The sequence below is a fragment of the Parapedobacter luteus genome (assembly GCF_900168055.1).
Lineage (GTDB): Bacteria > Bacteroidota > Bacteroidia > Sphingobacteriales > Sphingobacteriaceae > Parapedobacter > Parapedobacter luteus.
The window spans coordinates 230,687-288,357 of sequence record NZ_FUYS01000003.1; the positions used below are offsets into that span (position 1 = coordinate 230,687).

General features: G+C 45.9%; 56 protein-coding genes and 3 tRNA genes (1 of these 59 cut by a window edge). 24 read left to right on the forward strand and 35 right to left on the reverse strand.

Features of this window, described 5'->3' with window-relative positions; all coding sequences use genetic code 11:
- Positions 1 to 298 precede the first annotated feature (298 nt).
- Positions 299 to 2,974: a hypothetical protein gene (locus B5X72_RS07540; RefSeq protein ID WP_139378587.1), complete on the forward strand. Its 2,676-nt coding sequence runs from the start codon at positions 299 to 301 to the stop codon at positions 2,972 to 2,974.
- 23 nt (positions 2,975 to 2,997) lie between these two features.
- Here B5X72_RS07540 and B5X72_RS07545 read toward each other — a convergent pair whose 3' ends face one another.
- From B5X72_RS07545 to sppA, 3 genes are all read right to left on the reverse strand, one after another.
- Positions 2,998 to 4,188, reverse strand: coding sequence for a phosphoglycerate kinase (locus tag B5X72_RS07545; protein ID WP_079716222.1), 1,191 nt, complete (start codon positions 4,186 to 4,188; stop codon positions 2,998 to 3,000).
- 100 nt (positions 4,189 to 4,288) lie between these two features.
- On the reverse strand, positions 4,289 to 5,143 hold the full coding sequence (locus tag B5X72_RS07550; protein ID WP_079716223.1) for a hydroxymethylglutaryl-CoA lyase: 855 nt from the start codon (positions 5,141 to 5,143) through the stop codon (positions 4,289 to 4,291).
- Complete coding sequence (gene sppA / locus B5X72_RS07555; RefSeq protein WP_079716224.1) at positions 5,143 to 6,915, reverse strand: signal peptide peptidase SppA; 1,773 nt, start codon at positions 6,913 to 6,915, stop codon at positions 5,143 to 5,145. Before sppA ends, B5X72_RS07550 begins: the two co-directional genes overlap by 1 nt.
- A 169-nt stretch (positions 6,916 to 7,084) precedes the next feature.
- Between sppA and folK the strand changes: the two genes are divergently transcribed.
- Both folK and B5X72_RS07565 read left to right on the forward strand, forming a co-directional pair.
- On the forward strand, positions 7,085 to 7,579 hold the full coding sequence (folK, locus tag B5X72_RS07560) for a 2-amino-4-hydroxy-6-hydroxymethyldihydropteridine diphosphokinase (protein ID WP_079716534.1): 495 nt from the start codon (positions 7,085 to 7,087) through the stop codon (positions 7,577 to 7,579).
- 6 nt (positions 7,580 to 7,585) lie between these two features.
- On the forward strand, positions 7,586 to 7,948 hold the full coding sequence (locus B5X72_RS07565; RefSeq protein WP_079716225.1) for an Hpt domain-containing protein: 363 nt from the start codon (positions 7,586 to 7,588) through the stop codon (positions 7,946 to 7,948).
- Here the strand turns inward: B5X72_RS07565 and purS are convergent, their stop codons facing one another.
- Genes purS through rho form a run of 3 tightly spaced genes read right to left on the reverse strand, consistent with a single transcriptional unit; the run spans position 7,949 to position 10,482 of the window.
- Positions 7,949 to 8,200 (reverse strand): phosphoribosylformylglycinamidine synthase subunit PurS, encoded by a 252-nt coding sequence (gene purS, locus B5X72_RS07570; protein ID WP_079716226.1) that lies wholly within the window; start codon positions 8,198 to 8,200, stop codon positions 7,949 to 7,951.
- Positions 8,201 to 8,259: 59 nt separating this feature from the next.
- Positions 8,260 to 8,937, reverse strand: a complete 678-nt coding sequence (pssA, locus tag B5X72_RS07575) for a CDP-diacylglycerol--serine O-phosphatidyltransferase (protein WP_079716228.1) — start codon at positions 8,935 to 8,937, stop codon at positions 8,260 to 8,262.
- A 45-nt stretch (positions 8,938 to 8,982) separates the two neighbouring features.
- Positions 8,983 to 10,482, reverse strand: coding sequence for a transcription termination factor Rho (gene rho, locus B5X72_RS07580; RefSeq protein WP_079716229.1), 1,500 nt, complete (start codon positions 10,480 to 10,482; stop codon positions 8,983 to 8,985).
- Positions 10,483 to 10,906: 424 nt separating this feature from the next.
- Between rho and B5X72_RS07585 the strand changes: the two genes are divergently transcribed.
- Together B5X72_RS07585 and B5X72_RS07590 are read left to right on the forward strand one after the other, a co-directional pair.
- On the forward strand, positions 10,907 to 12,529 hold the full coding sequence (locus B5X72_RS07585) for an MFS transporter (protein ID WP_079716230.1): 1,623 nt from the start codon (positions 10,907 to 10,909) through the stop codon (positions 12,527 to 12,529).
- Between the two features lie 143 nt (positions 12,530 to 12,672).
- On the forward strand, positions 12,673 to 13,527 hold the full coding sequence (locus B5X72_RS07590) for an N-acetylglucosamine kinase (RefSeq protein ID WP_079716231.1): 855 nt from the start codon (positions 12,673 to 12,675) through the stop codon (positions 13,525 to 13,527).
- A 117-nt stretch (positions 13,528 to 13,644) separates the two neighbouring features.
- On the opposite strand, the gene B5X72_RS07595 is transcribed toward B5X72_RS07590, so the two are convergent.
- The 5 genes from B5X72_RS07595 to B5X72_RS07615 form a co-directional block, all read right to left on the reverse strand.
- Positions 13,645 to 14,328 carry a metal-dependent hydrolase gene (locus B5X72_RS07595; RefSeq protein ID WP_079716233.1) on the reverse strand — a complete coding sequence of 228 codons (684 nt, stop codon included), beginning with the start codon at positions 14,326 to 14,328 and terminating at the stop codon, positions 13,645 to 13,647.
- Between the two features lie 33 nt (positions 14,329 to 14,361).
- Complete coding sequence (locus B5X72_RS07600; RefSeq protein ID WP_079716235.1) at positions 14,362 to 14,670, reverse strand: YbaB/EbfC family nucleoid-associated protein; 309 nt, start codon at positions 14,668 to 14,670, stop codon at positions 14,362 to 14,364.
- Between the two features lie 102 nt (positions 14,671 to 14,772).
- On the reverse strand, positions 14,773 to 15,240 hold the full coding sequence (locus B5X72_RS07605; RefSeq protein ID WP_079716236.1) for a DUF4199 domain-containing protein: 468 nt from the start codon (positions 15,238 to 15,240) through the stop codon (positions 14,773 to 14,775).
- A 14-nt stretch (positions 15,241 to 15,254) separates the two neighbouring features.
- A complete protein-coding gene (locus B5X72_RS07610; protein WP_139378588.1) occupies positions 15,255 to 16,190 on the reverse strand; it encodes a hypothetical protein in 936 nt (311 codons plus the stop codon).
- Between the two features lie 152 nt (positions 16,191 to 16,342).
- The gene (locus B5X72_RS07615; RefSeq protein WP_079716238.1) at positions 16,343 to 17,158 is read right to left on the reverse strand and encodes an oxygenase MpaB family protein; all 816 of its coding nucleotides are present in this window, start codon (positions 17,156 to 17,158) and stop codon (positions 16,343 to 16,345) included.
- Positions 17,159 to 17,242: 84 nt separating this feature from the next.
- On the opposite strand from B5X72_RS07615, the gene B5X72_RS07620 reads away from it, so the two are divergent.
- The 4 genes from B5X72_RS07620 (at position 17,243) to B5X72_RS07635 (ending at position 19,904) form a co-directional block, all read left to right on the forward strand.
- Positions 17,243 to 17,869: a hypothetical protein gene (locus B5X72_RS07620; protein ID WP_079716239.1), complete on the forward strand. Its 627-nt coding sequence runs from the start codon at positions 17,243 to 17,245 to the stop codon at positions 17,867 to 17,869.
- A complete protein-coding gene (locus B5X72_RS07625; protein WP_079716240.1) occupies positions 17,866 to 18,165 on the forward strand; it encodes a winged helix-turn-helix domain-containing protein in 300 nt (99 codons plus the stop codon). Before B5X72_RS07620 ends, B5X72_RS07625 begins: the two co-directional genes overlap by 4 nt.
- Positions 18,166 to 18,329: 164 nt before the next feature.
- The gene (locus B5X72_RS07630; protein WP_200120255.1) at positions 18,330 to 18,608 is read left to right on the forward strand and encodes a hypothetical protein; all 279 of its coding nucleotides are present in this window, start codon (positions 18,330 to 18,332) and stop codon (positions 18,606 to 18,608) included.
- A gap of 51 nt (positions 18,609 to 18,659) precedes the next feature.
- Positions 18,660 to 19,904 (forward strand): hypothetical protein, encoded by a 1,245-nt coding sequence (locus B5X72_RS07635; protein ID WP_079716242.1) that lies wholly within the window; start codon positions 18,660 to 18,662, stop codon positions 19,902 to 19,904.
- A 221-nt stretch (positions 19,905 to 20,125) separates the two neighbouring features.
- Here B5X72_RS07635 and B5X72_RS07640 read toward each other — a convergent pair whose 3' ends face one another.
- The 3 genes from B5X72_RS07640 to B5X72_RS07650 all read right to left on the reverse strand — a co-directional run bounded on the left by B5X72_RS07640 (position 20,126) and on the right by B5X72_RS07650 (position 24,689).
- Positions 20,126 to 22,663 carry a tetratricopeptide repeat protein gene (locus B5X72_RS07640; RefSeq protein WP_079716243.1) on the reverse strand — a complete coding sequence of 846 codons (2,538 nt, stop codon included), beginning with the start codon at positions 22,661 to 22,663 and terminating at the stop codon, positions 20,126 to 20,128.
- 305 nt (positions 22,664 to 22,968) lie between these two features.
- A complete protein-coding gene (locus tag B5X72_RS07645) occupies positions 22,969 to 24,033 on the reverse strand; it encodes an NAD(P)-dependent alcohol dehydrogenase (RefSeq protein ID WP_079716535.1) in 1,065 nt (354 codons plus the stop codon).
- 53 nt (positions 24,034 to 24,086) lie between these two features.
- The gene (locus B5X72_RS07650) at positions 24,087 to 24,689 is read right to left on the reverse strand and encodes a nitroreductase family protein (protein WP_217698110.1); all 603 of its coding nucleotides are present in this window, start codon (positions 24,687 to 24,689) and stop codon (positions 24,087 to 24,089) included.
- Between the two features lie 96 nt (positions 24,690 to 24,785).
- Here B5X72_RS07650 and B5X72_RS07655 point away from each other — a divergent pair, with 96 nt between their 5' ends.
- From B5X72_RS07655 to B5X72_RS07675, 4 genes are all read left to right on the forward strand, one after another.
- Positions 24,786 to 25,151 carry a winged helix-turn-helix transcriptional regulator gene (locus B5X72_RS07655; RefSeq protein WP_233632497.1) on the forward strand — a complete coding sequence of 122 codons (366 nt, stop codon included), beginning with the start codon at positions 24,786 to 24,788 and terminating at the stop codon, positions 25,149 to 25,151.
- A gap of 17 nt (positions 25,152 to 25,168) precedes the next feature.
- A complete protein-coding gene (locus tag B5X72_RS20540) occupies positions 25,169 to 25,390 on the forward strand; it encodes a hypothetical protein (protein WP_139378589.1) in 222 nt (73 codons plus the stop codon).
- 800 nt (positions 25,391 to 26,190) lie between these two features.
- A complete protein-coding gene (locus B5X72_RS07670; protein WP_079716247.1) occupies positions 26,191 to 27,003 on the forward strand; it encodes a helix-turn-helix domain-containing protein in 813 nt (270 codons plus the stop codon).
- Positions 27,004 to 27,061: 58 nt separating this feature from the next.
- Positions 27,062 to 28,804 carry a serine hydrolase domain-containing protein gene (locus B5X72_RS07675; RefSeq protein ID WP_079716248.1) on the forward strand — a complete coding sequence of 581 codons (1,743 nt, stop codon included), beginning with the start codon at positions 27,062 to 27,064 and terminating at the stop codon, positions 28,802 to 28,804.
- Positions 28,805 to 29,131: 327 nt separating this feature from the next.
- On the opposite strand, the gene B5X72_RS07680 is transcribed toward B5X72_RS07675, so the two are convergent.
- The 6 genes from B5X72_RS07680 to B5X72_RS07705 form a co-directional block, all read right to left on the reverse strand.
- Positions 29,132 to 29,205, reverse strand: a tRNA-Pro gene (locus tag B5X72_RS07680).
- A 110-nt stretch (positions 29,206 to 29,315) separates the two neighbouring features.
- Positions 29,316 to 30,233 carry a bifunctional helix-turn-helix transcriptional regulator/GNAT family N-acetyltransferase gene (locus B5X72_RS07685; protein WP_217698111.1) on the reverse strand — a complete coding sequence of 306 codons (918 nt, stop codon included), beginning with the start codon at positions 30,231 to 30,233 and terminating at the stop codon, positions 29,316 to 29,318.
- 83 nt (positions 30,234 to 30,316) lie between these two features.
- The gene (locus B5X72_RS07690; RefSeq protein WP_079716250.1) at positions 30,317 to 31,060 is read right to left on the reverse strand and encodes a mechanosensitive ion channel family protein; all 744 of its coding nucleotides are present in this window, start codon (positions 31,058 to 31,060) and stop codon (positions 30,317 to 30,319) included.
- Positions 31,061 to 31,287: 227 nt separating this feature from the next.
- Positions 31,288 to 31,364, reverse strand: a tRNA-Pro gene (locus B5X72_RS07695).
- Positions 31,365 to 31,438: 74 nt separating this feature from the next.
- The gene (locus B5X72_RS07700; RefSeq protein ID WP_079716251.1) at positions 31,439 to 32,155 is read right to left on the reverse strand and encodes a LytR/AlgR family response regulator transcription factor; all 717 of its coding nucleotides are present in this window, start codon (positions 32,153 to 32,155) and stop codon (positions 31,439 to 31,441) included.
- A gap of 21 nt (positions 32,156 to 32,176) precedes the next feature.
- The gene (locus tag B5X72_RS07705; RefSeq protein ID WP_079716252.1) at positions 32,177 to 33,193 is read right to left on the reverse strand and encodes a sensor histidine kinase; all 1,017 of its coding nucleotides are present in this window, start codon (positions 33,191 to 33,193) and stop codon (positions 32,177 to 32,179) included.
- Between the two features lie 223 nt (positions 33,194 to 33,416).
- Between B5X72_RS07705 and B5X72_RS07710 the strand changes: the two genes are divergently transcribed.
- On the forward strand, positions 33,417 to 33,596 hold the full coding sequence (locus B5X72_RS07710; protein ID WP_139378590.1) for a hypothetical protein: 180 nt from the start codon (positions 33,417 to 33,419) through the stop codon (positions 33,594 to 33,596).
- A gap of 27 nt (positions 33,597 to 33,623) precedes the next feature.
- Entirely contained in the window at positions 33,624 to 34,268 is a 645-nt protein-coding gene (locus B5X72_RS07715) for an ABC transporter substrate-binding protein (protein WP_079716254.1), read from the forward strand.
- Position 34,269: 1 nt separating this feature from the next.
- Here B5X72_RS07715 and thrC read toward each other — a convergent pair whose 3' ends face one another.
- The 3 genes from thrC to thrA all read right to left on the reverse strand — a co-directional run bounded on the left by thrC (position 34,270) and on the right by thrA (position 39,128).
- Positions 34,270 to 35,577 carry a threonine synthase gene (gene thrC, locus B5X72_RS07720; protein WP_079716255.1) on the reverse strand — a complete coding sequence of 436 codons (1,308 nt, stop codon included), beginning with the start codon at positions 35,575 to 35,577 and terminating at the stop codon, positions 34,270 to 34,272.
- Entirely contained in the window at positions 35,564 to 36,559 is a 996-nt protein-coding gene (locus tag B5X72_RS07725; protein ID WP_079716536.1) for a homoserine kinase, read from the reverse strand. Before B5X72_RS07725 ends, thrC begins: the two co-directional genes overlap by 14 nt.
- 121 nt (positions 36,560 to 36,680) lie before the next feature.
- Complete coding sequence (gene thrA / locus B5X72_RS07730) at positions 36,681 to 39,128, reverse strand: bifunctional aspartate kinase/homoserine dehydrogenase I (protein ID WP_079716256.1); 2,448 nt, start codon at positions 39,126 to 39,128, stop codon at positions 36,681 to 36,683.
- Positions 39,129 to 39,562: 434 nt separating this feature from the next.
- On the opposite strand from thrA, the gene B5X72_RS07735 reads away from it, so the two are divergent.
- Complete coding sequence (locus tag B5X72_RS07735) at positions 39,563 to 40,156, forward strand: C40 family peptidase (RefSeq protein WP_079716257.1); 594 nt, start codon at positions 39,563 to 39,565, stop codon at positions 40,154 to 40,156.
- A gap of 178 nt (positions 40,157 to 40,334) precedes the next feature.
- A complete protein-coding gene (locus tag B5X72_RS07740) occupies positions 40,335 to 40,847 on the forward strand; it encodes a phosphoribosyltransferase family protein (RefSeq protein ID WP_079716258.1) in 513 nt (170 codons plus the stop codon).
- Positions 40,848 to 40,856: 9 nt separating this feature from the next.
- Here B5X72_RS07740 and B5X72_RS07745 read toward each other — a convergent pair whose 3' ends face one another.
- The 5 genes from B5X72_RS07745 to B5X72_RS07765 form a co-directional block, all read right to left on the reverse strand.
- Positions 40,857 to 42,281, reverse strand: a complete 1,425-nt coding sequence (locus B5X72_RS07745) for a LysM peptidoglycan-binding domain-containing protein (protein WP_079716259.1) — start codon at positions 42,279 to 42,281, stop codon at positions 40,857 to 40,859.
- A gap of 240 nt (positions 42,282 to 42,521) precedes the next feature.
- Positions 42,522 to 42,704, reverse strand: a complete 183-nt coding sequence (gene tatA, locus B5X72_RS07750) for a twin-arginine translocase TatA/TatE family subunit (RefSeq protein WP_079716537.1) — start codon at positions 42,702 to 42,704, stop codon at positions 42,522 to 42,524.
- Positions 42,705 to 42,870: 166 nt separating this feature from the next.
- Positions 42,871 to 44,157: a murein hydrolase activator EnvC family protein gene (locus B5X72_RS07755; protein ID WP_079716538.1), complete on the reverse strand. Its 1,287-nt coding sequence runs from the start codon at positions 44,155 to 44,157 to the stop codon at positions 42,871 to 42,873.
- Positions 44,158 to 44,272: 115 nt separating this feature from the next.
- On the reverse strand, positions 44,273 to 45,064 hold the full coding sequence (locus B5X72_RS07760) for a lipoprotein insertase outer membrane protein LolB1 (RefSeq protein WP_079716260.1): 792 nt from the start codon (positions 45,062 to 45,064) through the stop codon (positions 44,273 to 44,275).
- Positions 45,042 to 46,799 carry a tetratricopeptide repeat protein gene (locus B5X72_RS07765; RefSeq protein WP_079716261.1) on the reverse strand — a complete coding sequence of 586 codons (1,758 nt, stop codon included), beginning with the start codon at positions 46,797 to 46,799 and terminating at the stop codon, positions 45,042 to 45,044. The genes B5X72_RS07760 and B5X72_RS07765 overlap by 23 nt, the downstream gene beginning before the upstream one ends.
- Before the next feature lie 90 nt (positions 46,800 to 46,889).
- Here B5X72_RS07765 and rplM point away from each other — a divergent pair, with 90 nt between their 5' ends.
- The 5 genes from rplM to B5X72_RS07790 all read left to right on the forward strand — a co-directional run bounded on the left by rplM (position 46,890) and on the right by B5X72_RS07790 (position 50,415).
- Positions 46,890 to 47,333 carry a 50S ribosomal protein L13 gene (gene rplM, locus B5X72_RS07770; protein ID WP_079716262.1) on the forward strand — a complete coding sequence of 148 codons (444 nt, stop codon included), beginning with the start codon at positions 46,890 to 46,892 and terminating at the stop codon, positions 47,331 to 47,333.
- A gap of 11 nt (positions 47,334 to 47,344) precedes the next feature.
- Entirely contained in the window at positions 47,345 to 47,731 is a 387-nt protein-coding gene (gene rpsI / locus B5X72_RS07775) for a 30S ribosomal protein S9 (protein WP_079716263.1), read from the forward strand.
- A gap of 18 nt (positions 47,732 to 47,749) precedes the next feature.
- The gene (gene rpsB / locus B5X72_RS07780; RefSeq protein ID WP_079716264.1) at positions 47,750 to 48,622 is read left to right on the forward strand and encodes a 30S ribosomal protein S2; all 873 of its coding nucleotides are present in this window, start codon (positions 47,750 to 47,752) and stop codon (positions 48,620 to 48,622) included.
- Between the two features lie 138 nt (positions 48,623 to 48,760).
- Complete coding sequence (gene tsf, locus B5X72_RS07785; RefSeq protein ID WP_079716265.1) at positions 48,761 to 49,600, forward strand: translation elongation factor Ts; 840 nt, start codon at positions 48,761 to 48,763, stop codon at positions 49,598 to 49,600.
- A 353-nt stretch (positions 49,601 to 49,953) separates the two neighbouring features.
- The gene (locus B5X72_RS07790; protein WP_079716266.1) at positions 49,954 to 50,415 is read left to right on the forward strand and encodes a response regulator; all 462 of its coding nucleotides are present in this window, start codon (positions 49,954 to 49,956) and stop codon (positions 50,413 to 50,415) included.
- 34 nt (positions 50,416 to 50,449) lie between these two features.
- Here the strand turns inward: B5X72_RS07790 and B5X72_RS07795 are convergent, their stop codons facing one another.
- The 7 genes from B5X72_RS07795 to B5X72_RS07820 all read right to left on the reverse strand — a co-directional run bounded on the left by B5X72_RS07795 (position 50,450) and on the right by B5X72_RS07820 (position 56,499).
- On the reverse strand, positions 50,450 to 51,535 hold the full coding sequence (locus B5X72_RS07795; RefSeq protein ID WP_079716267.1) for a hybrid sensor histidine kinase/response regulator: 1,086 nt from the start codon (positions 51,533 to 51,535) through the stop codon (positions 50,450 to 50,452).
- Between the two features lie 78 nt (positions 51,536 to 51,613).
- The gene (locus B5X72_RS07800; protein WP_079716268.1) at positions 51,614 to 53,764 is read right to left on the reverse strand and encodes a sensor histidine kinase; all 2,151 of its coding nucleotides are present in this window, start codon (positions 53,762 to 53,764) and stop codon (positions 51,614 to 51,616) included.
- On the reverse strand, positions 53,754 to 54,827 hold the full coding sequence (locus B5X72_RS07805) for a ThiF family adenylyltransferase (protein WP_079716269.1): 1,074 nt from the start codon (positions 54,825 to 54,827) through the stop codon (positions 53,754 to 53,756). The genes B5X72_RS07800 and B5X72_RS07805 overlap by 11 nt, the downstream gene beginning before the upstream one ends.
- Positions 54,828 to 54,852: 25 nt before the next feature.
- The gene (locus tag B5X72_RS07810) at positions 54,853 to 55,665 is read right to left on the reverse strand and encodes a hypothetical protein (protein ID WP_079716271.1); all 813 of its coding nucleotides are present in this window, start codon (positions 55,663 to 55,665) and stop codon (positions 54,853 to 54,855) included.
- Positions 55,666 to 55,766: 101 nt separating this feature from the next.
- The gene (locus tag B5X72_RS07815) at positions 55,767 to 56,231 is read right to left on the reverse strand and encodes a gluzincin family metallopeptidase (protein ID WP_079716272.1); all 465 of its coding nucleotides are present in this window, start codon (positions 56,229 to 56,231) and stop codon (positions 55,767 to 55,769) included.
- 1 nt (position 56,232) lies between these two features.
- Positions 56,233 to 56,376, reverse strand: coding sequence for a hypothetical protein (locus tag B5X72_RS20920; RefSeq protein ID WP_217698119.1), 144 nt, complete (start codon positions 56,374 to 56,376; stop codon positions 56,233 to 56,235).
- Positions 56,377 to 56,425: 49 nt separating this feature from the next.
- Positions 56,426 to 56,499 (reverse strand) — tRNA-Met (locus tag B5X72_RS07820).
- A gap of 101 nt (positions 56,500 to 56,600) precedes the next feature.
- Here B5X72_RS07820 and B5X72_RS07825 point away from each other — a divergent pair.
- Entirely contained in the window at positions 56,601 to 56,978 is a 378-nt protein-coding gene (locus B5X72_RS07825; protein ID WP_079716273.1) for an START-like domain-containing protein, read from the forward strand.
- 43 nt (positions 56,979 to 57,021) lie between these two features.
- On the forward strand, positions 57,022 to 57,671 hold the 5' portion of the coding sequence (locus B5X72_RS07830; RefSeq protein ID WP_079716274.1) for an LptF/LptG family permease. Its footprint extends 865 nt past the window's final position; 650 of the gene's 1,515 nt are visible here — the first part of the coding sequence; the start codon lies at positions 57,022 to 57,024; the stop codon falls past the right edge of the window.

Here is a 57,671-nt window from a genome sequence, read left to right on the forward strand (position 1 = left end):
GAAAAACGATAATATTGCAAATATGATAGCCAGCATTAACAACTATTAATCAGTATTTAACTAAAACTATATAAAGAAATAAATTAATTGCGAACACTAGCTCAACAATCATTTATACCAAAAAAATTAGCAACCCGCAATAAATCCAATGAAAAATCACCAGTACGTATTTACAATCAATATCTTATGTTTATTAACATTATGTTTTTATTCACATAATGGTTTTCCTCAGGTTTTTAACGCCGACCAATACCCACCAAGTGTAAAGTGGAGGCAAATCAATACCGAAAACTTCCAAGTGATATATCCGTCCATTTTCGAAGCCGGCGCCCAACGGTTGGCTAATGACTTGGAAATTCTTCGAGAACGGGTAAGCGAATCGTTGGGAGTAAAACCCCGGAAAATTTCCATCATCTTGCAGAACCAAACTGTAGAATCCAACGGAAACGTCCAGCTAGCCCCCCGCCGTTCGGAGTTTTACACGACCCCTCCCCAGCATAGCGACTTCCAAGATTGGCTCAATAATTTGGCTATCCACGAGCTTCGACACGTTGCGCAATTTGACAAATTGACAGGCTACCTGCGCGCACCTTTTTTTGAGCAACTCGCACTTGCCATTTACGGTGCCAACTTACCAGCTTGGTTTTTTGAAGGCGATGCCGTCCTAACCGAGACCAAGCTTTCCCTTGCCGGCCGGGGACGCCTGCCCTCTTGGGAAATGCCCTTCCGGACAAATCTGCTCAGCGGCAAAAAATACAGCTATCAGAAGGACTATCTGGGATCGTTGAAGAATATCACGCCGGGTTTCTACGAGCTTGGTTATTTCCTTACCTGGCAACTTGAAAAAGCGTATGGTGCCGATATACTCGACAGCCTGATCACCCGTATCGCCAAGCTTCCCATCCGCCCATATAATTTCAGCAGTTCACTTAAGAAATACACGGGCTATAACACCAGGCAGTGGCACGAAAAAACAAGAGAGGAACTGACCCAACGATGGGAACAACAACTAATCGAAAATGCTCCCGAGGATTACCCCGTATTTCCCGACAAGCAAGCAGGCAAACCAGCAAGCTGGCTGCTGCCCCGAAGGTTAGCTGATGGCCGCGTCATGGCCCTCCATCAGGATGTACACCGGGTGCCAGCCATCGTCATACTGGACACCGCCGGGCGGCAGGATGAAGTCGCAAAAACCGGCCGGCAGACGGACCCTCATTTTTCGTATGCTTCCGGAAAGGTCGTCTGGGATGAACTCAGGCGCGACAAGCGTTATGGCAAACGTACCTATAACGTCATTAATCTTTATGACCTTGAGGCGCGGTCGTACAGACAGCTTACACGAAAAAGCCGCTATTTCTCGCCCGCCCTGCGCCCTGATGCAAAGCAGCTGATCGCAGTCTCGGTAGATGAGGATAATGCCATAAGCCTCGTCCTCCTGGACACCGAAAGCGGCCAGAGAATCGCTCGGTTTCCATCACCTGAAAACATCCAACTACAGACACCAGCTTTCGACCAAACAGGCACCAAGGTTATTGTCACGGGCGTATCCCGGCAGGGCGCAGCCTTGATTGAGCTGGACCTGCCTTCCGGCTCATACCGCATGGCGCTCCCCTGGCAAGCCCAGCAGATCGAACGGCCAACCTACGCAGACAACCGGATTATCTTCAAGGCGCACTACAACGGCATTGATAACCTCTATGCCCTCGATACCGCGGCCAATACGATTTACCAACTTACAAACGCCCGATTCGGGGCTTTTAATCCGTCTGTCGATACCTCGAGCAACCGAATATTGTTCAACAATTACCAACTCGACGGGTACCGGATTAGCCAAGTGGAGCCAATTACCTCGAAATATAGCGATTTTAAGCCGCTAACGCAGCCAAACCACACCTACACGGACAATGACACCACCTACTTTGAGAAATGGGCTTCAAAGCCCTATAAAGGGCTGAAAAATATATTCAACTTTCATAGTCTCTCGGTAGACAATGACAATTTCGACAACCTCGATGACATGAAGCCCGGTGTTTACTGGCTTTCCGATGATTTGCTGAATACTACACAACTCCGGTTGGGTTATGTTTACGATGGTGATATCCGCAGCAGTGAGTACCTTGCTTCGGTGACCTACCAACGCTTCTTTCCGAAGTTCTCGTTGGAATACCTCAATCGGGGACAGGTAGGTGCAGCGAGGATTACCTCGGGCGGCCAGGAAGATGTGATCGGCCTGCGGTGGCGCGAAAATACGGCAACACTGACCATGGATATTCCGTTCGTTTTCTACCAACGCAACCATGTAATCGCCTCCGGCTTCAGCACCGCCACCTCTTATACACAACGCTACAACTTAAACGAACCGCAATTTGAGAACCGCTTTATCGATCGCATCCAATTCCCGATGCACTATCAAGTGTATTTCAATCATAGCACCAGACAGAGCATGCTGGACCTCGCTCCTCGCTGGGGGCAACATCTCAGCATTACTTATCGGCATTTCCCTTTTGACAACCAGGTTTCAGGGCAGCTTCTGTCTTTGCGCACGGCGTTTTACTTTCCTGGACTTTGGCGCAATCACTCGCTACTGGCTCGATTTAATTACCAGCAACGAAATGGGACGTACCAAATGGCTAATGATATTCCGTTGGTAAGCGGCTATGACCAATTACGCCCGCTACCGGTGGACAACACGTTATTGGTAAGCTATCGATTTCCGATAGCTTACCCGGACTGGTCTATCGGTCCCTTGGCTTATATCAAACGTTTCAAGGGCGGCTTCTTTGCCGATTTCCAAAATGTACGGGCCGGAAACGCATTCCAGCCTCGTACGTTTGGCATTGAATTCCGATCGGATATGAATTTATTGCGCTACTACCTGCCAAATTTTGACATTGGCATTAAACTGGTCTATGCCAATGAACCAAATCCGAGGCGACGTGTTTTTGCAACGTATGGCATCGGATATAGTTACTAAAAAAGCGGCTTGCGCCGCTTCAGTTATTCGTTTATTGCCTTTACTCCCGGGAGCTCTTTACCCTCCATGTATTCCAGCAACGCACCGCCGCCGGTACTTACATAGCTGACATGCTCCGTCATCCCAAACTTGCTCACGGCGGCAGCAGAATCCCCACCACCGATAAGCGAAAAAGCCCCTCGCTCTGTAGCTGCCACCACCGCGTCAGCCACGGCCTTGGTACCTTTCGCAAACTTATCCATTTCAAACACACCCATTGGACCGTTCCACAATATGGTGTTGGAGGCCTGAATAACCTGGGCAAAATGTTCTGCCGATTCCTTACCGATATCCAGCCCCATTTTGTCCGCAGGAATCCGGTCATTCCGGCCATCGTAAGCCGGCGAATCGGGTGAAAATTCGTCAGCAATCTGCGAATCGGTGGGCAACACCAGATTAACACCTTTTTCTTTGGCTTTTTTTACCAAATCATTTGCTAGATCCAGTTTATCCAGTTCGACTAATGATTTCCCAATCTCTCCACCGCGGGCCTTCACGAAAGTATACGCCATGCCTCCGCCAATAATCAGGTTGTCGACTTTTTCCAGCAATGCCTCAATAAGCTCCAGCTTATCGGACACCTTTGCGCCTCCCATGATGGCTGTAAATGGACGTTTTGGGTCATTCAATACTTTTTCGGCGTTGCCAATCTCGGCGGCCATTAAATATCCAAAATATTTAGCTTCAGGAAAAAACTGTGCAATTACCGCCGTGGAGGCATGGGCGCGATGAGCGGTACCAAATGCGTCGTTTACATAAACATCACCGAGCTTCGCCAGCTTTTCAGCAAAGGCCGCATCGCCCTTTTCCTCTTCTTTGTAGAAACGAAGATTCTCAAGAAGCAGTACTTCTCCAGGCTTTAGTCCCTCCGCCTTTGAGTAAGCTTCCGCACCGATGCAATCATTAACAAATTGTACATCCACCCCCAATACATGTGAGAGGTGGCCAACAATATGCTTCAAAGAGAACTTCTCCGAAGGGCCATCCTTAGGCCTACCAAGATGAGACATCAGGATGGCTGCACCGCCGTCGTTTAAAATCTTCTTAATCGTGGGCACCGCCCCTTGAATGCGGTTGTCGTCAGTAATGTTGTACTGCTCATCTAGGGGAACATTAAAATCCACCCGTATCAATGCCTTCTTGCCGGAGAAATCTAAATTGTCTATGGTTTTCATATTAATCGTTCAAAGTATTTGGGCTAACAAAGCTAATATAAGTATCGGCAAAAATTCAAGAAATTGCGAGTTTTTGTTTCTGCGCTCTTAAATCCGCCACCTATGCAAACACGTTCGTGCTATATTGTATCGCTTGGGCCCAGGCGTCCATATCCAACTGGGTGGCTATACCTCGCTCGTATAGCACTTCCAGCAAAGTCTCCGTGGCGATGTTACCTGTAAGCTTGTCTTCGGCCATTGGACACCCTCCGAATCCACGCAATGCCGTATCAAAACGTCTACACCCGACATCCAGCGCAGCCCGAAGCTTGTCACGACTGGTATCCGGTGTACTGTGTAAATGCAATCCCAGTTGCACGCCCGGAAATGCCTCGGCGATATAGGTGTATAAAGCAGCGATGCTGGCCGGCGTAGAATTGCCAATTGTATCGGCAAGCGCAAAGTGCCTCACCCCCAACGCTACCAGTTGGTCCGTGTAATCGGCTACAATAGCGGGGCTCCAGGCATCCCCATATGGATTGCCAAATCCCATGGAAAGGTATATCAGTGGAGTTTTACCATTGACGTGACAAATCGCTACAACCTGTTTTACGACTGACAATGCCTGAACAATGGTGCTATTCGTATTGCGAAGCTGAAATGTTTCGGACACCGAAAAAGGGAATCCCAACAGACCAACCGCATCATGGCTAACAGCTGCTTCGGCCCCCCGTATATTGGCCACTATAGCCAACAGGTCAGTCGTACTGCCGGTGGTATCCAGCAGGCTAAGTACCTTCGCGGTATCACGCAGTTGTGGGATGGCCTTCGGCGAAACGAAACTACCGAAATCCAATCGTTCGAACCCCACATTCAGCAGCAATTGTATATACGTTGCCTTCACCGATGTTGGAATAAAGCGGTGTATTCCCTGCATTGCATCGCGCGGGCACTCCGTTATCGCAATGTTTTTCATCAGTAAATTTCTAGTTCAAACGGTAGCCGGGCTTGTATACCCCGCAGCTGAAGTGCTGACTTCACTTGCTCATAAAACCGATATTGCTCACCAAGTTGGTGCCGGGCGAACCATGCACCGATTCGATCCGTAGTGTTGCCTAACAAGGATTCAAAGGGCTGCTTAATGGCCGGATAAGTGACTATCCGGAAATCATTTAGCCCTGCTTTGTTAGCCGCAGCAGCGATGGCATCGTCAATACTTCCCAAACGGTCTACCAACCCAATGGCCAATGCTTGCTGTCCGCTCCACACCCGGCCCTGTCCGATACTGTCTACCCGCGCTTTGGATAAGCCCCTGCCGTCGGCCACCCGTTGAAGAAAAGTGTCGTATATCCGTTCAACTTCCCGTTGAAGAATATTGAATTCATCGTTGGAGAGTGGCCGATCAAACGTGGTCAGCATATCGGCATATTTACTCGTTTTGACTTTATCATAGGTTATACCCAATTTGTCGTTATACAGTCCCTGTAAATTAGGTATCAGACCAAAGACCCCGATAGATCCTGTAATCGTGTTGGGCTGCGCAAAAATCGAATCGGCAGCAGCAGCGATATAATATCCACCCGACGCGGCTACATCCCCCATCGAAACAATAATCGGTTTTTCCTGTCTCAACAGTTCGACCTCCCTCCAAATCACGTCCGACGCCAATGCACTGCCTCCCGGTGAATTAATGCGAAACACAACAGCCTTCACTTTGTCGTCGCGGCGCACTTTGCGCAGTTCACGAGAAATCCGTTCTGAACCGATGATTTCATCTCCCCCTTCGCCGGAAACAATTTCACCGACAGCATAAACCACGGCTATGCGATCCCGTATTGATGCGCTCGCCACCTGCGGTTTGGGTTTGTATTTTGTAAGCGAAACCGCGCTGATGTCTGCGTCTTCACTGATGTCCAACAATACCTTCAACTCACTTAGTATTTCGTCTTTGTATTTTTTGCCGTCGGCCAATCGACGCGTTATCGCGTCATCCGCATTGCGAACAGCGTACTGGTCGGCAATGGCACGCAATGAATCGGGGCTCAGCTTTCGGCTCTCCGCTATTTCACCAAGGAAATGATCGTAGATGCTGCCTATAAACGACTCGACCTGCTCGCGGTTTGCGGTGCTCATCCTATCCAATGTATACGGTTCTACCGCACTCTTAAAGGAACCCACCTTGACCACTTGCGCCTCAATACCGAGTTTATCGAACATCCCCTTCAGGAACATCGTCTGGGAAGCAAGCCCTCGGAAATCAATCGTCCCTTCCGGATTAACATAAATCCGATCAGCAGTCGATGCCAAGTAATACGCCCGCTGCGTATAAAGTTCGCTGTAGGCTATGATAAATTTACCCGACTCCTTAAAATCCAGCAACGCATCCCGAATCTCTTGCAACGATGCGAAACTAGCCGATACCACGGAAATATCTAAATAGATGCCTTTGATGCGATCATCGCTTTTGGCCGCCTCAATCCGTTTCAGAATGTCATCCAACCCTAAGTTTTTTGTAAAAATAAATCCGGGCACATTGAATCCATCGAACGGATCCGGCATTGTACGCTCAGTAATCTCATGATTCAAATTTATAATGAGTAGTGAGTTGTTGGGAATCTTCACCTCTCTGTCGGCCCCCACACTACTTATCATCCCCCCAATGATGATCAAACCAATAATAAACAATAAGACAAATGATAGGATAATCCCTGTCACCGTAGCCAATACGTACTTAAAAAATGCTCTCATGCTTTGAAATTCTTGTGTCAAACTTAGCCAAACTTGACCGGATATACAAACATACCTGTTCAGTAAGCCCTTGGATTTGACCATGCAACGGAAAGATAGTTACAATTGCTGATCTTTTCATTATTTTTGCCGGATAGGGCCTAACAACATCAGTTTTTAGAACATGCCAATGCCGGTTGACGCAGACACATATCTTTTATTGGGCACAAATATGGGCAACAGAATATTGCTTTTGCAGCAAGCCCGTAATGAAATTGCCCAAGAAATAGGGAGTATTGCAAAAATGTCTTCGATATATGAAACCGCAGCCTGGGGCAATGAGGACCAACCGAACTTCCTTAATCAAGTCGTACTTGTGACTACGCCACTGCAACCGCATCTATTGTTGGAAAAAATAAATGCAATTGAGAAAAAATTGGGCAGGCAACGCGTTAAGAAATGGGAATCAAGACCGATAGATATCGACATTTTATGGTATGCGGACCAACTTATAGACGAGGTTAATTTACAAGTACCTCACATGCACCTCCCAGACCGAAGGTTCGCATTAATCCCACTGCAAGAAATTGCCCCTTCACTGATTCACCCTGCATCAAAAAAAACGGTCACCGAAATGCTGAACGATTCCCCTGACCGATTACCCGTACATCTTTATAAACAATAGATACATATGAACAACATGAACTTTGAACAAGCCAACATGGACTATCTGGAGGATCTATCCGGAGGCAATACGCAACTTATCAAAGAAATCCTTGAGCTTTTCATCAAACAGACGCCGCCCGACATTGAACTCCTTTCTTCATATATCCAACAGAACGACTGGGAAAAGGTATACAGACAGGCCCACCATATTAAGCCCACGCTAGCTTATGTCGGTGCAAACGGCATGCGCCAGGAATTGCAGGAAATAGAAAACCTTGCCAAAAACAGGCAAGGCCTCGACTTAATACCCGAAAAATTTAACGCATTACTACCTAGGCTGGAAACGCTCTATCAGGAATTGAAAACGTATCTGGAAACCTTAGAGTGACTAAATTGCCTTGATTTCAAAGTCGTAACTTTCCATAATCAAGTTTGCTAACAGTTTTTTGCATGCCTCATCTACTTTTTGGCGAGCGGTGTCCTCATCTGGCGCCTCCACTTCCAATGTGATGCGTTTACCAATTCTTATATTACTTATTTCGGTCAATCCTAAGTTTTTCATACTTCCGGTCACCGCTTTTCCTTGAGGATCCAAAATTTCCTTTAAGGGCATCACATTGATCTCTGCCAAAAAATTCATAGACTAAATAATTTTGAAGGCTACGATGACCCGCGCAACATGACCCTGCCGCGGGTATTTCATGCCATTTGCTTAAAATGAATATAAGAAAACAAAAAATACAATACCAGCACTGCCGGAATAGCCGCAAAGTTAAATAAACCAACCAATACTGCGCTCAAAATTATAAAAATGAATTTCCAGCGATTTTTCCGCCAAGACAAGGACTCCAATTTTAATGAAAACAGCCTGATATTGCTCACAAGTAGCGCACTCGTTACAACGATGCTACCCAGCAAAAACAACGGGTGATAAACGCTACCGCTGTAAGCCTCTCCGATGAATGGCAGCGACACCACATAAAAGGCATTCATTGGTGTGTTAAGTCCAATAAAATCTGTCGACTGGCGTTCATCAACGTTAAATTTGGCTAAGCGGATTGCCGAAAACAGGGTAACAAGAAATCCCAGGTAAGGCAGGTATTCGGCGGTAGGAAGTGCTACACCGAGCATATAATAAAGCACTGAACCGGGCACAAGGCCGAAGCTCACGACATCGGCCAACGAATCCAGCTCTTTGCCTACGGCCGACCGCACATGCAACGCTCGCGCTACCAACCCATCAAAAAAATCGAAAACCCCGGATAGTAAAACACAATACGCTGCCACATCAGGCCGGCCGTCCAAAGCGAACGTAACCCCAACACAACCGCTGAAAAGGTTCAGGCAGGTAATAGAATTGGGTAAGTGTTTCTTCATAGTGGATGGCTGTAACATGCCATGGTGCTACAGCCATTGAGCTATTTAGCTATTCATACTAATCAAGAACTCTTCATTGGATTTAGTCCCCCGCATTTGAGCCAAGAGGAATTCCATCGCTTCGGTTGAGTTCATATCCGCAAGGTGGTTGCGTAGCACCCATATCCGCTGAAGGGTTTCACGGTCATTAAGCAAGTCGTCCCTACGCGTGCTCGATGCGATAAGATCAATGGCAGGGAATATCCGCTTGTTAGACAGCTTACGATCCAATTGCAGCTCCATGTTGCCGGTACCTTTGAATTCTTCGAAGATAACCTCATCCATCTTGGAGCCGGTATCAATCAGCGCTGTCGCCAATATCGTTAATGATCCGCCATGCTCAATATTACGCGCTGCGCCAAAGAAGCGTTTCGGTTTGTGAAGCGCGTTGGCGTCTACACCACCCGACAGGATTTTTCCAGAAGCTGGCGCCACCGTGTTATAAGCCCGCGCTAAACGGGTGATCGAATCCAGCAAAATAACCACGTCATGCCCACATTCAACCATCCGTTTTGCTTTTTCCAACACAATATTAGCAATTTTCACATGCCTCTCCGCAGGCTCATCGAAGGTGGAGGAGACCACTTCGGCGCGGACACTCCGTGCCATGTCGGTAACTTCCTCGGGACGTTCGTCAATCAAGAGAATAATCAAGTAGACTTCAGGATGGTTTTTAGCGATGGCATTTGCCACATCCTTCAACAACATGGTTTTACCTGTTTTAGGCTGCGCCACAATGAGACCGCGTTGCCCTTTACCAATGGGCGTGAATAAGTCCATGATTCGGGTGGAGTAATTACCCGGTCCCGTAAACAGCTTTAACCGTTCTGTCGGAAATAACGGTGTAAGAAAATCAAACGGTACACGATCACGTACATCTGCCGGGTTTTGCCCGTTAATGGCCTCAACTCTTACCAGTGGAAAATATTTCTCTCCTTCTTTCGGCGGGCGAATGCTCCCCCGCACGGTATCACCTGTTTTTAGTCCAAAAAGTTTAATCTGAGATTGGGAGACATAAATATCGTCAGGCGAAGTCAGGTAATTATAATCCGATGAACGGAGAAAACCATAACCATCTGGCATGATTTCCAACACGCCCTCATTAACGATGACATTATCAAAGTCGAGGCTAGTTGTAGGTCCTTCAATCTTGCTTCCGTTGGCCGGCTTCTGCACCGGAGATTGATCAGTCCGAGATTCACTCGCCACAGGCGCCGCGGTTTCCCGCTCATCGCTTAAGGACTCCTCTTTAGTGCTTCTGACACTTACAGGTTCGGCAGCCTTTACGGTGCGTACCCGTTTCCGCGGCCTGTCATCGGCCTCTTTTTCATCATTGCCCGTACTAACTTCTTCCTTTGCCGCCTTCCTCGCTTCCTCCTCGCCTGTTTCTACAATCTTCCTAACCAACTCTTGCTTTCGAAGTTTATCCGCATCGGGGATGCCAATTAGCCTCGCTATCTCACGTAGCTCGGACACGAGCTTCGCGTTTAATTCATTAATATTCATCAACTATTATTATATAATATAAGGATTTTTTAATAAAAAAGGGTTTTGCTGTTTTACACAGAAATTTATCCACTTTGCCCAGCCACACATCTTTAAATAACAATGATTCAGCATTTTGGTCTTCAGAAATCAAAGATTTTCGATGAAGTGTTAGGATAAATTTTGAGAATACTGCGCAAAGTAAAGGAATACATTTGGATTTTCAAAAAAATATTTTAAAATAAAAAACGCCTATTCCGGGAATAAAATTATCCTGTATGCCGTCCAATTCTTACTAAGCCTATCATTCAAAAGTAACGAGCTGTCTATCAATCAGGTAAAACGATTTATTAAAAGGAACAACGTAAAAATACCGAAAAAGTTTGAATAATTGCCTGTAAAAGCCCTATGTTAGTCAAAATTTTTTGGTTTACCTGTATTTGATATGACTACTGCATCCAATAAAAGCTATGCGTCAGCACTGTATTCGTTGACGATGGTATTTTTCTTTTGGGGATTTTTGGCTGGAGCCAACGGCGTATTTATTCCGTTCTGTAAATCACATTTCGATCTTACCCAATTCGAGTCTCAGTTAATCGATTCATCGTTTTACGGTGCCTATTACATTGGCTCCCTGTTGTTATATCTTTACTCAAGCCGTGTAGGATACGATTTCCTGAATAGAATCGGCTATAAAAAGGGTATCATTTATGGATTATTGATATCGGTGATTGGCGCAGTATGCATGATTCCAGCAGTAAATAGCTCGCAATATATCTTCATATTGATGGCGTTTTTTGTGATTGCTTTGGGATTTTCCCTGCAACAGACCGCAGCAAATCCGTTTGCTGTTGCATTGGGCGATCCAGCTACCGGAGCGCACCGCTTAAGTTTAGCTGGTGGGATTAATTCGTTTGGCACCACGATCGGCCCTATCATTATTACACTGATCCTGTTTGGTACCGTCGTAGCAACACCTGAACAGGTGGCTAATGCGCCCATCAGCTCGATTAATATTTTATATATCATATTGGCCGGTGTATTCTTGTTGGTCGCCGCATTTTTTGCCATCAAGGATATGCCCAGGGTTACTTCTGATGAAGAGCCCGAACACAGCAGTAAACTCACCAGAGCTTTGTTGGCCATTACCGTGTCGCTATTGGCACTGATAATTATCGGCTTCACGCTTCCTGAACACTTCGGACATAACAGCACTTTAGCATTGCTTATCATAGCGCTATTATCGGTGGTGATAATATTATTCTTTTCGAACAGTGCCGCACAAAAGGATGGTAGTGGCTGGGGTGCAATGAAATATCCTCAGCTTACGTTAGGCATGCTGGCAATTTTCGTTTACGTAGGCGTGGAAGTAACCATACAAAGCAATTTAGGCGCTTTATTAAAAACACCCGAATTTGGCGGATACGATGAATCCCAAATTTCGCATTTCATTTCCCTTTACTGGGGAAGTTTAATGATTGGCCGTTGGATGGGAGCGGTCACCGTTTTTAAAATGAGCAAGCGCATGCGTATGTTGTTGAGTGTAGCCGTTCCTTATCTGGCGTTTGGGGTAATTTTGGCTGTAAACCGTATCAGCGGTCGCGATGTGTCTGATTTATACATCTACGCGGTCTGCATTGCTGTGATGATAGGGGCTAATTTCTGGGCGCAGGCAAAACCAGCCAAATTATTGATGGCGTTGGGCATATTGGGGGTAGTAGCCATGCTGATTGGGCTGTATACTGACGGAGAAATAGGAATATTTGCCTTCATCAGCGGAGGGCTCGTCTGCTCCATCATGTGGCCAAGTATTTTTGCGCTAAGTATTACCGGCCTGGGAAAATATACCAGCCAAGGCTCGGCGTTGCTTATCATGATGATTTTAGGCGGTGCTATAATCCCTCCTTTGCAGGGAAGCATTGCCGACGTTTTACATGATATCCACTTATCATATTGGGTACCGGTGGTGTGCTTCGCGTATCTTGCATTCTTTGCCTGGAAAGTCTCGGATATCCTCAAAAAACAAGGACACGACATTGAAAACATCAATACAGAGGGTGGCCATTAGTAAGGCAGCTGCAGGCGGGCGGAAAAAGATTTTCAAATAAGCGGGGCGATAATGTTTTTTTTTTCGGGGAAAACTGTATTTTCGGCGCATATAATTTGGATGGATATCATTAACTAAAACACCAACAAACTAAGACCCAACAAATGATTATTATTGCAGACGGAGGATCAACCAAAACCAATTGGTGCTTGCTGGATAACGCTGGAAAAAAGGTGTATTTCAACACTGAAGGCTATAACCCGTATTTTGTAAATAGTGAGTATATTGTAAATTCACTAAAAAAGGGCCTCCCTAAAGACTTGCCGTATGACCAAATCGCCGAAGTAAATTACTATGGCGCTGGCGTACACAACGAAGAAAAGGCCAGCGTTGTCGTCGAAGCACTTAAACAAGTGTTCGTTAATTCTCATGTGTTTGTCGGGCATGATCTGTTGGCCGCTGCCCGGGCGCTGCTCGGTGATAAAGCGGGATTTGCGGCTATCTTGGGTACAGGTACCAATACCTGTGTATACAATGGCGAGGAAATCATCCATAATATCGATTCGGCAGCTTACATTTTAGGCGATGAAGGCAGTGGTTGTTATATCGGCAAAAAATTGCTTACTGATTACATCCGAGGGTATATGCCCGAAGACGTCCGGGAAATTTTTTGGGAAACCTATAAATTAACCCCCGATGATGTCATGGATGCCGTATATACCAAACCATTAGCCAACCGTTTTTGTGCCAGTTTCAGTAAATTTGTGTATGATGTTACGGTGAATATCAACTATTCGCGCGGCATCGTACAAGTATCCTTTGATGACTTTTTCCGCAATCTGGTGTCTCGCTACCCCGATTATCAAAGCTACACATTTAATTGTATCGGCTCCGTTGGATACAATTTCCGAAATGTACTGGAGGAGACAGCTATCCAATACGGCATGAAGGTGGGCAGAATCGTACGTTCACCGATAGATGACTTAGTGCAGTATCACATCAATAAGTCTGTTCGATAAGCACGAAAGATATCTTAAAACGAAGAAGGCTGAAAATACACAGTGTGGACAGCCTTCTTTGTACAACCACCTTACCCGCCGCAAGCGCAACGCACATAGGTACCGCCGGTAAGGGACCTATAATACGAGCTCATCGCCAATTGCCAATAGGTGCAGATTGAGACCTGCATCCGCGAATTTCTGCTTGGCTGCCTCCCTATCAATGGTAATAGGCGGAAATGTATCGTAGTGAATACCGATGATATTTTTACAGTTAATAAACTGACTGGCTATGATGGCGTCGTCTACATCCATGGTAAAGTGTCCTCCTATTGGCAAAAAGGCCCAGTCAAGTCCTACATGTGCCAGCAGTTTCATCTCCATAGTTAATCCCGTATCCCCCGCAAAATATATTTTCTTTCCACCGCTCTGCAGCACATACCCCGCCGGAACGCCCGCATACTGCCCGTCGGGGGCGATGTTTGTATGTAAAGCATACACCATCTTGACGCTTCCAAACGTGGTCTGGACGGTGCCGCCAAAATTGAACGGAACAATATCCGACTCCGGAATATCCTGACGGCTGGCCCACATAGCTGTTTCCACTACCGCCAACACTTTGGCCCCGCTGTTTTTCTGTATAGCCGCCACATCGGCTACGTGGTCGTCGTGAGCATGGCTTAGGATAATATAGTCGGGTTTCAGACTGTTAATGTCAATGTGGCGCGCATTTGGATTAGGACTGATAAAGGGATCGAACAATGCCGTCGCCCCCTCCAAATGAAGTGCTACACTGGAATGTCCGTAATAAATTGCTTTCATGGCTATTCTCGATTATAAATTCAATAAAATGTACTACGATTGGCCAAACAATCCGCCAAGTCCGCCCAGCATATCCTTGGTCGCGGCTTGCATTTCCGTCTGGCTGATGTTATCAGCTTGCCGCATTGCATGGTTCATGGCTACGGCAAGCAGCTCTTCCAGCTCTTCCTTATTCGCATTGGATAGAAATACCTGATCAATACTCACTTCCGTAACTTCCTTATTCGCCGTTGCAGTTATTTTAATAAGTCCCCCTTCAGCTTCTCCCCTCACGATGATATTATCCAATCGTTTTTTGATCTCCTCGGCTTTCTGCCGGGCTTCCAACAGTTTATCAAACATCTTAATCTAATTTATGGCCCTAAAAATACGGAATCTTATGTAAATATAAATACGGAAGACACCGCGCTTCTAAAGGAAACGAGAATAAGGCAAACTTTGTTTTTATCTTTTCCGTTCTGCGACAACGACAGCAATGACGAAGCATGTAATGACATTGGTCAATGCCGTGGAGACGGTAGTTGTAGACAAGTAAACAGGCAGCGAAAAACGCTCGCTGGCCAGATGACTGTCTACCTCCTTGACCTCAATTGAAAATCGTGTCATATGTTCTAAAAAGGCAGGATTTATCACCACACAGTACACATACCATACCAGGGGACATAAACATGTGGCCACCAAACTGATACCCAACCCTTTTGCAAATACCCTCCGAAAACTCAACCGGCCATTAGGTTGGTCTGCACCGCCCCGTATTCCACGGTACAGGATATAAACCGACGGTACAGCAAAAAAATAAGACAAATACTCGTGGTAGCGGATATACCGATCGTGGAGGCCTACCAACCATTCAATCACCACCCACAAAAAGATGGCTAATGCAAAAAGTATCCCATACTTAATCGTATGCATAATCTCTCTATCGTTTATGATGCCTTTCCCTGCACCCTGAGGTAAACCACACTATTATGCGGCAGGCCCAACGTGGTAGCCGGCGTGACATCCAAAAGGTTTTGAAGATACACATCGATGATACCAGACAATACTCGCCTTCGTGATTCTTCAAATTCAGGCATGACAAAAAATTTACCCAAACGAAGCTTTCCATCGGGACCGACCAACATCGAGAACGTATAGTCGAAATCTTTATATGCTCTGTGGATAACAATATCGTATTCCGGATATAGATACGCATAAGCCGGCGATCGCCCCATCACTTCAAGGCTATCGTACCGCCTGCGCTTGATTTCCAACAATGGGCTTTTGCTCACCAGCTTAGGACAATTCTTAGAAGAGAATGAACTATCCACATTGGCTGGATTGTTGTTGGCTCGTTGTACCATCTTCCGTACAAATAGACTGTCGTACTTACGTGGTTTACGTAGCTCGGCCAAGGGCGTAGCCAGTTGGTTGAGGTAGTCCTTGGAATAAAAGCGCATGTATACGTTCGAACGAATCTTATTTACCTTTAAGCCATCGAGACTGAGGCGCTGGAGCATCATGCTGTCCGGATGCAGATCAATTACCTTCCAGCTCTCGCGCGCGAAATGGAAAAAGGAGTCATGATCATGCGTAATCTGAAAATTGAAGGACGAATCGCTTCCCGGCACATAAATCTGAACAGCATCTTCACGGGTAAATTTGATATGCCATTCCGGTTCTTGCACAAAACCGATAGAATCGTAAGCCAGTCCGTTGTCAAACGAACGCCGCACTTCATAAAAATCGATACCCACGATCGGGACAAAGGACGGTTTTCTTGGATCCTCGTCACCTCTCCCCTCGCCTGAACAACTAAAAAAGCAATAGGATATCAAGATAAAAAAGACATTAATCGTTATTAAACTATTCGTTACTCGCATGGGACGCTAACCTACTACAAATACCAGTAATATCCAATAAATTTTGCTGTTACATTGGCTCATGCACTAATGCGTTGTTGCTTGAACATCAGCAACCAACCACCCGATGCTGGATAATCCGGCGAAATATAACGTACACTCCTGTTAGCGTTTTACGACGATCTGTGAGAATAGCCATCCAGCGCGTTAACCTCCTTTCTGTAAGCTGACGGTAATATTGCATTTTTAAGCCATGATTTTACCCCAATGACCCCGCTGAATTTATATATACCCAGCATCGCAGTTGCAAAAGGACTTTTCCGGAGGCTCAGCAATTCATTTACTTTTTCTGGAACCAAAATTGTTTGGACGTGCTTTAAAATGAGAAACCTAAACCAGCCCAAATGCCGCCGGTATTGTCGGTAAAGATCACCGGTGAACGGACCATTCGTCATGTTTTCGTGCAAGCCTGATGCCCTCATAAGTAACCAATGGTCGTAATCAGCTGGCAATTCCTTAAGTCGCATGCGCGCACCGACCCGTTTAAACACATGGTATATCTCTTCTTTTTCGCTTATGCTTAACTTTCTTTCCAACAGTTCATACGATCGAATTGAATAATCGATCAACATTGACAATACATCTCGATAAGCCCAATCTGGAATATTTTGGCCACGTTTATCTTCCACCTCCTTATGGATGGCAGAAATTTTATCGATGGCACACATCGCATTCTCCTGCTCAGCAAATACAATCTGACGCGCATAGGAAACTGTCGAGAACAGCCGCTTAAGTGGCTCGGAAGGAAGACGTCCCGTGAAATAAAGCCAGTCAACCGCCTTGTTCAGAGCAAACTCTGCTGATGCCCCTGCAAAAATCAGTAGAATGGTATCGCCGTTTCCCCAAATTCTGCGGACTATAGAATCTTTGCTCACAAAATACGTTGTAAGCTTTCCCTGCCTTGCTATCCCCTCAGTTTTATCTTCCATGCCACGGTGATTTCATAAATAAATTTTATGAGTCCTTGCAAATTTAAAAATTCTATTTAACTTTGAAAAAAAAAGTACTTTTAAATGGAAAAGGAAAAGGACTATATTCGGGATATCGCGGAGATCCGCTCCATGATGGAGCGCTCCTCAAAATTTCTGTCACTTTCTGGTTGGGCGGGTGTCATGGCCGGCATTTATGCAATCATAGGTGTCTACATTGCACATAAACTTTTCCATTTCAATCCCGGGGAAACAGCGTATACCTCGACAACGCCAGGAAGTTGGCCGGACAATTTCACGAACGTTTTCAGCCTGGCGCTATCTGTGCTGATACTGGCGATAGGAACGGCTATTTTCTTTTCTTACAATAAAGCAAATAAGCGGAACGAAAAATTGTGGAATCCTACCTCGAGACGATTACTGGTAAACATGGCCATTCCGCTCGTAACAGGCGGAGTGCTGACCTTCATACTAATCTCGAAGGCCTTACTTGACTTGATTGCACCATTCACGCTTCTATTCTATGGCTTAGCGTTGTATAACGCAGGCAAATTCACCTATGGAGAAGTTCGAGTATTGGGTCTTATCGAGATTGGACTTGGTCTGATCGGCGCATACTTCACCGGTACTGGACTGCTATGCTGGGCGATAGGTTTTGGGGTACTTCACATCATTTACGGCATTTACATTCATTACAAGTACGAACAGTGAAAGTATCAATCGACGGATTATATAAAGCGTTCGAAAGCAGAATCAGACTGGGCATCATGTCGGCCTTAGCGGTCAATGATACGCTTGATTTTAATTCACTGAAAGAATTTCTGGGAGTGACCGACGGCAATTTGGCGAGTCATCTCAAAGCACTGGAAAAAGAGGCCTTTATAAGCCTGGAAAAATCATTTGTCGGGAGAAAACCAAACACAAAATATTTCATAACCAAAGAAGGCAAAAAAGCTTTCGATAATCACTTAAGAGCATTAGAACAACTCATCAAATCACAGAAGTAATAAACACAGAAACAGCACCGCGTATTTTTTTACCTACTGACTTTGAAAAGCAAAGCACTTTTAATTCACAACGAAGCTCGACATTTAAAAATTATAATTTTCTCATGGTACAGCAAAAAAAATTAACAACACAGCCAATTCGTGCTACCGCGTTAGCTAAATGTATGTTATGGGGCGCAGGTATTGCGCTAATCCTGATTTCGCTTTTCTTGTTTGCCGCTGGCGATCCAAATCCGGATTGGGGAAAGCTATGGATGGTCCGGCCGCTCCTGATCGTTCCTTCTGCCGGCGCAATGGGCGGTATATTTTATTACGTTATGAACCCCATGCGCTACCGGGGTGGCTGGAAAAAGCTATCAGCGAATCTATTGAGCTTGGTGGTTTATGTCATCGTGCTCTGGCTCGGCACCGTTTTGGGACTGGATGGCACTTGGTGGAATTAAGACGCTACTCAAACAACATCCAAATTAAAAAATGCTTAATAAGATAAACTCATGAAAGACGAAATACTGACCCATCTGAACGACCCCCGGCAACTTGAGAAGTTGTATAGGGCCAATAAGTCTTCATTTAAACAGGCGTTCAATGCACTGCTTCCGCAGCTGAAAGGCAATACACTTGCTGATTACTGGAACGAAAGATTGAACTACGAAAACGAAGAGATTAATCGAGGCACAAACAGCGAGCTTCTATTCGTCATAACGGCCTCTTTGCTTGCCGGAATTATCGCTAAGTTGCCAGCCATTCTAGCAATAGATGAAGAGTTTTTTTATTCCAGAAACATCGGCTTTGTCATTTTTCCGTTGTTAACGACGTATTTTGCATGCAAAAATAAGCCATCGCGGGGCAGCATTCTGTTCCTCGCAGGTGCGAGCATTGCAAGTTTGGTTTTCATCAATTCCTTTCCTGATGTAAACAAGAGCGACACCTTAACGTTAGCGTGTCTTCACCTACCCCTATTGCTATGGTCCTTACTTGGGTTAGCTTTTGTCGGAAAAAAAGAGAATGACAATGAAAAACGGCTTGGCTTTTTAAAATATAACGGCGACCTGATCGTCATGACTACGCTGATCGTTATAGCCGGTGTCGTCCTGACCGGCATAACCATCGGACTCTTCTCCCTGATAGGCTTCCATATAGAGCAATTTTATTTTCAGCATATCGGAGTTGTCGGGCTTGCCGCTGCCCCGATTGTGGCAACTCATCTCACACAAACTAACCCACAGCTGGTCAGTAAGGTTTCCCCCGTAATTGCTAAACTGTTCAGCCCGATAGTCTTGGCAATGCAAATCGCCTATCTTATTGCCATCATTTATTCAGGCAAAAACCCCTATAATGACCGAGAATTTTTGCTCATTTTCAATGTGCTCCTGGTTGGCGTTATGGCTATCATTTTCTTTTCTATCGCAGAAACATCGGGGATGACTAAAAGCCGTGCTGAACTATGGATCCTCTTTTTATTGGCAATTACAACCATCATTGTGAATGGCATTGCGCTTTCTGCTATTTTGTTCCGGATTTCGGAATGGGGAATTACGCCGAATAGAGCTGCGGTCTTAGGTGCCAACGTTCTGATTTTAGCGAACCTCCTATCCGTAGCCGTGCAGCTTTTCAGGGTGCTTTCCAAGAAGGCCAATGTAGCTCAAATTGGAAATGCCATCTCCTTTTACCTGCCTATTTACTGTTTATGGACAATCGTTGTCACCTTCATATTTCCTTTAATATTTGGCTTTAGCTAACAACTGCCTACCAGGCGCAAGCTTTGTCGCACCCGTGGCGAATACCTCGACCGTAGTCTCAGGAACGGCGTTTCGATCCGAAATCATTACGATGTGCTTCATTTTTAAGGTTCATAAGGTTGGTTTTATCTTGTGAACCTTAAAATAAATCCCCAGCATTCGCAGATATTGAATACCTATTGTGCATTGATTTTGGCATGATCGCAGCTAAAAAACTCCCGCTACTTTTTGGTCAATTTCTGTAAACGCTCTTTCGCGGAAGGGACGACGTCATCTTCTTCTTCATAATTTTCGATCACACTTGCCAACGTGCTCTTCGCCTGGAAGTCATCGCCTTTGCCTGCATAGGCATCCGCAAGCAGGATGAAGCTCTTGGCCACCCAATAGTCATGTGACCCCATATTGTTGATTACATCAAACGCCGTTTCCTGGGCTTTGTCGTATTCCTTGTTTTCGTACTGCAGTTGCCCCACGCGGTACCTTGCCTCTGCGCCGACTGCCGTTTGGCTCTTCAGCGCCGCCAGATTCAGTTCCTTCATGGCGGGCTCCACTTTTCCTTGCCGCAGCATGGCCCGCGCACCGTACAAGTGTGCCTTGGCAATGTCCTCCTCAGATGACCGATCGTAATTCTTTATCAACTTCGCATACTTGGCCACCTGCTCCAAGTCACCGATTTGGAAATAACAAATCATCAGGTTAGTTATCGCGTAGCCATAGTTTTCTTTATGCTCAGAAGTGAGCTCCAGTTTTTTGAGGTGAACGATGGCCTCGTTGTATTCCTCTAAGCTCAAGTATAACGCGGCCACGGTCAACAAGGTGTTCTCCGTATATTGGCTCGTCCAGTCGTTCAGGATAATGTTCAAGTCGTGCAGCGCTTCCTTCGGGTACCCGGTACGGTACAAGCTCACCCCGCGGATATAACGGGCATGCTTTTCCTGTATGGGCTTCGGAAATTTATCAAAATATGCATTGATTGCTTCCACAGCCGGTCCGTATTGCCCTCTGGCAAACAAGGAATGGGCCGCCTGGAAAGCCAGGTTATCCTGCTCTGCGGCACTCAGATCACCGATATTGGTGCTGGTCGCGTAATTAATATAACTCGAAGCATCCCCCTGATCCAGGTAGATGTTTTCAATGGAACGCATCGCTTGCCGTGCCTCGTCGGTTGTGGCATGTTCCTCCACCACCTTCTGGAAGGTGGCTTTCGCTGCTTCGGTGTCGTCTTTATTGTACTGGACAAGCCCGATGGTCATCAACGCCCGTGGGACATAGCTGCTGCGGGGGTATTGTTCGATCATCTGCTGCAGCCCTTCGATGGCCGTCTCGTAATCCCCGGCAGTGAAATACGTGTATGGAATCTCAAAGGCCACGTCATCTGCATAGTTCGAACCCGGGAATTGTTCAGCAACGGATCGCAGGGTGCTGAGCTTGGTTTCATTGTCGCCCTGCAATCCATGGATAATACCGCGCTGGAACAACGCATAGTCCTCATTGGGAGCCTCGCTGTTGATCAGCTGGTCATAATATTGGTTGGCTCGGCCGTAATCGCGCATGGACAAATACGAATCGCCCAAACGTGCGATGACGTCATGACGTACATCTTCCTCCATCGAACTTCCCTCGCTAGCCAAAAAACGTTCAAAATAATCGGCAGCCACGCCAAAGCTGTTGCTGCGGAACGCCGCATAAGCCAAGGCATAGTTCGCATAACTGTATACATCGGTGTTTCGCGCTGCGGGCAACTGGAGGAACCGGGAAAAGTTTTCCACCGCCTCCCTGTACTTGCGCACCTCATACATCGCCTCCGCTTTCCAATACGTGGCCAATGCCGCCATTTCCGCATCGATCGGAAATTTTTCCGATCGCATGAACATGGATATGCTGTTTTCGAAAGCGCGCTCGTTATAAAACTCCAGTCCGCGGTAATACGTTACCTTTTGATAAGCCATATCGGCTTTCCGCTCCCTGTTGTTGAACGATTCCAGCATATTTACCGCTGCGTGAAAATTGCTCGTGCCCAACAAGATCTCCGCCAACAGTGTTTCCGGATTCTCTGTGTTACTTGCATCCGGATTACTATCCCCATATTGCTGAGCGATATATTCCTGGGCGACTTTCAGGGCTATCTGGGCGGAATCCAATTCATATAAGATTTTGGCATAGTTAAACAGCCCATCCGCTTTCAACGCCTGATCAAAATCCAGTCTGGACGCTTTGACAAATGCACTCCGTGCACGTTGCTTATCACCGGTTTCCAGGGCAATATGGCCTAAAGCGATTATCGAGCTCTGATAAAAGGCATCCGAAGCCGCCAACTTCTCCAGAATAGCGGTTGCTCTTTCGTATTCGCCTGCTTGGTAGGCCAGGAAACCGATCCGGTAATTATCGATATTGCTGCGTGAAGCGTCCGGATGCCGTTCCAGCAACCTACCGTAATAAGCTTGTTTGAATTCATTCTTTGCAAAATACGTGGCCGCGGCGATCTGGCGCAGCTCGACCTCAAGCGCTTCCCGGTCGATACGCATATCGGGACTCCGGCGGATCTTTACGGCATCGGCCAGCATCGGCCGGTAATCACGTACAACATCGATGGAGTCCATAAGCGTAGGTTGCCTTTCGTCCCGCCGCTCACTGGATTGCCGTATATCTTCCTGCTGTTCCTCCTTTTCTTGTGCATACCCCATAGCCAGCAAGGCTGAAAAGACCCCGGTAAGCAGGTATTTCAGGTAGCTATAGCCGTTCCTTTCCTTCAATATCATTGTTCGTCCGTATTCCTGAGCTTTTCCAAATGTTCCTCCGCCAAGGGAATGATATGGCAATCTTCCCCTAATTAGCCACACCCAAAACTAAAAAATTCCGATCACAATTACATAAATCGTCAGCAAAAAGTGAACACTAAAAGGCTACTTTTTTGACTTTGACTTTAAAACAAAGCTGCGTTGCCCGGGCGATCGCCGTGTCCGATCATGTGGTTCACCGTTTCAATGGATACGCCTTTATCCAGCGTAACCTTGGTAGGGGTCTGTCTAAGCAAACAGCCTTCCCGAGGAGCTTTCTCTTGGATTTAAGCATCTTTCAGTGACATCATATCGATAACGAAGCGATATTTCACATCGCCTTTTAACATACGCTCGTAGGCTTGATTTATTTCCTGGATATTGATAATCTCCACATCCGAGGTAATCTGATGCTCGCCACAGAAGTCCAACATCTCCTGTGTTTCGGCGATACCGCCGATCATCGAACCGGCGAAGTTCTTTCTCCCCGGGATCAATGAGAATGCAGCTACCGGTAGCGGCTTCTCAGGAGCGCCGACCAATGCTAACGTCCCATCTGTCTTCACATGATGCAGGTAAGCATTGATATCGTGATCTGCCGACACGGCGTCTAAAACAAAGTCCAGCTTACGCGATAGCTTCATCTGTTCGATATCCGTCGACAGAACCACTTCGTCCGCCCCTAACCGCAGCGCGTCTGCTTTCTTTCTTTCAGACGTTGTAAACACGGTAACGTGGGCGCCCATCGCGTGGGCAAGTTTGATAGCCATGTGGCCCAATCCGCCGATTCCAACGACTCCGATCTTTTTGCCGGGGCCGACCTTCCAATGACGTAATGGCGAGTAGGTGGTAATGCCCGCACACAGTAGCGGCGCTGCTGCGGCAGGGTCCAGATTTTCGGGTATACGCAACACAAAATTCTCATCAACCACTACGCGCTCCGAATATCCTCCGAATGTCTGTATGCTGAGATGCTTGTCCGGCGAGTTGTAGGTCTGGATGTTTCCGGCTTCGCAATACTGCTCCAGGCCTTGCTTACAGTGCTCACAGTCCTGGCAGGAATCTACCATGCAGCCCACACCTACCATATCGCCCACTTTGAACTTATCGACATGCGCACCGACGCTGATGACTCTTCCGATTATTTCATGCCCGGGGACACAGGGATACACCGTTCCGTGCCACTCGTTGCGGGCAGTGTGCAGGTCGGAATGACATACCCCACAATATAAAATATCTATCTCCACATCACGTGGGGTAGGTGTGCGACGCTCAATGGTCAAAGGCTGTAAAGGAGCCGAGGCCTCCCGTGTACCGAAGGCTTTAGCCGCCGTTGTTAATGTTTCTGACATATTCATCTCGTTTTTGATTTATCGATAATTTATTCCTAAATAGACAACCAAGATCAGATGTCCTGAACAATTTTTTCACGATCGAGGCGTAACTTAGGTCTCCTGTCGGGATGGTTCGTATCGTTTTCGTCTTGCACGCCCAGCGCCACAGCGAAGAGGCTTCTGTACTTGTCGTCACCTAAGATACCGTCGTATTTGTCAGGCTCGATACCCTCCATCGGTGTAGAGCCGATATCCATCTGTGCGCAGGCCGAAAGCAACACGCCGAGCGCGATGTACACCTGGTTGACCAGCCACCGGCTGATCTCCTCATCACCGCTGGGCTTGATCATATTGTAATAGTAGTTAACCGCTCCTTCAGGCAAATGATCCTTAATCTGCTGTTCAAAAGCGGCCACGTCCTTTATCACCTGAAATACCACGACGCAGCTGCTATCCAGCACACGCTGCTTGTTATGGTAGGAGAATGGAGCCAGCCGCGTTTTAGTTTCCTTATCCGTGACGAAAGTGAATTTCCAAGGTTGGCTATTGATGGATGACGGGCTAAGTTGAAGGATTGCCTTCAGCTCGTCAAGCACGGTCTGCGGCAGCTCACCGTCGGACTTATATTGCTTTACGGTATACCGCTGTTGCATCTTTTTCAGAAAATTGCTCATGTTTATGTTGCGTTGTTTAATTTTAAACTATACATTTGATAGTTGCAAAACTAAGTAGTGTTATCCGGTTATGCAATAACGGTCAAAAAGGATAGTATGATGTATATTATAGACGACAAGGAGTACCCATGCCGCACGAGTGTGACGATGCGGTTCATCGGAGGAAAATGGAAAGCGGTGATTTTAATCTATCTTGTTGATGGAAGCAAGCGTTACAACGAGCTCAGAAAGCTGATGCCCACGATCACAGAACGTACGCTGGGCTTACAACTTAAGCAGCTTGAAGCCGACGGCCTTATCGACAGAAAAGTGTATACAACCAAGCCTCCCTTGATGGTAGAGTATTCCTTAACAGAATTTGGCAAGAGCCTGGCCCCCGTGCTTCGCGAAATTGCCCGCTGGGGCGGCAGGGCCAAGGAGCTATCCTCCAAGATAGCAGTCAGGTCGCCGGTTCAGCGTTGATCTCATGCTTGAACGCTATGGCTCTAGAAGAGGATTTGTTGAGTGGTTCGGCATTGAGCCGCAGAGCTGCCTCTAAATTAATCCTGGCGGATTGTGTCAACCACCATCATTTCATGTGCGCTCCTATAAAATTTGACGAGCTGAATAATCCCTATCCCTCCCAGCCGACCGTCCCCCCTGCTTCCGGCCTTCTCATTCCGACGAATACGTTGGAAGAACCGCGTTCATTCTCCGTTTGAGGTATGGAAAGATAGACTGAAAGCATTACTTGCCGGGGGAACGCAAGCCAACCTGATTGTAATTTCGGGGCTCCTCAGACCCCATGAAGCTATCATCAGTGCCAGCACCGGACATAAGGTGCTGGCACTGGACACCCCGGACGGGAAGCTGAACCGCGAAGCCAGTGATTGCTGCACATAGCATGCGTCCGCATGTGGTAAGGCCGCGTTTGGCATGTATTTCTATTTCTACCGAAACCGGGTACGTTTTACCGCGCCTCAGAATTACATAACTTATCGGATTATTATTGCCGCGACAAAAACCTCTTGTTGCTTCTGGACGGCGCCAGGCTGGACAAAGTGCGGGGCTATACTCGGGGAGGCCATCGTGGTGCCCCGACCATCAGCAGACCTGCATTTGGACTACATCATCAAGCAAAAAGGCGCGCTTATAGCTAAAGTCAGGTTATTGGGAATACAGTTTCTGACGCTTTTTAAAAATTATCTTTATACCAGGCTGACAGCCCCAAGGTAACGCACAGGCAGCGCTGATTGCCGCTGCCATCGCGGGTATGATTTTTTATATCTGCCGGAAAGTAACCAGTTGTTCTCTGTACCACCCGTACCGGTTATCAGTGAGTTAGAAAAGAAATATTCGTTTTCCGTATGGAAGAAAATAGATGAAAACAACGCTGCCCTGCTACTTATCACTTCATGGCCCACACCGGAAAACCAGGTGGATGATTTTATTGCCGATCTTTGCAAGTCATCCGAAGCGTCTAAATAACTAAAAATGGGTAACTTCGCGGAGAGGAGGACAAATGTTGAATCTAACAAAAGGCGAATATCTGGGATCTGTAAGCAAATCCATTGCGGCCGGCGGTTTGATTATCGGCATAACGGATTACCGTTCCGGTCAAAGTCACTCTCCCTTGCATGCGCATGAAAATGCTCATTTCAGCCTTGTGCTTAAGGGAACGATGGTTGTCGGGCGCAAACGGCACTCGGGGCTTCAAACCGCCGCTGAACGGTTTCCCTATATACAATCGGGCGAACAGCATCAGACCCGTCTTGGTACTTCGAGCGGGAAAAATATCAACCTGGAAATAGAACCCGCTTTTCTGAGAAGATACGATCTTAACGAGTGCCATGTGACGCAAATGGCCCGGTCGCCGGGGGCCATGCTCATGATGCTTCGTTTTTACAATGAATTACAAAAAGCTAATCCGTGCTTCACCGACCACATCGACTTCCTGGTACTCAGTCTCCTGCAAGATCGAAACAAACTAAGCAAAGTTGCGCCGCCAAGCTGGGTGGTTATCCTTCGCGACCTGCTGAATGTCAATTGGGACAAGGAACTTAGCTTGCAGCAGCTGTCTGAAGCTGCGGGCGTACACCCGGTCACGATATCAAAAAGCTTTCACCGGTATTTTGGTTGTGGTCTGGGTGATTATAGGAGACGAATCAAACTCGAGCGCGCCGTTGAACTTATTGCTTCGGGTAATAGCTCGCTGACTTCCGTCGCCTGTGCCTGCGGCTTTTTTGACCAAAGTCATTTCATTAAATCATTCAAGGCAGGTACGGGCATGCTGCCTAAACATTTGCGGTTTTTATCCGCTATTCAGGATGGCTAATCCCGTACTATTTTTGCAGCACCGGTATACTCATCTTTGGCCATCAAATGATTAGGCTATGGGAAAATGTTTAAATACCGTGTCGAGCGTAGCGCTTAATTTAACGCTGAGTCTTCCGCTTTTTGCCCAGCGGCAAATGGGCATCCTGATTCAGGGGAAAACTGTGACTGCAGAAATTTCCGCCGGAGAAAAGCATCTTTATCAAATCACCCTGGAAAAGGACCGGTTCGCTCACCTCAATATCCTACAAAAAGGAGTCGATGTCAAAGTAGTCACCTATGACGCAAATGGCAAAATAGCCGGTGATTTTGATAGTCCTAACTACACGAGCGGCCCTGAAAGCGCGGCACTCTACTCTTCCGGCAAAGGCATATATATACTTGAAATTCAGGCGCAATCAACTGACCGAGAGCATGCCAGTTATGAGTTAACTCTTGACAGGGTCAGCCCGAAAGCTGTGCAGCCGGAAGGAAAGATTGACGAATTGATGGCAGCCTTTGATAGTAACCAGTCACCCGGCGCGTCGGTGGCCGTTGTTAGCGGTGGCCGGTTGCTCTTTGAGAAAGGCTACGGCATGGCCAACCTTGAGCACGGCATTCCTTTACGGGCAACTACTCCCCTTCATGTTGCCTCAGTTACTAAATCCTTTACCAACTACTGCATTTTCCTGCTGGAAAAGCAGGGAAAGTTAAAACTGGATGATGACATTCGTAAGTATGTACCTGAAGTGCCCGATTTCGGATACAAGATCAGTCTTCGTCACCTTGCTGAGCACAGCAGTGGTATGCGTGATTATGCAGCTCTGCGCGGTATGGCCAGATATGAGATCGATACCAGAGAGATGTTTTTTAAAATGCTTGCCCGGCAGCATGATCTGAATTTTATACCAGGTGAGAATTGCGATTATAGCAATACGGGCTGCGTGCTGCTCGCCGAGGTCATACAGCGGGTGTCAGGAAAGTCGTACTCAAGGTTTGTGAAGGAAAATATATTCGATCCGCTTGGAATGAATGCAAGTACGGTCCAGGACGATCAGTCGATGATCCTGCCAGGGGTTGCAGACAGTTATGACCGGACCGTGGACGGTCCGAAAAAGATGTACGTACTTGGAAGTCTGGTTGGCGGAACCGGCATCATTTCCAATGCACGGGATATGGCGATCTGGGCAAATCACTTGCTTCACCCCAAGGATGATGCGGACATCGTTGCAAAAATGAGTACCCCAGGAAAGCTCAATGATGGAACCAGAACGACGTTCGGGCCAGGCCTGATGGTGTCGGATCATAAGGGACACCTTGAAATCGGCCACTCCGGTGCCACAGGTGGTTTTAAAGCACACGTAGGAATTTTTCCGGACGATGACCTGGCAGTAATTGTTCTGGCCAATACGAACGACATCTATTCCCGGCCGGTAGCCAGGCAAATCGCCGAACTTTATTTTAATGCCCCACCGAAGCGTACGAGGCCTGCGCTGGTTTCCGTTGTACCAGCAAACGCTGTTGAAGACCCCAAGCCAGCATGGGACAAGTCTACGTTAAAGCTGGTTGAGTATACAGGCAAGTATTACAGCGATGAGGCAGCGACCACTTACTCTTTTGAATTAATTGGAGGCCAGCTGGTCATACGACCCGGCTACCTCTCCGACATGACGTTGACCCCGCAGAGCAGGGATACCTTTCAGGGTGCTTTTGGAGGTATTGTTGAATTTGTGAGGGCGCACGATGGTAAAGTTCTTGGCTGTAAGTTTACGTTTCCCCGGATGAAAAACTTGTTTTTTAAAAAACTTGCTGGAGGAAGTTAACTCTTGGGCAAAGGTCGTACCGGTTGTACCGCGCAGCCGTTTTTGCCGTTTCAGGCTCTCACAAATGGGCTTTAGTTCGCCTTAAACGAAAAAGCCCCTGCTTTCGCAAGGGTTTCATTTTAGTTAGTCGGGGTGGCGGGATTGGCTGCATCCCGCTGCCCCGCGCTCGTTTGCCGCAGCCATCCCGTGAAGGGGTGGGGCGTCTAACTAACATGAAGCCGGCACTCCGTGCCTTGGTTTTTTTATGTAATAGGCCCGCTCAAGCAAGCTTGGCGGGCCTATTACATAAAAAAACCCCTGCTTTCGCAAGGGCTTCATTTTAGTTAGTCGGGGTGGCGGGATTCGAACCCACGGCCTCTTCGTCCCGAACGAAGCGCGCTACCGGGCTGCGCTACACCCCGTCGTTGTCATCATACCATCCGTTAAAAAATAGCCGAGCAAAAGTATTATTTATCTCCGAATAGAACAACTATTTTAAAAAGTTACACCTAAAAGAATCGGCAAAATTACGTTAGCGCTCTTCGGATGAATCCAATAGCAAATCGTAACGCTCCTCGCGAAGCACCTTACCCCATTGCACTACCTCTACAGCAGCCGTTGGCCGGAACCCCATGCACTTATACATGGCAATAGCCCGTTGCTGAATGTCCGTTGTCAATAAATATACGCATGTATATCGCCGTTCCCTGCAGTGTGCTAAAGCCATCTCCAACAAATTCCTACCGATACCTGCGCCGCGGAACCCCGGATGAACAAGAAACCAACGCAACTGGGCTTCATTCCCCGGGCGATCCACGATAGCGATGCAGCCAACAATTTCACCGTCGTACAGCGCTAACCACACTTTGTCTTTATCAGGCTTATAGCGTTCAAGAAACTCGTAAAAAGTCTTGACTACGTAGCACTCAAACGCTTGCGAATAACCTGACTCCTCAGCATAGAGTTTCCCGTGTAAGTGAATCAGGTAACCAATATCACCCGGATACAACTCCGCACGATAGGTCACACGGTCCCCGAGCGCCTTATTATCGCTCGCCATCGACACAAGCCGCTTTATCGTCTGCATCGCACTTATCAACCGATCACATTCACCCGAACGAAGTGAGCCGATAAATCGCCTGATTTGTTCGTCTTGCTTACGCTGGAGCTCGGCCAACTGGGCTTTACCCCTATCCGTCAACCGAATATCGTAAGCCCTACGATCCGCGTCAGATGGCTTTTTCTCAATAATGCCATCACGTCTATATAACTTAAGTATTCTACTGAGGTATCCTTTATCCAACTGAAGTAACTCACTCAGTCTGTGAGCGGTGATGCAACCGTGTTCCCCAATTTCGTAAAGTACGCGCACCTCTGAAAGCGAGTATGGGCTATCAAGAAAACGGTTACTGGGTATGCCAAGCTGCGCTGTATAAAACCTATTAAACAACCGTATTTGGCTTATTTTTCCGTCCATGCAGACAAATCTCCAACAAATAGTTGACAAAAGCAACTATTTGTTGGAATGGGCGTTCAATCCACCGTAGCACATCTGCTCACCCGTACGGAAAGGTTAACCGCACTGTCTCCAAGTTCAGTCACCACAATCTGCGGCGCCGGATCAGCGTAAGCAAATTCATTGTTTTTTACAACCTCCAGTAAAATCTCCTTTGCCTGCCTCAAATCAGTGGAATAGGCCACCCCGATATCAAACCAGGTCCGGCGTGTACCCAATTGGGTGTAATTCGTAATACTACTGTTTGATAAATCGCCATTGGGCACCACCACCAATTGGTTCTGGGGAGTATTCAATTTGGTATTGAAAATATCGATTTCTTTGACTGTACCTGATACCCCGGAGCTAGACTGAATGAAATCACCGATTCGGAACGGCTTCAACACCAATATCAGTACGCCGCCGGCGAAGTTGGCCAACGACCCCTGCAATGCCAATCCAATAGCCAGACCGGCTGCACCGATGATAGCAACGAATGCGGAAGTTTGCACACCCAGTTGGGTGATCACCACGATAAAGAGCAGAATATTCAGCACCCAGCTGATGAGATTGTTGAGAAACCGCTGAAGAGAAATATCCAAGTTTCTGCGTTCAAAAGTCTTTGCTATGAAGCGCTTGAGCACTTTGATGAGCCACGAACCGATCAGGTAAATCAGTACCGCTGAAATAACCGCAGATATTAATCTCGGCGCCCATTCGACGACTGCTGTCAAAAAATTATTCCAATACTCTTGAATGTTTTCCGTTTGTGTAGTTTGCATAATGATGTGATTTTTGGGGGTTAAAGAACATTAACTTGCTTCAAAGCTACATTATTATTTGTTACCATCAAAAACCCAGGGCCATGTTTACTGGCCGTGATAAAGCCATCTTCAAACTGAATGGTCGATTTGCCGCACCTCACTCCTTCTTCTACCGCTCGGCTGATCGTTCAAGGCGCACCGCCAAAAACAACAAAAGCCCTTGCTTTGGCAAGAGCTTCTTGGATTGGTCGGGATGGCGGGATTCGAACCCACGACCTCCAGCACCCCATGCTGGCGCGATACCTGGCTACGCTACATCCCGAACGGGGGTGCAAACTTAGATAAAATTGTATTTATATGCAAGTTATAAAAATCGAATCTAACGCACGGAATGCGTCAGCCATTTTTATCGCCGATATACTTATAAAACGAATCACGGTATGTATCACCTACAGGGATTATCTTATCTCTGATGTAGATTCGCCCTCGTTCTATACTTGCTATTTTATCAAGCGCCACGATATACGACCGGTGGACACGCACGAAACGATTAACGGGTAGGATATCTTCCATTTTCTTCATGTTCTGAAGTGTCACGATACGCTCATCGGGTGTATAAATGGAAATATAGTCTTTTAATCCCTCAATATATAAAATGTCATCGAGATCGACCCGCTGAATTTTGTGTTCCGTCTTAACAAAAATAAAATCTACAGCCTCGCTTTGCGTGGGCTGCGCCGTTGCCTGTTGTACCTTGGGTGGCTTATTATTAAGTACTTTCTGCACCGAACGATAAAACCGGTCAAAGGCAATCGGTTTCAATAAATAGTCGACCACATTGAGCTCATAACCATCCAAGGCATACTGTGGGTAGGCCGTGGTAAGAATGACATCGCATTTGCCATTGATGATCTTCAGAAACTGTATACCCGTCAGTTCAGGCATCTGCACATCCAAAAACACCAGATCGACTTCTCCATTTTGCACCAACGTGAGTGCTTCTATGGCATTGGTAGTGCTACCTACAAGTTTCAATTCTGGCACCTTAGATACATAATCCGTTATTATATCTAATGCCAGCGGTTCATCATCTACAACTATACATCGTACCATGGGCGGAATTATTATTCGGGCTTATAAATATATGAAAAGTTCGCTACTGTAGTAATCTTCTGACTCAACAATATTAATAGTATGTCTGCCGGGATAGCCAAGCTGGAGCCGCCGCTTGAGGTTGGTCAGTCCGACACCTTTGGTTTGGTCTTTATTGAGCTGACTTTTAGCGTTTTCAGCCTTAAAGTGCAAGCGGCCATGGTGCACTTCGATATCGATACGGATTGGCTTGCTCGCATTAGTAGATACACCATGCTTGAAAGCGTTTTCGAGGAATGAAATCAGCAACAATGGCATGATGCGGTGGCCGGGCTCATCCACATCCACATAAAGATCGACATAAACCTTTTCCTTGAAACGCAATTTCTGTAATTCGATATAGTTTTTCAGGTAGTTAATTTCTTCCTCCAGCAATACAAACTCTTCATTGCTCTCATAAAGCATGTATCGCATGATTTCGGATAATTTGAGGATGGCTTCGGGTGTCTTTTCGGACTTTTGGTAAGCCAAAGAGTAGATATTATTCAGCGAATTAAATAGAAAGTGGGGATTAATCTGTGATTTCAGAAACGCCAATTCGGCATTCAATTTCTCGTTTTCTAAACTTTTGCGATGTTCACGGAGCTTGAAATTAGCTGAAATAATATACGCCGCCGTGCTTAATAACATGAAAAACAATCCAGTGATAAGCGCCGCAACGGTATATTGCACAGGCGTCAATAGTTTTTCCGTATTCTCTTGATCGCGATATTTTAAGATAACGTCTTCGTAGTGCAAAGCTATGGCGTATTTCAGGGCAATAGATGCTAACAACACAAGAATAACATACAATATAGCACGTTTATAACGGTTGTCTCCGATAAAAAGCGGGGTGACGAGAAAATAATGGACGTAAAAGATAATCATATTCAACGCGCCATATAGCAGAATCAAAACCGCCGTCTCCCCAGGATGTTCCCTGGCGCTCACAAAAAACAAAACGGTCAACATAACCGCCCACACAAGTGCATGGATAAGAATAGCTTTATTTTTAAGCATAATCGCAAATATAACGTTAGCCAATTAATATCCGCTCCGCTGATAGACAAACGCCTTGCTTCGCTCGGCCAACGCCCTGTTCCGACGGATGAACTCCCCGGTTCCCGTTGGTCTACAAAATCCGACCGTTGGTCTAAAACTTTTCTATCCGGAATCAGGAATTGGTTTCTTTGTATCGTGCATTGGGTCGGTGTGATTGTATAACTTTATAAACATTAAGAAAATGAAAAAGTTTATTGGCAACATTTCGCCTTTTCTGCTACTCATAATTCCTTTTTTTGTGGCCTTGATACTGGTAGCGGGGCAAGCAGGCAGCGAAATCATCCAAGAACGTATCCAGTTAAATGCCTCATTCATTTCATTGCCGGACATCAATGTTTTTAAGGTGCTATTATGGCGATAATGGGCCGACTTACGTACCTTTGCTGTCATGCAAAATCCACGTTTATCGCTGCAGAGTGTATTGACAGCATTGAATCTCGATTCGGCTTGCACTCCCCTGATTGAGCAGGCTCCTTTATATGAAAAGCTTATCCATGCGGTTACGCCGCAATCCGTTTACGCTGCAATACGCGAAATCGGGGAGACACTGAACGTTCAACAACCGGCCAATCAAATGGCTGAAGATCTCGAAGAGCGCATTGATATCATTATCCACAAGCTCAAATTCATTGCTAACGACAACAAACCGCGGGTGCTCGCCCTGTATGATGTACACCCCTTAAAAATAGCCCATAACGAATACCTTGCCAGTCTTGTTCAAATTTGCGCTGGCATCAGTTATCCCGGAGACATCACCGCCTCGATCTGGAATCCTGATATTATCATCGTCATTAATGACAAACCAATGCCGCGGTTGCTTGATGAACTGCCGGCGACATTTTCCGATCCGGCATGGCGGCAAGTTAACGCCTTAGCCAACAACCAGGTATATATCGTTCACAACAGCAATTATTTGCACCAGCCTGGTGCGCTAATCGCTGATGATGCCGAAATACTGGCTGAAATCATCCATCCAAAGTATTTCGTGTTTGGTCGGGATGAAGATGCCTGGATGAGGTTTGAATGGCAATAAATCAGGAGTTCGCCAACAGGTAACTTTTAAATGCCGAAAAATCGTTACCTAATGCCGTTATCTCTTTATTACGCCCTGCCAGTAGCTTAACCTGGTCGGGTATCGTAATGCGAGCAGCAATTTCCGGGGCGAACATGTCTGGAAACTTACAGGGGTGCGCCGTCGACAAAAATACAGTAGCATACGAACCCGGGTACTGACGGCGATAGGCTTCTGCAGACAACCAAGCAATAGCTGTATGGGGGCATGCCACGTAATGATACCGATCGAAAATAGTCTGGATAGCCCTACGGGTATCTGCATCGGTAAAGGTGAAAGCAGTGACTGCCTGCTTAACGAGCGCATTGTCATACCCAAATAAATCCATGATACGCACCCAATTACTTGGGTTGCCTACATCCATTGCGTTGGCTAACGTCTGTACAGACGGCCGTGGCTCAAAACGGCCGGTTTCGAGAAAGCGCGGAACCGTGTCATTCACATTCGTGGCCGCAATAAAACGCCTGACAGGCAACCCCATTTTATGCGCCAGCAGACCGGCGCCGATATTGCCGAAGTTGCCACTGGGCACCGAAAACACCACCTCTTCCATGCCTTGCACCAACAGTTGGGCATAAGCATAAAAATAATAAAACGTCTGGGGGATCAGTCTGGCTATGTTGATTGAATTAGCCGATGTGAGCCGGAATGCCGATTTTAACGTTTGGTCATTGAACGCTTCTTTGACCAACGCCTGGCAATCATCAAAGGTACCGTCGATCTCGATAGCCCGGATGTTTTGTCCATGGGTGGTCAGTTGCAGCTCTTGCACGGGACTTACCTTCCCTTTGGGATAGAGAATGGTAACCCGTGTGCCCGGTACGCCCAGAAATCCCAATGCTACAGCTCCCCCCGTGTCACCCGAAGTAGCCACCAACACGTCTAATACACGATCATCACCGGCCGAGAGAAAGGCCATTGCCCTGCTCATAAAGCGAGCGCCAAAATCTTTGAAGGCCAATGAGGGACCATGGAACAATTCAAGCACCGCTAAACCGCTGTCCAACGGACGGATGGGCGCTTCGAAGTTGATCGCATCGCTTACTATCCTACGGAGGTCTGCTTCCGGGATGTCGTCGCCAATAAGCGCCGTTGCTACAAAAAAGGCAATATCGTGTAGTGAGTACTGCGGAAGGTTCCGTATGAAATAACTGTCCAGCTGAGGAATCAACGCTGGCATATAAAGCCCTTTATCCGCAGGCAGACTGTTAAAAACCGCCTCTTTAAACGATACACGTAAGTCGCTGTTGTTTGTGCTATATAACTGCATGTTTATTGGTAATTTCTTTCGGTCCTTCCATATTTATTTTCGACATATATCCATGGCTACCGATCCCCTGCGCTGTCAGGTGTGCCTGAATAACCGAGGTGATACCGTTGGCTTGCTCCGCATTTTGCGCAAAGGCGAAGACAGACGGCCCCGAGCCAGAGATACCAAAACTCAGCGCTCCAGCGTCGATAGCCAAGCGGCGCATCTCATAAAACTCAGGGATGAGAATTGCCCGTGTAGGCTCGATAAGCACATCTTGCATACTTCGCCCAATCAGCTCGTAGTCATTGCGAAACAACCCTGCCACCAATCCGGCCACATTACCCCACTGGGTCACCGCATCTTGGAGGGCTACTTTTGTGCGAATCATTTGCCGGGCATCGCGCGTTGGAACGTCTACATGAGGGAACACCACGGAGGCATGCAATGCAGGGGGGGCGGGAAGCGCTACCACATCTAAGGGATTATACCCTCTAATCAACGTAATGCCCCCCAACAAGGCAGGAGCCACGTTGTCCGCGTGGCCATGGCCACAAGCCAGTTCCTCACCTTCCATGGCAAAGGGCAGCAGCTCCCTCCGTGACAGTGGACTGCCTAGCAACTTGTTGACAGCATATAATCCCGCCACGGTACTTGCCGCACTTGATCCCAAACCACTACCGATTGGCATATGCTTATGCAATTCGATTTCAATCCCGATATCGCACCGCCCGATGTACTGCAAAAACGATATTACGCTTGCACTTACGGTGTTCCTCGACACCTCGCGAGGCAACCTGCCTTCATCTCCCGTTATGTTTACTAACCGCACACCCGGTTCGCCGGCTCTTCGAATGACCACCTCATCCCCCGGTTCGTGTAATGCAAAACCCAACACATCAAAACCACAAACCATATTGGCGACGGTGGCTGGCGCAAATACATGCACCTTGTCCCGTTCCCCTGAAGCCACACCCGTTTTGGTGGTCTCTTGTTGTTCCATGATAGTTTTCATCTAATTATTATCTTTTGTGGCTGATGAGCGCTCGCTGTAAATAATAATTGCCGTGTCACCATTTATTACACCTCGGCTTCATTTACATGCTTACCTCGTCGTAGGAAATTCATGCGCCAACATTTACCAAATCCGCAAAAACACCTGCAGCCGTGACCTCTGCCCCAGCCCCCGGCCCTTTAACCACAAGCGGCCGCTCTTTATACCTTTCGGTGGTAAACGAAATAATATTGTCGCTTCCCGAAAGTGCAAAAAAGGGATGGTTAGCATCGACCAATTCTAAAGCGATAGAAACTTGCCCCGCTTCTAACTTGCCAATATAGCGAAGCACCTTATTTTCTCGTTGAGCTTTTGCCTTCAAATCGTCAAAATACGCGTCAGCCGCTTTTAATTCATCGTAAAATTCTCCGACCGAAGCAGCTTGGATGCAGGCTTCCGGCAATATTGCCCCCAACTGGACATCCTCGGGTTCAAGCTTATATCCGGCATCCCGTGCCAAAATCAGCATCTTACGCATGAAATCCGTACCCTTAAGATCGTCACGTGGATCTGGCTCTGTATAACCCAATCGTTGCGCGGTTTGGACCACATCGTGAAAGGAAGCTGTTCCGTTGAAGTTATTAAAGATATAGGATATCGTGCCTGACAATATAGCTTCCACACGTATAATCCGATCCCCACTCATCATCAAGTCCCGCAGTACACGCACGATAGGTAGTCCAGCTCCGACATTGGTTTCATAAAAAAAATCGACGCCGTGCCTGCGGGCAGTATCCTTTAACGTCTGATACTGGCTGTACTTGCCCGAGTTGGCTATCTTATTGCAAGTGACAATGGAAATGTTAGATCTGAATATGGTTTCATAATAACGGACAGGCTGCTCACTCGCCGTGTTGTCTACAAACACACAGTTTGGAAGATTCATCTGCATCATCCTTGCCACAAACGTATCCAAATCAGCCGGCTCTCCCGATTCGTGTAATTGCACTTCCCATGTAGCTAAGTCAATTCCATCCGCATTAAAAAGCATCCTCCGTGAATTACTAAGACCGATTATCTTTATTTCTATATCATTATTGTCCAGCAGGAAGCCATACTGCTCCTGAATCTGCCTGAATAACGTCGAACCGATGTTTCCTGTGCCAACATTGAAAACATGCAACGTTTTATTTAACTGGGCAAAGAAAGCATCATGTACAGCATTCAGTGCTTTGGCCAGATCGGTTTGGGCGATAATAACCGAGATGTTGTATTCCGAAGACCCTTGGGCAATAGCACGGACGTTAATGCCATTTCGGCCCAACGCATGAAAAAGCCGGCCTGACATACCGGGAGTCTGCTTCATGTTCTCACCGACAATGGCTAACACAGATAACCCATTTTCGATTTCTGGATTCGACAATTTGTTTGCTTTCAACTCCAATTCAAATTCGCTCTCAATCAGCGATTTAGCACGCAGTGCATCAGCCGGGTGTATGGCAAATGTAATGCTGTGTTCGGAAGAAGACTGTGTAATCAGCACCACATTGATTTGCTCCCTTGCGAGTAGCGTGAATAACCGGCCGCTGAAGCCGGCACGGCCAACCATGCCGCTGCCCACTAAATTGATGACACTGATAGTTGGAATGGAGGAAATACCTTTGATTGGCAGTGCCGCCTTACCGCCGTCATGCTGGATGGTCGTGCCTACGAAATCTTGATTGAACGTATTGCGGATTACAATCGGGATTTCCTTTAGAAAAGCCGGAACCATTGTTGGCGGATAAATAACCTTGGCTCCGAAATAAGATAATTCCATAGCCTCGGTGTATGACAGTATCGGCAGTGAAAATGCTTTCTTTACAATCCGTGGATCGGCGGTAAGCATGCCATCGACATCGGTCCAGATTTCAATCGCTTCGGCATCGATGGCCGATCCGATGATTGCAGCGGTATAATCGCTGCCTCCCCTACCCAACGTGGTGACTCTTTCCTGCTCACTGGACGCAATAAAACCTGTGACAAAAAGTAAGCGTCCCGGGTTCGCCGCTACAAATGCCCGTATAAGCTGTTCGGATAGCGCTTGATTGACGTGCGCACCTCCGAAGTGGCTGTCAGTCCGGATAAGTTGTGTTCCATCCACAAACAGCGACTCTGAAAATTGCTGCTCAGCGGCTTTACTGACCAAAAAGGTCGAGCACCGTTCCCCATAGCTCAATATCAGATCCCTGCTTTGCAGGCTTAGCTCACGCAAGCTGCAAACACCTTGTAAAAGATCCTCCAACTCGTTGAAAAAAATCTTCAGTTTGGTCAACACCGGATTTTGGCATTTCACAGGAATCAACTGCTTGACTACCGTAAAATGACGACCTTCGATCTCCTGTAAACCCTGAACGAAGTCCCGTCCCTCCGCGGCCTCCTCTGCAAGGTAGGCCAGCAAATTGGTTATTCCACTCATTGCCGACAAAACAACCAATGGCCGCTCACCTGACGTTTTAGATTTTCCTACGATTTCAAGCACCGCCCGGATGCCATCAACAGAACCAACGGATGTACCGCCAAACTTGAGTATTTTCATTTGTACGATAAAGTGTCTATAGCATTTGCATTCATTCCTTGCATAAAATCAATTGCGCATTCAAACCGCTGAAATTAAAAGCGCCTTCCTGTATTCGAGGAAGGCGCTTATATCTATTGTCAACAATTACAACATATAATCACTTCCCCCGGGTTTTCCGCCCCGTGGATGTAATGGATGTTGTAATGGTCACGTATCTTTCCATTGTTTTATAATTTCCGCGACAAAGGAAAGTTTTTATTTTCAAATTATCAAGGAAAAAGTCGTTTTTTTATGATTCCTATATTTTTATAGAAATTCAAAACAAATAAACGATCGTCATTTTTCTCTTGCCTGAATGAAATTTTTACCATAGCTTTGCGAACCAATGGGCATAACGTGTTGTGCCCGCTATAAACAATCAACGTCTGTATGTTCCATAAAAAGGCAAATTAATGAAGAGGAAAACATCAGTAGCGTGTATACTATTTGCTTGCATGTTTGCCATATCGCAAGCCCAAACCTTAACCGAACAGCCGACTACAAACCCATCCGATCCGGATAATTTAGCAAAAGACTATTTTTCTCAGATAATGGGTGTTGCTGTTTCAGCGACCACGAATACAAAGCTTTACCAATTTATCTATGAATGGATAGGCACGCCTTACCGTCTGGGAGGCACCACCAAAAAAGGCGTTGACTGCTCGAAATTTGCTTACGAGCTCTACGATAAAGTTTTTAACACCACATTGGGCCACAATAGTCGTAACATCTACACACAAGTGAATCCCATCCGGAAAGAAGAATTGAAACCCGGAGATTTGGTGTTTTTCAAAATCAGGAGCCGCAATATTACGCATGTAGGAGTTTACATTGGCGATGACAAGTTTGCCCATGCGTCTTCAAGCCGCGGCGTAATGATCAGCGATCTTAATGAAGCTTACTGGAAACGTTATTATTATAACGGCGGCCGAATGCTTACAGCGATGGCAGCTGAAAATACTGCGGATGATAAACAAGACGGCGGCCGGCAACCAGCATTAAACTAAATATAGCGCTTCGCATAAAATTGCCCAGCATCGTCTCGTTAAAGTCCATCAATTCCTGTTGAAACATTGGAAAGCGGATTTTATTTGTGTTCCATATCGATTTTTACACCTCTCCGGGCTTGAAGCCTTCGTTAATATTCCCTATTTTTACCAACCATTTCACTGTAAAAATTCAGGCATGTCCGAAAAAAAAGTTTTGATTCTCAACCAGGAGCAAATACGGAAAAAGACCATCCGTATTGCTTACCAACTACTTGAAGACAACTTCGAAGAAGATTCACTTGTATTAGTGGGCATAGCCGACAGGGGGTATGTATTTGCTCAGCGAATTAAGGCAGTGCTTGAACAAATTTCCTCACTCAATATCGAACTCATCAAAGTCTCGCTTGATAAGACAAGCCGCATACTGGACGCAAAAACGGACGTCCCGATAGAACAAGCGGAGAACAAGGTGGTTATCCTGGTAGATGATGTATTAAACAGTGGCCGCACCTTGGCTTACGGAATGGGCGTCTTTTTCGATGTACCCCTTAAAAAGATGCGGACGGCGGTATTAATTGACCGGAGCCATCATAAATTCCCAATTTTTAGCGACTTCTCCGGCCTGAAATTGTCCACTATCCTAAAAGAGCATGTGACCGTCACACTCCATGAATTTGATGGAGGGGAAGACGCAGCTTGGCTCCTATAAAGAACACTATCAATCGACTTTTATTTTCAATGTCATACCTGGCTTTATATTGTTGTTCGTCAAGCCGTTCGCGGTCTTAATGGCTGACACACTGGCTCCGCGGTGACGTTGCGCAATACCCGATAGCGTGTCTCCACGTTTTACCTTATAGGAAATATACGATCCTGAGGCTTCTTTTCCAGAAGCGGCCGGTGCCGTTTGCCGCCGGACGCTTAGTCGCTGACCGGGCACAATGATATTCTTTTTGATGTTGTTCCAGGCACGCAAATCCTGCACAGTAACACCGTAATGTTTGGCTATACCACCCAGCGTTTCCCCTTTTCGCACCCGATGGATAAACGTTTTATCCCCTCCTGTATTATCGGATGCATTCATTACGGTCGGTATCCCGCTTTGGGTGTTTAGCGCAGCATATAATGCGGAATAGGCTTGCGGCGGCACCTCCGGCAATATCAGTCTTTTCGGGAATTCCGGACTGCCGTTTACAATCCCCCTTTTATACGCAGGGTTTAGTGACTTAATGATGCCTTCATCAACACCTAACGCGTTAGCTACGTTATCAAATGACACAAACTTCTGAACCCATACGGTTTCCGTAGTCAATAGCAAATCGTCTGAATTATCCGGCATGATACCATGCTCTTCATGATAACCCAGCATATAAGTCATCGCGATAAATGCTGGTACATAATTACGTGTCTCGCGGGGTAAATAAGGACTGATAGCCCAATAATCGGGGTTGGTTAATCCCGAACGCTGTATCGCCCGCAATACATTTCCCTTTCCACAATTGTATGAGGCTATAGCCAATAACCAGTCATCGAATTCGTTATAAGCATCCAATAAATACGCTGCAGCTGCGTAACTTGCCGCTACGGGATCCTTTCGTTCATCGACATAGCTATCCATAGCCAAGTTGTATACCCGTGCGGTAGCATACATAAATTGCCATAAGCCCGTGGCCCCAACCCGGGATATGGCATGCGGGTTTAACGCCGACTCGACAATGGACAAATATTTAATTTCATCCGGCACACCGATCTCTGCAAAAACCTGCTCGTATATCGGAAAGTAATACTGCCCAAGCCCCATCATCCGAGACAGGTATCTCCGGTATCGCTCTGTACTGTACACATCAATATAAGACTGCACTTGAGCATTGTATGTAAGCGGAACAGTTCGCTGAAGATAGGCAAGCCGCCCCTCTACAGTTGCGGGCACAAAATCTAAAATCGGGGAAGTACCCAACCCCTCTTCAAGGTGAACAAAATGCACGCTGTCCGCTATTAGATCGAGTTGCGCACTGATTTGGCTGGCAATATCGGTTTGCGATAATGTGTCCGAAAGTGAATCCAGGGAGGTATTCTTCGAAAATGCCAATTGTGCACACAAAACACTACTCACGGCTACTGCCGAAATCTGTTTTAATTTCATGTTTTCGTTAGTAGGTATCTATGCCATAAGGCCTTCTCACGACATACTCATAGCTATCCAAGTTAACAACTAAGTACCATTGGTTAAGTATATTCTACGTTGAAAAACGTGTAGATTAGGTTTTTTATTGTACGATTGAAAAATAAAAGTTGTAGCCCAATGACGCCCATGTAACGAAGGAGCTTTATGCCAAATCCCATGTGCTGGCATAACGTCTCGCTTGATATCGGGCATACTACCTTAGTTATTCTCTTCTACTTTTTCTTTAGGACTTTCCTTTTGTCCTTCCTTGAATTCCCGGATACCACGTCCCATCCCACGCATTAGCTCAGGAAGCTTGCGCCCGCCGAACAACAAAAGCAACGCCACCACAATCAATATAATTTCTGGTGTCCCAAGAAATAACAACACTGAATCAAGCATAATAGTCATTTTAAATTACTTACTCCACCCCGCCTAAGCACAGTGGATTTACAAATGTACATATAATATTTTCATCCGAACAATTTATTTTCAAATGGTTTGAAGCTTATTGAGATCGCTCCCTCCTTTTTTCAAGAGCATCGCTCATGCCGTTTCATTGTGATAATCATTTCGCCAACCAAGGTTCAGGGTTGATAGGTGTTGCGCCCTCCCAAAGCTCAAAATGCACTTCTGATGTCCCATCCGTCGGATCCACCGAAGCCGTCCCCAAAGTTTGGCCCCGTTGAACGGTTTGTCCGCGCTTAACCGCTAAACTGCCCAAGTTTTGGTAAACCGAAAAATACTTGCCGTGCTGTACGAGAACAAAATAAACTCCGGTCATATTGCCCACCGTTCGTACGGTACCATCAAAAATTGCTTGTACCGGCGCGTTATTGGATGTCCGAATCTTAATCCCCGAATTATTTACCGTGACATTTCTTCCGACAGTATGCCGTCCAAACCCTTGTGTGATAAACCCTTGTTGCACCGGCCATGGCAGCCGGCCACGGTTGCCCGCAAAGTCGGCGGAAAGTTTCGCCGCTGCCGGTGTATTGGCCAATACTTCGGTATCGCTCTTACGGACGGATGGGTTTTCAGCCTCCACTTCTTTTACGGTCTTGCCCGTCCGCTCGGCTTCCAATGCCAAGGCCGCTTGGCGTGCTTCCTCTTCTAACCTTCGTTGTTCTTCGATTTCGCGCTGGATAGCCGTCCGTATTGCCCTTGCTAAGCGTTCATCTTCTTGTTGCTTCTTTTGCAGTTCTTGTTTAAATTGCTTTTCCTGTTGAGTAAGCGCCTGCAAGATTTTGGATTCGGCTCCTTGTTCTTGTGCAATCACCTTACGTTCTTCCTGCTGTTCTGCGAGTAGGGCTGCCTGTTCCTTTTTATTCGCCTCTAATTGTGCAACTTTCAATGCGATCGCTTTCTGCGTGTCTTCAATCTCTTTCGCACGTTCTTTACGGGATTCATTAAACTGCTGTAAGTACTTTACCCGTTTGAATGCTTGGTTGAAATCCTTCGACGCAAAGATGAACATCATCTTATTATAAGCATTTCGGTTACGGAAAGCAAACAACACCATGTTTTCATAATCCTTCCGCAGCTTGGCCAGTTGGTTGCGCAGGTTTTGGATGGTTTTATTGTGCGAAGCAATCTGGCTGTTAATCAGTCTAATCTCGCTATTGATGGTACTGATTTTCTGTTCACGCAGCCGAAGTTGCATATTCAATGCGTTCACCTGCTTAAGGGATAAGCTTCGATCACTTGATGTCGTTTTAAGACTTTGATTTAGCTGCTCTATTTCCCGATTTAGGCGTTCCCGCTGCTTTTTAAGTTCGGCACTACTTTGGGCAAAACCAGTAGCCGACGCCAGGAAAACAACGAATGCACTTAAAATAACCCTCATAAAATTCATCAACATGCTGCTTTGTCTGCGGTGGGAACACCAGTAAATTCCTACACCTGTAAATCGTGTCATTCAGCCAGATATCGTTCGCGAAGGTAATAAAACCAGACCGATAATCAAACTGCTAATGGATTTCCTTGTACCGTGCAGGAATGCTAAAAGGCATAGCTAACGCCTCGTCATACGTAACCCTGCTGTAACTCATCTCGGCCTGTAGATTGAATCCGTCTGCAACGGCTGAGATCGTTAGCTGGTAAGGTGATGTCATCCGTCCAGATTCCTGATACGCGGAATAACGCACCTCCAGCCGTTGATTATGTACTGCTTCATCCAACAACGTGCTCATCATACGATACGCCGCATCCACGTGTATTGTATAAACCAATTCATTGGTCTGACCACGCAGAATATGGCCACCGTCCACCGCCCAAACTTTGGTATCTCCTTCAACCGCTTGTCCAATGATGTGCCCCGCCAAAAGTTGCTGCAGATTGGTAAAATCCAGCGCTTTGTTGGTAAAATGGTGGATATAGCTAAATGGCTTCTTTAGATATTCGGCTTTCAAACGATTGATGATTTGGACACTGTCCGGTGTAATTAGCATCCGGCCTGCTTCAATGCCCATCAACGCGGTAACGGAGATCCAGATAGCCTTCCCCCTTTCCATCCGCACATTCGCGGTAACATCGTAATTATCTTTATTGATAACTATTCGGCTTTTAGCACGTCCACTAAATGTCGTGAACTGTGGCTCATTTTGTATGATACTGTTCATGACATCCAATCGTTCGGTGTCGGACAAACGCCTTTCGTTTCCTTCTCCATCAGTAACCAATCGTTTTTTGGGCGCACATGAAAGCACCGTTATAAACAACACCAGGACAACGGCGCCTTTAATCAATATATTGTTTCGCATCGATCTTTTTGGATAATTTATCAATATCCTTGCCAACGGATTGGGAGATGGCTCGCGCCTTTTTCCATTGCGTTACCGCGCCATCGATATTTCCCAACTTGGCAAGAATATCACCGTAGTGCTCCAGTAATGTGTCGGAAGCCTTCTCCGAGTGCTTAATGGCCCGTTCTATCCAAATCAACGCCTCTTCATATTTTCCCTGTTGGAAAAGTACCCAGGCATAGGTATCCTCGTATGACGCATAATTGGGCATAATTTCGTTTGACTTTTTTGACATCTCAGCAGCAAGCGCCAATTTCTCATTACGGATCGCCAGGTAATATGCATAGTTATTGAGCGCATAGGCATTTGTACTGTCCAATGCGATGGCCTCTTCATAAGCAACATCGGATTCCGCATGCATCGACAGCACATGGTAGATATCCCCAAGGTTGCTATATAGTTGAGTCAGCAAGGGTATATGTGTTTCATTGGCATTGTTCAGAGCCGCTTCTAAATGAGTACGGGCTTCCTGATAATTTTTGTTACCAAGAAAACCATGCCCCGTAAAAAATAAAAACAATGGGTGGTTTGCAAATAAACGCAAAGCTTCTTTGCCATGCGTTTCCACATCATGATATCGTCCCATTTGAAGCTCCACTTGAAGCAATTGTTGCCAGACACCTTCGATATATTTATTTTTATCCAACGCTTCCAGATACGCTTCGCGCGCCTGTTCCAACTGTTGCAGCTGCATATATATATCCCCTCTCACGGCGTGAGCCTTAGCCTCTCCCGGATAAGACTCAGCCAACAGGTTGGCCAAGTCAGCCACATACTTGCCCTCGATCGGATGTTCTTGTTCGCCAATAGCAGTATATAATATACCGGCTTTGGCATCTATGTCCAATTGGTCACTTAGGAAGGCCTGACGGAGAAAATCGTATGCCTGCCGTTGTTTGCCCATAACCAAATAAGTGTCCGACTTACTAAGTAAGACGAGCGGTTCATTCGGAAACAAATCCGCCGCACGATCCAGCAAAGCCAAGGCTTTCTTGGATTTTCCTGCATTAGTATACAATTCAGCCAGTAATATGTAGCTTTTGCTTTCTTCAGGCTTTTTTGCGACAAGCAGCTCCAATTCCCGTATCGCCGAAGCCGTATTGCCCTGCGCCAAATAGATCTGATATTTAGCTAAATACTGATCGTCGGTTTCTCCAAATTTCTCAGCCACTGTCTCCCATACCGCAAGCGCATCATTGTACCGTTTATCCAGGTATAGCGTGTATGCCTTATCCTGATAATGGGATAGCTTGTCAGGATTGAGGTTGATAAGCTCATCAAACACCATCGGCATTTCACGTACATTTGTCGTCTTTTTATAAATATCCAATAGCAGGTTCCAGTACCATTCATTTTCAGGATGCAGCGCTGCGGCACGCTTTGCGGACCGCTCAGCAGCCGCGAAGTCCTCATTCTCAAAATAAATTCTTGCTAACTCGAAATGAGCCGCATCGTTTTCCGGCTGCAGGTTTACCAATTTGTCAAAGGTGTTTTCTGCGGCCGCGAGCTGGCCGGATGACTTTTGCTGTATACCTTTGAAATATAATTCCTTTATCAATAGGCTATCACCGACACTGAGCACTTTAGGTACAGCAACTTCATCCTGGGCTTGAACAGCGCCTCCCGCTACCATCAACCATCCGAATGCTACCAATTGCCCAAAACAACGCACCTTTATTATTACTTGCCACATAACTTTGAAAAATCAATTTTATTATCGTACCTTTGCAGACCCTTAAACAAGGGGCTAAATATATTTATTAATTATTTCAAAACAAAGCAAGTGAATACGTTAAGTTACAAAACTGTCTCTGCCAACAAAAGCACCGTCAACAAGGAGTGGATTGTTGTTGACGCTGAGGGCGAGATCTTGGGGCGCTTGTCATCTCAGATTGCTAAAGTGATCCGGGGAAAGCACAAGCCTTCTTACACCCCACACGTAGACTGCGGCGATAACGTAATTGTGATCAACGCAGACAAAGTTAGACTGACCGGCAATAAACTTGAGGACAAGGTGTACAGCCGTTACACCGGTTACCCAGGCGGTCAGCGTTTCACCTCTCCAAAGCAGTTGTTGGCCAAGCATCCGGAGCGCATTCTGGAAAAAGCCGTACGCGGCATGCTGCCCAAAAACCGTTTGGGACGCGCGTTGTTCAAAAACCTGTATGTATACGCAGGCAACGAGCATCCTCATGCAGCACAAAATCCAAAAACTGTTAAATTCTAAGGAGAAAAGAAATGTCAACAACTAACACTTCAGGAAGAAGAAAAACTGCTGTTGCCCGCATTTATCTTTCCGCTGGCAGCGGCAATATTACCGTGAATGGTAAAGATTATAAAGAATATTTCCCAACATTGCCATTGCAATACATCGTTACCCAAAGCACGGAAGTGGCCGGCGCTGCCGGTAATTACGATGTAAAAGTTAACGTAGCCGGAGGAGGCATCAAAGGTCAGGCGGAGGCCGTCCGTTTGGCAATAGCCAAAGCGCTCATCGAGCTTAATCCCGAGGTGAAACCTGCATTACGGGCTAAAGGCCTGGTAACTCGTGACGACCGTATGGTGGAACGAAAGAAACCCGGACGCCGTAAAGCACGCAGGAGATTCCAATTCAGTAAACGTTAATTTTAAGGAGAACAAAAAATGGCAAGAACAACATATCAAGAGTTATTGGATGCAGGTGTGCACTTTGGCCACCTTACCCGTAAATGGGATCCGAAAATGGCTAAGTACATTTTCATGGAACGTAATGGCATCCACATTATTGACTTAAATAAAACCCTTACCAAGCTCGAAGAAGCGGCGTCAGCAATTAAACAAGTTGTCAAGTCTGGCCGGAAAGTCTTATTCGTAGCAACTAAGAAACAAGCCAAAGACATCGTAGCCGCTCAAGCTAAAGCTGTAAACATGCCCTTTGTAACCGAACGCTGGTTAGGCGGAATGCTTACTAACTTCGCTACGGTACGTAAATCCATCAAAAAGATGTCAAACATCGACAAGATGACCAAAGATGGCACTTACGATGTCTTGTCCAAGAAAGAAAAGCTGATGATACAGCGCGAGCGGATCAAGTTGGAAAACCTGCTAGGTGGTATTGCTGATTTGAACCGCCTGCCAGCAGCGCTCTTTATCATCGATGTGAAAAAAGAGCACATCGCAGTAAGTGAAGCACTGAAGCTAAACATCCCCACATTCGCCATGGTGGATACCAATTCGGACCCTACCAATATCGACTTTCCTATTCCGTCCAATGATGACGCGACGAAATCCATTAGTCTCATCACAGAGATTATAGGAAAGGCAATTCAGGAAGGTCTTGAAGAGCGGAAACGCGACAAAGAGGAAGAAGCTGAGCGGGAAGCCGCTGCCGCTAAAGCCAAAATTGACAGCGGTGAGGAGCCTGACACGGAAATTAAAGAGTCAAAAGCCGACGCGGACGCGTCAGGAAAACGCCCCCGTAAAACAAAAGTAGAGGCTTCAGCAGAAACAGACGACGAAACGCAAGACGGAGAATAATCTCTACAGAAGCCGGATGGTAAACAGCAGGTTTCGGAAGCATTATTTTTCCGTTAACCGGTTGCCTTCCGGCTTTTTTATAGGTACTTTGCAGTAGTCAAAAACATATTTACGTATACACAAAACAAGGAAAATAACATGTCCACAGTACAAATTTCAGCATCGGATGTAAATAAGCTGCGCCAACAGACCGGCGCGGGCATGATGGATTGCAAGAAGGCACTCATTGAAGCCAATGGTAATTTTGAGGCCGCTATCGATTATTTACGTAAAAAAGGTGCTAAAGTAGCCGCAAGCCGTCAAGATCGTGATTCAAACGAAGGTGTCGTGATTGCGAAAACAACAGCCGATGGCAAGAAAGGCGTCATTATTGAATTGAATTGCGAAACGGATTTTGTTGCCAAGAATGCCGATTTTATTGCCTTTGCAGAAAGCATCGCAGATGTCGCCGTAAATCAAGCCCCTGCATCGTTGGACGCGCTAAAACAATTGGAAATAAATGGTATCAAGATTTCCGATTTGCTGCTTGATCAAACTGGGAAAATTGGAGAAAAAATAGATGTCTCCAAGTATGAAACTGTCGAAGCCGAAAAAATAGTTGCTTATATACATGGCAATTATCGATTGGGCGTATTGGTAGGACTTAATCAAGCTATTGAGGGCGCTGACGAGGCCGGCAAAGACGTTGCCATGCAAATTGCAGCGATGAACCCTGTTGCCATTGACAAAGGTGATGTAGACGCCCGCACTATCGAGCGTGAATTGGAAATTGCAAAAGAACAAATTCGGGCCGAAGGTAAGCCCGAGGAGATGGTTGAAAAAATTGCGCAGGGCAAACTCAATAAATTCTACAAAGAATCCACGTTGCTCAATCAAGAGTTTGTAAAAGATTCTTCCAAGAACATTGCTCAGTTCTTAGACAGCGTCTCCAAAGGATTAACCGTCACCGTTTTTAAACGGGTACAACTGGGCGCTTAACAGCACAGTGCCCCGCAAATTATATCATCTCATGCCGGGCAAAATAAAACACCTCCTTATTATTCACATGATAAGGAGGTGTTCATTGCACCTTTCTTTCCGCCAAACCATCTACAAATAAAATTAGTAACTAATAGGATAATTTTATCTTAAATATTGCCATCTTTTTGCACATTATTGGTTTTAACACACACTAGCGTCAATTTATTAATTATTATTGCCATTTTAACAATAAAGTTTACTAACTTGGAATTTGAATTGGCATACACCTTATTAACGTGAAGTTAAAAAATTCGATACCAGGCTGTGTTAGGTAGCTCGTGCATATTCCTTTGGATTAAAACTGTGAAAACATGGAAAGGAAAATTTCAATTTTATATGTGGATGATGAGGAGAACAACTTAATCTCTTTCCGGGCCACATTCCGCCTAAAGTATAAGGTATATACGGCCTTGAGTGGTAGAGAAGCTATCCAACTGATCAAGGAAAGACCAATTAACGTCATTATCACCGACCAACGGATGCCGCAAATGACGGGGGTTGAATTTCTGGAAGAGGTGATCAAAGTCAACCCGGACCCGATGCGAATACTCCTTACAGGATATGCCGATATGAGTGCGGTGGTTGACGCGGTCAATAAGGGCAAAATTTTCCATTACCTGAGCAAACCGTGGAGCGAAGAAGAATTAGATGATACCATTCAGCGGGCGTATGAAATTTACGCCGAAAGAGAACGGATAAAAGAGTCTTTTTCGAAACTTGAAGTAACGAACGAGCAACTTGAATTTCTACTCAGACAAAAGCTGCTTTCATGACACAAACCTATAAGGATGGCCGATAAGCACCGGCTTATTTGCTCGGGATAACGACCGTAAAGGTGGTTCCTTCGCCCTCTACAGAGGTCACCGCTATTTCTCCCTGAAGTTTAGCCAACGCACTTTTCACATTGTATAACCCAAAACCTGTTCCTTCTGCCTGATCGCTTCCTCTAAAAAACAACTTAAAAATCTCCCCGATATCCTGCTCCGCGATACCGATTCCCGTATCACTCACTTGTATAGTAGCTTTGCTGCCTTCCACAACGACAGACAACTTCACCATTTTATGGTCGTTGTCCCGCTTTTGATATTTGAAAGCATTGGACAACAAATTATGCAAAATAAGCTTCAACGCTGTTTCGTCGCCCTTAAACACTTCCTTTTGGTCACTACTGATCACGAATTCGACGTTGTGGTTCCGCGTATATATACTATAAAAATTTTGTAAATATTCAAATAAGGACTCAAAGCTTATTTCGGAAATTGTCAGTTCTCCACGTTTCAACAAGTAATAATCATGGAGGCTGTTTATGTAAGAATTTAACTTTAGCACAGAACTTTCCATTAACGCCAGAATCTCGTGAATTCTGTCTACGGAATCAAATTCCAGCGCCAATTTTATAGCAGACAATACGCCTGTCAAAGGATCCCGAAGATCATGGCTCACACTATAGGCGAATTTATCCAGTTCATCATATGCTTTCTGAAGTTCTTCATTCCTAATATCCAACATCGAGTTAGTAATGTAAAACTTGTTGGCCTCCTCGATGGAAGATATAATTTCTTCCTCAACCCACGGCTTTCGCACAAATCGGAAAATATGCCCTTTATTCACAGCGTCCACCACTGTTTCCATATCGGCGTATGCCGTCAGTAGAATCCGGATCGGCCTCGGAAAATCATGCTTTATTTTGTGCAAAAAGTCAATCCCCATTTCTCCGGGCATCCGCTGGTCGCAAAAAATGATTCTAATGTTGGGGTTTGAACGCAGTATCTCGCGAGCTTCATCGGTATTGATTGCCGTGTATACGGGGTAACGATACCTAAACGTAGCTTTGAAACTGATTAGGTTGTTGGCCTCGTCATCGATGTACAGTATTTCCGGGGACTTGAGCATAAAGCTTTGGAACGTTTATATGGCCAATGAAGCTAAAAAACAAAAATAAACATAAATGATTTGAATAAAGAAAAACACTTAATGCATTTGTTGCCTAAGCGGAATGATTAGTATAAAGTTTGTCCCTTCACCTACTTCAGACTCAATCTTTATCTCGCCTTGATGCTTTTTAATGGTGTTATAGGCTATCGACATACCCAACCCTGTTCCTTCACCAACCTCTTTGGTGGTAAAAAAAGGTTCAAATATTTTTTCCTGCACGTCCGCCGGCATTCCTATTCCGTTATCCTTGATTGATATGTATACATTCACGGCATCTACCCCCGTTTTTATTTCTAAAAGGCCACCCGGTCTTCCTTCGAACTTCTTATTAATCGCGTAGAGCGCATTGGTTATAATATTGAGAAACACCTGATTCAGCTTTCCCGGATAACATTCAATATGAGGAAGGTCGGCATAGTGTTTAGCGACATGCACGCCCTCTTTGACCACGCTATTCAAAATCACTAACGTCGACTCCAACCCTTCGTTGATGTCTGCAAACTTCAACGAATCTTCGTCGACCCGCGAGAAAATCCGTAAGCTCTTTACTATTTCCGCCGTCCTATTCGCCCCTTCGTGCATGCCTTTGAGCAGGAAATCGATTTCTTCTTTAAGGTAATCAAAATCCAATTCGTCTTTATATGTGTTGATATACCGCTTTTTTTCTTCAATCGACGAGTCTGCACACGCGATCCGTTCAATTTCGCTCAGCGTATCCCATATCATATTAATGTCCCGTCTCAGCGGTGCCACATTAGAGGTGACAAAGTTAATTGGATTATTGATTTCGTGTGCGACGCCGGCGGTCAATTGGCCAAGAGAAGCCATCTTTTCCGCTTCAACCAATTGGGCCTGGGTTTCTTTTAAATAGGTCAGCGTCTTCTGCAACGACTCGTTGGATTCTTTCAGGGCATGAGTGCGTTCTTCAACCCGCTGTTCAAGAATAATATTTTGCTCGCGTATCAGCTTTTCGTTTTCCTTGGACATCAGCAGGGCCCTCGCCTGCGAATCTTCTTTTTCTTTTCTATACAAGTTGATCTTGTCCCCAAGCGCAAACGACAGCAGCAATGCCTCGACCAGCGATCCAATCTGAACAGCGTGCACCGTCAACAGGCTATAGCTGAGCATACCATAATCCTTCAGGACAAACGTAATTACACTACCAAGGAAAATACCCCATGCAATCAGAAACAATTTAGCAGGACGGTTACCCCTTCTATATGTAATATAAGCTATTATCAATACAATCAAGGATCCTGAACCCGCAACCAAATTGACCGCGCTGTAACCTACGGAAGGTCCCTGTAGAAAGAGGAGAGCGATGGCAATTAAATCGCCGACAATAATCAAGTTCAACCAGCCGTTAAAATACTTGCTATAATTTTTTATGTTCAAAAACGACTTTACAAAAAAGACAGAAGCGATACCAGACATGGCGCCGAAAAACGTGACGACATATCCATTTGGAATCTCAATCCACTGGAAAAAGCGATCAAAATAACCCAGTAAGGCAACCTGCGCAGCTGTAACCCAAAAAATATAATGAACATAGATCAAGTAGTGCCGATCACGCGCCGAGAAGTATAAGAAAAGGTTATACAGTAACATCGCCAGCATAACACCTATGTAGATCCCCGAACGTATATCGAATCCGCCTACCGCCTTAATAAAGTTTCTGGAATCGCTAATCATCAATGGCACGAGCAATTGTGTCGTGCTTCTTAATCTCAAATAGAACGTGGCCGAGTCGCCCCGTGGAATCACCAGGTTGTGCGCAAAAAACTGGTGATGGTAATCCCTTTCTACATAAGGCGTAGCCGTAGTAATGGGCACGCTGTCCACTATCGCTCCAGCCAGCTTGAAAAGGGCAACTTCCTCTATCGTCGGATTGCTGATGCTGAGTATGAGCTGCGGATAGTCTGTATCGTTGAAAATCGTAAACCGAATCCAATTGTTGACCTCACTGGTACCAAAGTTCAATACTTCAGAATTGCTTCTTTCAAAAACCCCTCGGCCAGCAAGAATATCCTCAACGGTAAGCCGATTGCTCGTATCCTGAAATATTTCGACTTCACGCCCTATGTATTTGGCCGAATAGCCGTCTGCAACGTGTATAACCGGTTGGGCAAACAGGCAAGGTAAGCACTGAAACAAAAAAAAAATACTGCTAATGAATTTAATGTCCATCTAATAGTTGGTCAATATCAAAGTAATACCTGCCTGATTTTACGTGTTCGCCCAACAGCACTTTACGCGAAACATCGGTAACAACCCCGCCTCCCAAAACAACTGATGATGCCAGTTGCGGCCATGACCGCAACGTTTTTCCGATTTCAGCAAATGATTGTTTCATTCGCGGAGAAAGCATTTCAGCATTTACGATTTTTTTGACGATGTTCATCCGTTCGCTATTTGCCATAGACCCAACGTTTTCAGCATCTCTTTCATCCACAAACCCATGCAACAAGGGCCGATCCGGCTCAAGATCAAATCGCTCGATGTCCAGCATCCCGCGATCGTTGGTCTCCATGATAACGGGCATATTACATTTTCGTGCTTCTACCCGGCTTTTCAGTTTGACTTCCATATTATCACATACTTCAATCAGTAGATCAAGAGATCCGCCCGCCGTTAAAAAGTCCACCATATTATGCGCATGTAAGCCTTCAGAAAACACTTCCACGTTTATAAACGGATCCAGTTCGGCAATTTCGCGCGCTGCGATGATCGCTTTGTTTAGGCCTAAATTATGTACGCCGGTCCGGATACGATTCAGGTTACTCAATTCGACAGTGTCAAAATCAGCGAGCCGCAAGGTCCCGCAAACGCGTTCCATAGCCATCGTAAGCGCGATAGATTGTCCCACCGACAGCCCAACAATGCCGATCACCTTCTCTTTCAGTACGAGCTGCTCCTGCGCAGATATCTTGAGCTGATTACGATTGGTTCTTAACTCATAAAATTCAGTATCAGGCACCAAATGCACTAATTTCCTACTCCAAGGATAGTAAACCCAAACACCATACGATGTTAAATCTTTACCATCCAAGTACTGTTCAATCAAATGCGGCTGATCCAGGGTAGACACATCAACAGATGGGTAGCGTATCTTATGCAGCTCCTGTAATTGATGCATGACCGTATCATAAACAAACAATGCTTCACCGTTTCTTAGCTCGTTATAGCGTTTTCTGTCGGTTGGTGATTCAAGCCTTAACAACTCGGGACGATACATTTTATCCGGTTCCATATAGGTTACGATTGATATATCTTGTTTAGATTACATTAACCACATTATCTCTGTTTTCCAGATGGTTAGGACGAGTAGCCTTATAGTTACGTATGACTTCCTGCAAATCCCATCCTTCCATTTCTGGCAATAGGATTTCGTAGTGTATTTCTATTTCCTTGCGCCTTAGCCGTTCGACTCGGACCAGGTTTAGGTGCTGCCGGATGCTGAATATGGCGTTGCGGTTCTCCTCATCTGCACGCTCCAAGCCGTCCACATCCTTCAAAAGCATGGTCGTCGCCAACAAGTCCAGCTTGGGATAATAAAATGTCCCGTCGTTGCCCACACTGCGTTCTATCATATACCCAACACTCTCAGCCATCTTCACCGTATATGGCGCGCAGAGGGCGAAAAGAGACTTCAAACCAATTTGCGTAGAGATTGCAACGGCCGCCCGTGTCAAGAAAATACTTCCAACTCCATAGCCGGCAATTTCACGCGAGTTCCATAGTCCGCAAATTTCACCAGTTCCCTGCTGTGCATATTGCCACACCAGGTCGAAAATTTTCGGATCCATTCTTCCGGTCGCTTCTTCAATCGGCAATGGCTGGCTACCTCCAGCAACGTGTATCCGCGCGCCTCCAAACACCCGTTCCTTATCCAGGGATTCAACGATCAACACGAAAGCCGCCGGATTAAACATCCACTCGTTTTTGGATGAGGTGACCTTCTTTACACCGATATTGGTTAATACTTGTTCGTGCCCCTTCAAAAAGAGCTCACAAGTTTTAGGATCATCGATAGCCCGAAAGGCTCTTAGCCTTACAACAGGATGTTCCTCGTTTAAAGTTAAAGACATGAAATGAATTCAAGCGTACCCTTACAAAAATAATAAATTAAACGCAATCTATTTAATAAAATAATTTCTTTCTTATATTCAAAATTAAATTCCATAGTCCCTCATCCTATTGTGCCGCCAAGATAAAGAACGAAAAGTGACATGACATCAGGAATTTTAAAAAACAAGAAGAGGCCGTCTTTTACGTACAGAAGGTCGTTTCCGAATCTTCCGAATCGGTCAGAAAGGAGCAACGAAGGCAAATCCACACTTTTCTCCCTCAGCTTCTGTATTTTTGTATTGAAAGGTTCGTCCCCTTCCGAAAATCGCAGATACATCAACGAAGCGTATTCCGCGAAAGATTCAGTCAACCATTTTTCCATGCTGTGATGGTTGCCTCTGTTCCACCACGTGTGTGACACTTCATGTGCCAGTGTATAAAATTCATCCAGGTCATTGACCAGCGTAATGTAATTGCCCTCAGCTTTTTGAATCCTTACAACAGCTTTAGGAAGTGGCCGGATCAAGATCGAAATGTGCTTACCGCCTGGAGCGCTTCCCATTTGATCGTTATAAAAATCCACCATGCTAACTGTTTTCTCCTCCCCCTGCTCCAGCAGCTCCCCCCTGGTTGCCCTTGACGGCCAGCAGGTAATCAGACTTCTTCGAACGTATCTTCGCCGCGACGTCTCGCTGGCATCCCATGGCGTTGAAACAAGTGGGTCCAGCCATAAACTGTGTAAAAAGCAAAAGGGCCGCGATTTACGGCCCTTTTTGTCGGTAGCGGGGAGCAGGATCGAACTGCCGACCTTAGGGTTATGAATCCTACGCTCTAACCATCTGAGCTACCCCGCCAAAAAATTAGTTTGCAAATATAGTTTATTTTCCTTTTCTTTAGAAAAAAAGTTGAGAAAGTATAAATAGGATAAATTAAACGCTTAACCATCACCATTGGCATGACAGAAAAAATCAAATTCCAGCTGGAATACGAAATCAAGTCTTCACCAAAAATTCTATTCTCCTTCCTGCATGAACCCAATGCATTAGCACAATGGTTTGCAGACGACGTGACATACAAAGATGGTGTCTACGAATTCAGCTGGGATGATGAACAACACATTGCTAAGCTTATCAGTCTTAAAGAAAATAAATTGGTTAAATACAAATGGTTGGACGACGAACCCTATCATTTTGAAATGGAAATCGTTCAGGACGAGCTCACCAATGATGTCGCACTGGCCATCACGGATTTTGCTCGGGAAGAAAACCTCAACGACCGCAAACTAATCTGGAATAACCAAATTGAATACCTTCAAAGCGTAATTGGTGCCTAAAAAATACTACCTTTGTATAGAGGTCATTTAGGGGCGCTTGTTAATGAAAAAAATCCATCTTCTTATCCTTAAAGCATTTATCCGGCCGTTCATCGTCACCTTTTTTATTGTGATGTTTGTCTTGCTGATGCTTTTTCTTTTCAAGTACATTGATGACTTGATTGGAAAAGGATTTGAATGGTATGTCATCCTTGAACTATTAGCCTATCAATCTGCCGTACAGATATCCATGGCGATGCCACTCTCCATGCTACTTTCTTCCATTATGACGTTTGGCAATTTAGGAGAAAGCTATGAATTGGTTGCCATCAAGGCTGCTGGAATTTCGCTTAGAAAAGCCATGACGCCGCTGTTTATTCTGGTAGGCCTATTCAGTGGGGGTGCTTTCCTGTTCAGCGACTACATACTACCTGTAGTTAACCTCAAAATGGGTGCTTTGCTATACGATGTCCGGATTAAACAGGCTGACTTTCTCATCAAGCCCGGCATCTTCAACAATACTATTCCCGGATATTCCATCAGGGCAAAAGGCAAAAGCAAAGATGGAAAAATTCTGTATGATTTAATGATATACGACCATAAGTCGAGCAACACAGCAAGTAATGTCCTATTGGCTAAAGAAGGGTATATTTATAATTCCCCGGATAACAACACCATGATTCTAAAACTTAAAGATGGTGTGCGTTATGAAGA

Bases quoted from the DNA above. Each gene is read 5' to 3' on its own strand.
- B5X72_RS07545 (WP_079716222.1), bottom strand. From the start codon at position 4,188: ATGAAAACCATAGACAATTTAGATTTCTCCGGCAAGAAGGCATTGATA.
- B5X72_RS07550 (WP_079716223.1), bottom strand. From the start codon at position 5,143: ATGAAAAACATTGCGATAACGGAGTGCCCGCGCGATGCAATGCAGGGA.
- sppA (WP_079716224.1), bottom strand. From the start codon at position 6,915: ATGAGAGCATTTTTTAAGTACGTATTGGCTACGGTGACAGGGATTATC.
- folK (WP_079716534.1), top strand. From the start codon at position 7,085: ATGCCGGTTGACGCAGACACATATCTTTTATTGGGCACAAATATGGGC.
- B5X72_RS07565 (WP_079716225.1), top strand. From the start codon at position 7,586: ATGAACAACATGAACTTTGAACAAGCCAACATGGACTATCTGGAGGAT.
- purS (WP_079716226.1), bottom strand. From the start codon at position 8,200: ATGAATTTTTTGGCAGAGATCAATGTGATGCCCTTAAAGGAAATTTTG.
- pssA (WP_079716228.1), bottom strand. From the start codon at position 8,937: ATGAAGAAACACTTACCCAATTCTATTACCTGCCTGAACCTTTTCAGC.
- rho (WP_079716229.1), bottom strand. From the start codon at position 10,482: ATGAATATTAATGAATTAAACGCGAAGCTCGTGTCCGAGCTACGTGAG.
- B5X72_RS07585 (WP_079716230.1), top strand. From the start codon at position 10,907: ATGACTACTGCATCCAATAAAAGCTATGCGTCAGCACTGTATTCGTTG.
- B5X72_RS07590 (WP_079716231.1), top strand. From the start codon at position 12,673: ATGATTATTATTGCAGACGGAGGATCAACCAAAACCAATTGGTGCTTG.
- B5X72_RS07595 (WP_079716233.1), bottom strand. From the start codon at position 14,328: ATGAAAGCAATTTATTACGGACATTCCAGTGTAGCACTTCATTTGGAG.
- B5X72_RS07600 (WP_079716235.1), bottom strand. From the start codon at position 14,670: ATGTTTGATAAACTGTTGGAAGCCCGGCAGAAAGCCGAGGAGATCAAA.
- B5X72_RS07605 (WP_079716236.1), bottom strand. From the start codon at position 15,240: ATGCATACGATTAAGTATGGGATACTTTTTGCATTAGCCATCTTTTTG.
- B5X72_RS07610 (WP_139378588.1), bottom strand. From the start codon at position 16,190: ATGCGAGTAACGAATAGTTTAATAACGATTAATGTCTTTTTTATCTTG.
- B5X72_RS07615 (WP_079716238.1), bottom strand. From the start codon at position 17,158: ATGGAAGATAAAACTGAGGGGATAGCAAGGCAGGGAAAGCTTACAACG.
- B5X72_RS07620 (WP_079716239.1), top strand. From the start codon at position 17,243: ATGGAAAAGGAAAAGGACTATATTCGGGATATCGCGGAGATCCGCTCC.
- B5X72_RS07630 (WP_200120255.1), top strand. From the start codon at position 18,330: ATGTTATGGGGCGCAGGTATTGCGCTAATCCTGATTTCGCTTTTCTTG.
- B5X72_RS07635 (WP_079716242.1), top strand. From the start codon at position 18,660: ATGAAAGACGAAATACTGACCCATCTGAACGACCCCCGGCAACTTGAG.
- B5X72_RS07640 (WP_079716243.1), bottom strand. From the start codon at position 22,663: ATGATATTGAAGGAAAGGAACGGCTATAGCTACCTGAAATACCTGCTT.
- B5X72_RS07645 (WP_079716535.1), bottom strand. From the start codon at position 24,033: ATGTCAGAAACATTAACAACGGCGGCTAAAGCCTTCGGTACACGGGAG.
- B5X72_RS07650 (WP_217698110.1), bottom strand. From the start codon at position 24,689: ATGAGCAATTTTCTGAAAAAGATGCAACAGCGGTATACCGTAAAGCAA.
- B5X72_RS07655 (WP_233632497.1), top strand. From the start codon at position 24,786: ATGATGTATATTATAGACGACAAGGAGTACCCATGCCGCACGAGTGTG.
- B5X72_RS20540 (WP_139378589.1), top strand. From the start codon at position 25,169: ATGGCTCTAGAAGAGGATTTGTTGAGTGGTTCGGCATTGAGCCGCAGA.
- B5X72_RS07670 (WP_079716247.1), top strand. From the start codon at position 26,191: ATGTTGAATCTAACAAAAGGCGAATATCTGGGATCTGTAAGCAAATCC.
- B5X72_RS07675 (WP_079716248.1), top strand. From the start codon at position 27,062: ATGGGAAAATGTTTAAATACCGTGTCGAGCGTAGCGCTTAATTTAACG.
- B5X72_RS07690 (WP_079716250.1), bottom strand. From the start codon at position 31,060: ATGCAAACTACACAAACGGAAAACATTCAAGAGTATTGGAATAATTTT.
- B5X72_RS07700 (WP_079716251.1), bottom strand. From the start codon at position 32,155: ATGGTACGATGTATAGTTGTAGATGATGAACCGCTGGCATTAGATATA.
- B5X72_RS07705 (WP_079716252.1), bottom strand. From the start codon at position 33,193: ATGCTTAAAAATAAAGCTATTCTTATCCATGCACTTGTGTGGGCGGTT.
- B5X72_RS07710 (WP_139378590.1), top strand. From the start codon at position 33,417: ATGAAAAAGTTTATTGGCAACATTTCGCCTTTTCTGCTACTCATAATT.
- B5X72_RS07715 (WP_079716254.1), top strand. From the start codon at position 33,624: ATGCAAAATCCACGTTTATCGCTGCAGAGTGTATTGACAGCATTGAAT.
- thrC (WP_079716255.1), bottom strand. From the start codon at position 35,577: ATGCAGTTATATAGCACAAACAACAGCGACTTACGTGTATCGTTTAAA.
- B5X72_RS07725 (WP_079716536.1), bottom strand. From the start codon at position 36,559: ATGGAACAACAAGAGACCACCAAAACGGGTGTGGCTTCAGGGGAACGG.
- thrA (WP_079716256.1), bottom strand. From the start codon at position 39,128: ATGAAAATACTCAAGTTTGGCGGTACATCCGTTGGTTCTGTTGATGGC.
- B5X72_RS07735 (WP_079716257.1), top strand. From the start codon at position 39,563: ATGAAGAGGAAAACATCAGTAGCGTGTATACTATTTGCTTGCATGTTT.
- B5X72_RS07740 (WP_079716258.1), top strand. From the start codon at position 40,335: ATGTCCGAAAAAAAAGTTTTGATTCTCAACCAGGAGCAAATACGGAAA.
- B5X72_RS07745 (WP_079716259.1), bottom strand. From the start codon at position 42,281: ATGAAATTAAAACAGATTTCGGCAGTAGCCGTGAGTAGTGTTTTGTGT.
- tatA (WP_079716537.1), bottom strand. From the start codon at position 42,704: ATGCTTGATTCAGTGTTGTTATTTCTTGGGACACCAGAAATTATATTG.
- B5X72_RS07755 (WP_079716538.1), bottom strand. From the start codon at position 44,157: ATGAATTTTATGAGGGTTATTTTAAGTGCATTCGTTGTTTTCCTGGCG.
- B5X72_RS07760 (WP_079716260.1), bottom strand. From the start codon at position 45,064: ATGCGAAACAATATATTGATTAAAGGCGCCGTTGTCCTGGTGTTGTTT.
- B5X72_RS07765 (WP_079716261.1), bottom strand. From the start codon at position 46,799: ATGTGGCAAGTAATAATAAAGGTGCGTTGTTTTGGGCAATTGGTAGCA.
- rpsI (WP_079716263.1), top strand. From the start codon at position 47,345: ATGTCAACAACTAACACTTCAGGAAGAAGAAAAACTGCTGTTGCCCGC.
- rpsB (WP_079716264.1), top strand. From the start codon at position 47,750: ATGGCAAGAACAACATATCAAGAGTTATTGGATGCAGGTGTGCACTTT.
- tsf (WP_079716265.1), top strand. From the start codon at position 48,761: ATGTCCACAGTACAAATTTCAGCATCGGATGTAAATAAGCTGCGCCAA.
- B5X72_RS07790 (WP_079716266.1), top strand. From the start codon at position 49,954: ATGGAAAGGAAAATTTCAATTTTATATGTGGATGATGAGGAGAACAAC.
- B5X72_RS07795 (WP_079716267.1), bottom strand. From the start codon at position 51,535: ATGCTCAAGTCCCCGGAAATACTGTACATCGATGACGAGGCCAACAAC.
- B5X72_RS07800 (WP_079716268.1), bottom strand. From the start codon at position 53,764: ATGGACATTAAATTCATTAGCAGTATTTTTTTTTTGTTTCAGTGCTTA.
- B5X72_RS07805 (WP_079716269.1), bottom strand. From the start codon at position 54,827: ATGGAACCGGATAAAATGTATCGTCCCGAGTTGTTAAGGCTTGAATCA.
- B5X72_RS07810 (WP_079716271.1), bottom strand. From the start codon at position 55,665: ATGTCTTTAACTTTAAACGAGGAACATCCTGTTGTAAGGCTAAGAGCC.
- B5X72_RS07815 (WP_079716272.1), bottom strand. From the start codon at position 56,231: ATGGTGGATTTTTATAACGATCAAATGGGAAGCGCTCCAGGCGGTAAG.
- B5X72_RS20920 (WP_217698119.1), bottom strand. From the start codon at position 56,376: ATGGCTGGACCCACTTGTTTCAACGCCATGGGATGCCAGCGAGACGTC.
- B5X72_RS07825 (WP_079716273.1), top strand. From the start codon at position 56,601: ATGACAGAAAAAATCAAATTCCAGCTGGAATACGAAATCAAGTCTTCA.